This is a genomic window from Microbacterium sp. 18062 (assembly GCF_902706225.1).
Taxonomy (GTDB): domain Bacteria; phylum Actinomycetota; class Actinomycetes; order Actinomycetales; family Microbacteriaceae; genus Microbacterium.
The window spans coordinates 1-54705 of the sequence record NZ_CACSKB010000015.1 but is presented as its reverse complement, the minus strand read 5'-3'; the positions used below and the strand labels follow the sequence as shown (position 1 = coordinate 54705).

55 protein-coding genes and 1 pseudogene (1 of these 56 only partly in view) are annotated in these 54705 nt (G+C 71.0%); 23 read left to right on the top strand and 33 right to left on the bottom strand.

The genetic code is table 11. The features are described 5' to 3' along the window. Together GVL03_RS07715 and GVL03_RS07710 are read left to right on the top strand one after the other, a co-directional pair. Positions 1–1085, top strand: the 3' portion of a protein-coding gene (locus GVL03_RS07715) for an adenylosuccinate synthase (RefSeq protein ID WP_159500411.1). 202 nt of this gene lie to the left of the window's left edge; 1085 of the gene's 1287 nt are visible here — the last part of the coding sequence; the start codon falls outside the window, past its left edge; its stop codon occupies positions 1083–1085. Then, positions 1085–2374 carry a beta-propeller fold lactonase family protein gene (locus GVL03_RS07710; RefSeq protein ID WP_159500410.1) on the top strand — a complete coding sequence of 430 codons (1290 nt, stop codon included), beginning with the start codon at positions 1085–1087 and terminating at the stop codon, positions 2372–2374. Before GVL03_RS07715 ends, GVL03_RS07710 begins: the two co-directional genes overlap by 1 nt. Before the next feature lie 125 nt (positions 2375–2499). Here the strand turns inward: GVL03_RS07710 and GVL03_RS07705 are convergent, their stop codons facing one another. Next, a complete protein-coding gene (locus GVL03_RS07705) occupies positions 2500–3648 on the bottom strand; it encodes an AI-2E family transporter (protein ID WP_159500409.1) in 1149 nt (382 codons plus the stop codon). 56 nt (positions 3649–3704) lie between these two features. Here GVL03_RS07705 and GVL03_RS07700 point away from each other — a divergent pair, with 56 nt between their 5' ends. Continuing rightward, a complete protein-coding gene (locus tag GVL03_RS07700; RefSeq protein WP_159500408.1) occupies positions 3705–4010 on the top strand; it encodes a chorismate mutase in 306 nt (101 codons plus the stop codon). 155 nt (positions 4011–4165) lie between these two features. On the opposite strand, the gene GVL03_RS07695 is transcribed toward GVL03_RS07700, so the two are convergent. The 3 genes from GVL03_RS07695 to GVL03_RS07685 are packed head-to-tail and all read right to left on the bottom strand — an operon-like array spanning position 4166 to position 6161. Then, positions 4166–4861, bottom strand: a complete 696-nt coding sequence (locus tag GVL03_RS07695) for a hypothetical protein (protein ID WP_159500407.1) — start codon at positions 4859–4861, stop codon at positions 4166–4168. Beyond that, positions 4858–5766: an ABC transporter ATP-binding protein gene (locus GVL03_RS07690; RefSeq protein WP_159500406.1), complete on the bottom strand. Its 909-nt coding sequence runs from the start codon at positions 5764–5766 to the stop codon at positions 4858–4860. Before GVL03_RS07690 ends, GVL03_RS07695 begins: the two co-directional genes overlap by 4 nt. Then, on the bottom strand, positions 5763–6161 hold the full coding sequence (locus tag GVL03_RS07685; RefSeq protein WP_159500405.1) for a GntR family transcriptional regulator: 399 nt from the start codon (positions 6159–6161) through the stop codon (positions 5763–5765). Before GVL03_RS07685 ends, GVL03_RS07690 begins: the two co-directional genes overlap by 4 nt. 360 nt (positions 6162–6521) lie before the next feature. Between GVL03_RS07685 and GVL03_RS07680 the strand changes: the two genes are divergently transcribed. The 3 genes from GVL03_RS07680 to GVL03_RS07670 all read left to right on the top strand — a co-directional run bounded on the left by GVL03_RS07680 (position 6522) and on the right by GVL03_RS07670 (position 9797). Then, entirely contained in the window at positions 6522–7826 is a 1305-nt protein-coding gene (locus tag GVL03_RS07680; protein WP_159500404.1) for a glycine betaine/L-proline ABC transporter ATP-binding protein, read from the top strand. After that, positions 7823–8764 carry a proline/glycine betaine ABC transporter permease gene (locus tag GVL03_RS07675; protein ID WP_159500403.1) on the top strand — a complete coding sequence of 314 codons (942 nt, stop codon included), beginning with the start codon at positions 7823–7825 and terminating at the stop codon, positions 8762–8764. The genes GVL03_RS07680 and GVL03_RS07675 overlap by 4 nt, the downstream gene beginning before the upstream one ends. A 136-nt stretch (positions 8765–8900) precedes the next feature. Then, the gene (locus GVL03_RS07670; protein ID WP_159500402.1) at positions 8901–9797 is read left to right on the top strand and encodes a glycine betaine ABC transporter substrate-binding protein; all 897 of its coding nucleotides are present in this window, start codon (positions 8901–8903) and stop codon (positions 9795–9797) included. A gap of 135 nt (positions 9798–9932) precedes the next feature. Here the strand turns inward: GVL03_RS07670 and GVL03_RS07665 are convergent, their stop codons facing one another. Continuing rightward, positions 9933–10574 carry a TetR/AcrR family transcriptional regulator gene (locus GVL03_RS07665; RefSeq protein ID WP_159500401.1) on the bottom strand — a complete coding sequence of 214 codons (642 nt, stop codon included), beginning with the start codon at positions 10572–10574 and terminating at the stop codon, positions 9933–9935. Positions 10575–10636: 62 nt separating this feature from the next. Between GVL03_RS07665 and GVL03_RS07660 the strand changes: the two genes are divergently transcribed. Further along, positions 10637–11503 carry an oxygenase MpaB family protein gene (locus GVL03_RS07660; protein ID WP_235038067.1) on the top strand — a complete coding sequence of 289 codons (867 nt, stop codon included), beginning with the start codon at positions 10637–10639 and terminating at the stop codon, positions 11501–11503. A gap of 146 nt (positions 11504–11649) precedes the next feature. On the opposite strand, the gene GVL03_RS07655 is transcribed toward GVL03_RS07660, so the two are convergent. The 3 genes from GVL03_RS07655 to purL form a co-directional block, all read right to left on the bottom strand. Then, positions 11650–12690, bottom strand: a complete 1041-nt coding sequence (locus GVL03_RS07655) for a hypothetical protein (RefSeq protein ID WP_159500400.1) — start codon at positions 12688–12690, stop codon at positions 11650–11652. A 274-nt stretch (positions 12691–12964) separates the two neighbouring features. After that, complete coding sequence (locus tag GVL03_RS22605; RefSeq protein WP_306770318.1) at positions 12965–13096, bottom strand: hypothetical protein; 132 nt, start codon at positions 13094–13096, stop codon at positions 12965–12967. Positions 13097–13142: 46 nt separating this feature from the next. Next, positions 13143–15491, bottom strand: coding sequence for a phosphoribosylformylglycinamidine synthase subunit PurL (gene purL, locus GVL03_RS07650; RefSeq protein ID WP_200847093.1), 2349 nt, complete (start codon positions 15489–15491; stop codon positions 13143–13145). A gap of 587 nt (positions 15492–16078) precedes the next feature. Between purL and GVL03_RS07645 the strand changes: the two genes are divergently transcribed. Together GVL03_RS07645 and GVL03_RS07640 are read left to right on the top strand one after the other, a co-directional pair. After that, a complete protein-coding gene (locus GVL03_RS07645; protein WP_159500399.1) occupies positions 16079–16336 on the top strand; it encodes a type II toxin-antitoxin system Phd/YefM family antitoxin in 258 nt (85 codons plus the stop codon). After that, positions 16327–16725, top strand: coding sequence for a type II toxin-antitoxin system VapC family toxin (locus GVL03_RS07640; RefSeq protein ID WP_159500398.1), 399 nt, complete (start codon positions 16327–16329; stop codon positions 16723–16725). Before GVL03_RS07645 ends, GVL03_RS07640 begins: the two co-directional genes overlap by 10 nt. A 172-nt stretch (positions 16726–16897) precedes the next feature. On the opposite strand, the pseudogene GVL03_RS07635 reads toward GVL03_RS07640, so the two are convergent. From GVL03_RS07635 to GVL03_RS07620, 4 genes and pseudogenes are all read right to left on the bottom strand, one after another. Next, positions 16898–17451 (bottom strand): annotated as a pseudogene (locus GVL03_RS07635) (RtcB family protein); the annotation flags it as partial. A 185-nt stretch (positions 17452–17636) separates the two neighbouring features. Continuing rightward, positions 17637–18071, bottom strand: coding sequence for a PIN domain-containing protein (locus GVL03_RS07630; protein WP_159500397.1), 435 nt, complete (start codon positions 18069–18071; stop codon positions 17637–17639). After that, positions 18068–18274 carry a type II toxin-antitoxin system VapB family antitoxin gene (locus GVL03_RS07625; protein ID WP_159500396.1) on the bottom strand — a complete coding sequence of 69 codons (207 nt, stop codon included), beginning with the start codon at positions 18272–18274 and terminating at the stop codon, positions 18068–18070. Before GVL03_RS07625 ends, GVL03_RS07630 begins: the two co-directional genes overlap by 4 nt. A gap of 645 nt (positions 18275–18919) precedes the next feature. Continuing rightward, the gene (locus tag GVL03_RS07620) at positions 18920–19234 is read right to left on the bottom strand and encodes a hypothetical protein (protein ID WP_159500395.1); all 315 of its coding nucleotides are present in this window, start codon (positions 19232–19234) and stop codon (positions 18920–18922) included. Positions 19235–19367: 133 nt separating this feature from the next. On the opposite strand from GVL03_RS07620, the gene GVL03_RS07615 reads away from it, so the two are divergent. Both GVL03_RS07615 and GVL03_RS07610 read left to right on the top strand, forming a co-directional pair. Next, positions 19368–19706: a helix-turn-helix transcriptional regulator gene (locus GVL03_RS07615; RefSeq protein ID WP_159500394.1), complete on the top strand. Its 339-nt coding sequence runs from the start codon at positions 19368–19370 to the stop codon at positions 19704–19706. Between the two features lie 128 nt (positions 19707–19834). Continuing rightward, positions 19835–20812, top strand: a complete 978-nt coding sequence (locus tag GVL03_RS07610; protein ID WP_159500393.1) for an SRPBCC family protein — start codon at positions 19835–19837, stop codon at positions 20810–20812. Between the two features lie 167 nt (positions 20813–20979). Here GVL03_RS07610 and GVL03_RS07605 read toward each other — a convergent pair whose 3' ends face one another. From GVL03_RS07605 to GVL03_RS07560, 10 genes are all read right to left on the bottom strand, one after another. After that, entirely contained in the window at positions 20980–21333 is a 354-nt protein-coding gene (locus GVL03_RS07605) for a hypothetical protein (protein ID WP_159500392.1), read from the bottom strand. After that, positions 21330–21950: a hypothetical protein gene (locus GVL03_RS07600; protein ID WP_159500391.1), complete on the bottom strand. Its 621-nt coding sequence runs from the start codon at positions 21948–21950 to the stop codon at positions 21330–21332. Before GVL03_RS07600 ends, GVL03_RS07605 begins: the two co-directional genes overlap by 4 nt. Next, entirely contained in the window at positions 21947–22513 is a 567-nt protein-coding gene (locus tag GVL03_RS07595) for an RNA polymerase sigma factor (protein WP_159500390.1), read from the bottom strand. Before GVL03_RS07595 ends, GVL03_RS07600 begins: the two co-directional genes overlap by 4 nt. Positions 22514–22636: 123 nt before the next feature. Further along, positions 22637–22903 (bottom strand): GlsB/YeaQ/YmgE family stress response membrane protein, encoded by a 267-nt coding sequence (locus GVL03_RS07590; protein WP_159500389.1) that lies wholly within the window; start codon positions 22901–22903, stop codon positions 22637–22639. 77 nt (positions 22904–22980) lie between these two features. Next, positions 22981–23154 (bottom strand): CsbD family protein, encoded by a 174-nt coding sequence (locus GVL03_RS07585; RefSeq protein ID WP_159500388.1) that lies wholly within the window; start codon positions 23152–23154, stop codon positions 22981–22983. A 147-nt stretch (positions 23155–23301) separates the two neighbouring features. Further along, positions 23302–23919, bottom strand: coding sequence for a hypothetical protein (locus GVL03_RS07580; RefSeq protein ID WP_159500387.1), 618 nt, complete (start codon positions 23917–23919; stop codon positions 23302–23304). Continuing rightward, a complete protein-coding gene (locus tag GVL03_RS07575) occupies positions 23916–24500 on the bottom strand; it encodes a DNA/RNA endonuclease G (protein ID WP_159500386.1) in 585 nt (194 codons plus the stop codon). Before GVL03_RS07575 ends, GVL03_RS07580 begins: the two co-directional genes overlap by 4 nt. Beyond that, on the bottom strand, positions 24501–24878 hold the full coding sequence (locus tag GVL03_RS07570) for an NTP pyrophosphohydrolase (RefSeq protein WP_235038066.1): 378 nt from the start codon (positions 24876–24878) through the stop codon (positions 24501–24503). 5 nt (positions 24879–24883) lie between these two features. After that, positions 24884–25075 (bottom strand): DUF2273 domain-containing protein, encoded by a 192-nt coding sequence (locus GVL03_RS07565; protein WP_159500384.1) that lies wholly within the window; start codon positions 25073–25075, stop codon positions 24884–24886. After that, positions 25072–25572, bottom strand: a complete 501-nt coding sequence (locus GVL03_RS07560) for an Asp23/Gls24 family envelope stress response protein (protein ID WP_159500383.1) — start codon at positions 25570–25572, stop codon at positions 25072–25074. Before GVL03_RS07560 ends, GVL03_RS07565 begins: the two co-directional genes overlap by 4 nt. 631 nt (positions 25573–26203) lie before the next feature. Here GVL03_RS07560 and GVL03_RS07555 point away from each other — a divergent pair. Beyond that, positions 26204–27721 carry a DEAD/DEAH box helicase gene (locus GVL03_RS07555; RefSeq protein ID WP_159500382.1) on the top strand — a complete coding sequence of 506 codons (1518 nt, stop codon included), beginning with the start codon at positions 26204–26206 and terminating at the stop codon, positions 27719–27721. 114 nt (positions 27722–27835) lie between these two features. On the opposite strand, the gene sufU is transcribed toward GVL03_RS07555, so the two are convergent. The 3 genes from sufU to GVL03_RS07540 form a co-directional block, all read right to left on the bottom strand. Next, the gene (gene sufU / locus GVL03_RS07550; protein WP_159500381.1) at positions 27836–28300 is read right to left on the bottom strand and encodes a Fe-S cluster assembly sulfur transfer protein SufU; all 465 of its coding nucleotides are present in this window, start codon (positions 28298–28300) and stop codon (positions 27836–27838) included. Beyond that, positions 28297–29583 (bottom strand): aminotransferase class V-fold PLP-dependent enzyme, encoded by a 1287-nt coding sequence (locus tag GVL03_RS07545; protein WP_200847092.1) that lies wholly within the window; start codon positions 29581–29583, stop codon positions 28297–28299. The genes sufU and GVL03_RS07545 overlap by 4 nt, the downstream gene beginning before the upstream one ends. Before the next feature lie 116 nt (positions 29584–29699). Further along, positions 29700–31922 carry an APC family permease gene (locus GVL03_RS07540; RefSeq protein WP_200847097.1) on the bottom strand — a complete coding sequence of 741 codons (2223 nt, stop codon included), beginning with the start codon at positions 31920–31922 and terminating at the stop codon, positions 29700–29702. A 79-nt stretch (positions 31923–32001) separates the two neighbouring features. On the opposite strand from GVL03_RS07540, the gene GVL03_RS07535 reads away from it, so the two are divergent. Further along, the gene (locus GVL03_RS07535; RefSeq protein ID WP_159500379.1) at positions 32002–32703 is read left to right on the top strand and encodes a Pr6Pr family membrane protein; all 702 of its coding nucleotides are present in this window, start codon (positions 32002–32004) and stop codon (positions 32701–32703) included. Between the two features lie 23 nt (positions 32704–32726). Here GVL03_RS07535 and GVL03_RS07530 read toward each other — a convergent pair whose 3' ends face one another. The 3 genes from GVL03_RS07530 to GVL03_RS07520 all read right to left on the bottom strand — a co-directional run bounded on the left by GVL03_RS07530 (position 32727) and on the right by GVL03_RS07520 (position 38099). Continuing rightward, on the bottom strand, positions 32727–33956 hold the full coding sequence (locus tag GVL03_RS07530) for an amidohydrolase (RefSeq protein ID WP_159500378.1): 1230 nt from the start codon (positions 33954–33956) through the stop codon (positions 32727–32729). Positions 33957–34153: 197 nt separating this feature from the next. After that, positions 34154–36184: a bifunctional UDP-sugar hydrolase/5'-nucleotidase gene (locus GVL03_RS07525; protein WP_159500377.1), complete on the bottom strand. Its 2031-nt coding sequence runs from the start codon at positions 36182–36184 to the stop codon at positions 34154–34156. Between the two features lie 220 nt (positions 36185–36404). Beyond that, entirely contained in the window at positions 36405–38099 is a 1695-nt protein-coding gene (locus GVL03_RS07520; RefSeq protein ID WP_159500376.1) for an alpha-amylase family glycosyl hydrolase, read from the bottom strand. Between the two features lie 98 nt (positions 38100–38197). On the opposite strand from GVL03_RS07520, the gene GVL03_RS07515 reads away from it, so the two are divergent. After that, positions 38198–38752: an adenine phosphoribosyltransferase gene (locus GVL03_RS07515; protein ID WP_159500375.1), complete on the top strand. Its 555-nt coding sequence runs from the start codon at positions 38198–38200 to the stop codon at positions 38750–38752. Positions 38753–38783: 31 nt separating this feature from the next. Here the strand turns inward: GVL03_RS07515 and GVL03_RS07510 are convergent, their stop codons facing one another. Together GVL03_RS07510 and GVL03_RS07505 are read right to left on the bottom strand one after the other, a co-directional pair. Beyond that, positions 38784–39185, bottom strand: coding sequence for a hypothetical protein (locus GVL03_RS07510; RefSeq protein WP_159500374.1), 402 nt, complete (start codon positions 39183–39185; stop codon positions 38784–38786). Positions 39186–39284: 99 nt separating this feature from the next. Continuing rightward, positions 39285–40448: a phosphotransferase gene (locus GVL03_RS07505; protein WP_159500373.1), complete on the bottom strand. Its 1164-nt coding sequence runs from the start codon at positions 40446–40448 to the stop codon at positions 39285–39287. A 90-nt stretch (positions 40449–40538) separates the two neighbouring features. Here GVL03_RS07505 and GVL03_RS07500 point away from each other — a divergent pair, with 90 nt between their 5' ends. From GVL03_RS07500 to GVL03_RS07485, 4 genes are all read left to right on the top strand, one after another. Beyond that, a complete protein-coding gene (locus GVL03_RS07500; protein WP_159500372.1) occupies positions 40539–42023 on the top strand; it encodes a HAMP domain-containing sensor histidine kinase in 1485 nt (494 codons plus the stop codon). Then, positions 42008–42664, top strand: a complete 657-nt coding sequence (locus GVL03_RS07495; RefSeq protein ID WP_159500371.1) for a response regulator transcription factor — start codon at positions 42008–42010, stop codon at positions 42662–42664. The genes GVL03_RS07500 and GVL03_RS07495 overlap by 16 nt, the downstream gene beginning before the upstream one ends. Before the next feature lie 133 nt (positions 42665–42797). Beyond that, a complete protein-coding gene (locus GVL03_RS07490; RefSeq protein ID WP_159500370.1) occupies positions 42798–44255 on the top strand; it encodes an SLC13 family permease in 1458 nt (485 codons plus the stop codon). A 71-nt stretch (positions 44256–44326) separates the two neighbouring features. After that, the gene (locus GVL03_RS07485; protein ID WP_159500369.1) at positions 44327–45532 is read left to right on the top strand and encodes a glycerate kinase; all 1206 of its coding nucleotides are present in this window, start codon (positions 44327–44329) and stop codon (positions 45530–45532) included. Positions 45533–45878: 346 nt separating this feature from the next. Here the strand turns inward: GVL03_RS07485 and pucL are convergent, their stop codons facing one another. Then, the gene (gene pucL / locus GVL03_RS07480) at positions 45879–46796 is read right to left on the bottom strand and encodes a factor-independent urate hydroxylase (RefSeq protein WP_159500368.1); all 918 of its coding nucleotides are present in this window, start codon (positions 46794–46796) and stop codon (positions 45879–45881) included. Between the two features lie 214 nt (positions 46797–47010). On the opposite strand from pucL, the gene GVL03_RS07475 reads away from it, so the two are divergent. Together GVL03_RS07475 and GVL03_RS07470 are read left to right on the top strand one after the other, a co-directional pair. Next, a complete protein-coding gene (locus GVL03_RS07475; RefSeq protein ID WP_159500367.1) occupies positions 47011–47640 on the top strand; it encodes a helix-turn-helix domain-containing protein in 630 nt (209 codons plus the stop codon). 200 nt (positions 47641–47840) lie between these two features. Further along, positions 47841–49337 (top strand): nucleobase:cation symporter-2 family protein, encoded by a 1497-nt coding sequence (locus GVL03_RS07470; RefSeq protein WP_159500366.1) that lies wholly within the window; start codon positions 47841–47843, stop codon positions 49335–49337. A gap of 189 nt (positions 49338–49526) precedes the next feature. Here GVL03_RS07470 and uraH read toward each other — a convergent pair whose 3' ends face one another. Beyond that, positions 49527–49859: a hydroxyisourate hydrolase gene (gene uraH, locus GVL03_RS07465; protein WP_159500365.1), complete on the bottom strand. Its 333-nt coding sequence runs from the start codon at positions 49857–49859 to the stop codon at positions 49527–49529. After that, the gene (gene uraD / locus GVL03_RS07460) at positions 49856–50380 is read right to left on the bottom strand and encodes a 2-oxo-4-hydroxy-4-carboxy-5-ureidoimidazoline decarboxylase (protein WP_159500364.1); all 525 of its coding nucleotides are present in this window, start codon (positions 50378–50380) and stop codon (positions 49856–49858) included. Before uraD ends, uraH begins: the two co-directional genes overlap by 4 nt. 111 nt (positions 50381–50491) lie before the next feature. On the opposite strand from uraD, the gene allB reads away from it, so the two are divergent. From allB to GVL03_RS07445, 3 genes are read left to right on the top strand one after another with little or no spacing between them, the layout of a single operon-like run. After that, on the top strand, positions 50492–51898 hold the full coding sequence (allB, locus tag GVL03_RS07455) for an allantoinase AllB (RefSeq protein WP_159500363.1): 1407 nt from the start codon (positions 50492–50494) through the stop codon (positions 51896–51898). Next, complete coding sequence (locus GVL03_RS07450) at positions 51895–53097, top strand: acetamidase/formamidase family protein (RefSeq protein ID WP_159500362.1); 1203 nt, start codon at positions 51895–51897, stop codon at positions 53095–53097. Before allB ends, GVL03_RS07450 begins: the two co-directional genes overlap by 4 nt. Next, complete coding sequence (locus GVL03_RS07445; protein WP_159500361.1) at positions 53094–54698, top strand: AtzH-like domain-containing protein; 1605 nt, start codon at positions 53094–53096, stop codon at positions 54696–54698. Before GVL03_RS07450 ends, GVL03_RS07445 begins: the two co-directional genes overlap by 4 nt. Positions 54699–54705: the final 7 nt, after the last annotated feature.

Genomic DNA, 54705 nt, shown 5'->3' with positions numbered 1-54705 from the left:
TCGGCAACGGCGTCGTCGTCGACCTCGAGGTGCTCTTCTACGAGCTCGAGGCGCTCACCGCCCGCGGCGTCGACACGTCGCGGCTGCGCATCAGCGCGAACGCGCACGTCATCACGCAGTACCACCGCACGCTCGACAAGGTGACCGAGCGCTTCCTCGGCAAGCGTCAGATCGGCACCACCGGGCGCGGCATCGGCCCCGCCTACGCCGACAAGATCAACCGTGTCGGCATCCGCGTGCAGGACCTCTTCGACGAGAACATCCTGCGGCAGAAGGTCGAGGGCGCCCTCGACCAGAAGAACCATCTGCTCGTGAAGGTCTTCAACCGTCGCTCCATCACGGTCGACGAGATCGTCGAGGACCTGCTCTCGTACGCGGAACGACTGCGTCCGCTGGTCTGCGACACCGGGCTCCTGCTCAACGAGGCGCTGACTGCGGGCGACGTCGTCGTCTTCGAGGGAGGCCAGGCGACGATGCTCGACGTCGACCACGGCACCTATCCGTTCGTGACCTCCTCGTCGGCGACCGCGGGCGGTGCAGCGACCGGATCGGGCGTCGGCCCCAACCGCCTCGACCGCATCGTCGGCATCGTGAAGGCCTACACGACGCGCGTCGGCTCCGGCCCCTTCCCGACCGAGCTGTTCGACGAGAACGGCGAGTGGCTGCGCTCCCGCGGGTTCGAGTTCGGCACGACCACCGGGCGCCCGCGCCGGGTCGGCTGGTACGACGCGCCGATCACGCGGTACGCGACCCGCATCAACGGCATCACCGACCTCGTGCTCACCAAGCTCGACATCCTCACCGGACTCGAGCGCATCCCGGTCTGCGTCGCCTACGACGTCGACGGGGAGCGCTTCGAGGAGGTGCCGGTCAACCAGACCGACTTCCACCACGCGAAGCCGATCCTCGAGTACTTCCCGGGCTGGACGCAGGACATCTCGTCCGCCCGGACGTTCGACGAGCTCCCGCCGGAGGCGCAGAACTACGTGCTCGCCCTCGAGCGGTTGAGCGGCACCCGCATCTCGGTGATCGGTGTCGGGGCCGCCCGAGACGCCGTCATCGTTCGGCACGACCTCATCGACTGATGCGCTTCTGGCTGGGCGGCTACTCCACCGACATGGAGGGCGCCGCATCCGGCATCGGCGAACTGCATGCGGGGGATGCGGACTCGCCCCTCGCGGCCGGCGAGCTCGGCTTCGCCGGCACCGTCGCGACCGCCGACTCGCCCTCCTGGCTCACCGTCCACCCGGCGCACGCCGTCGTCTACGCCGCCCTCGAGGGGCACGGGGCTGTGCAGGCCTTCCGCCGCACCGAGGGATCACGCCTCACACGGCTCGGCTCCCCTGTCGCGGTCGGCTCCCTCGTCTGCCACCTCACTGTGGCACCGGACGGGAAGATGCTCGTCGCCTCGTGCTGGGGCGATGGGAACGTCGTGCGCCTGAGCCTGGATGCGGACGGCCGACCCCGCGCGGCAGTGACCGCGCCGCCCGCCGTCGACCCGTATGCGGCCGCCGCTCCCTTCGCGGATGGCGATCCCTCCGCGCCGTCCGTGTCGTCGGCCGACCTCGCCGCGTCGATCGGCTCGGGATATGCCGTATCCGGCATCGAATTCTCCCGGGCACCCGACGTCGACCTCGCGGACGCGGCGCGCGCCCTTCGCGAGGCGGCCGGTGCGGAGTTCGCGCACCTCGTGCCCGACATCCCGCAGCGGGCGGAGAACGTGCTCGATGAGAACACGCCCGACGAGGACGCCGCCGGGGCCGAGGCGCGCGAACGGGTGTCGCGCGCGCACCAGAGCGTGTTCCTGCCGGGCGGCCTGATCGCGACCACCGACATGGGCTTCGATCTCGTGCGGTTCTGGCGGGACGGGACGAACGGCCTTCGCGCCGTGGGTGCCGTGCGCCTGCCCCGCGGCAGCGGACCGCGGCACATGGTGTGGCACCCGAGCGGCCACCTCTACGTCGTCACCGAGCTCTCCTGCGAGATCTTCGTGCTCGCCCCCGACGAGGCCCGCGCGTGGCGCATCGTCGGCGGCACTCAGCTCTCGCCCGAGACGGGGGCCGGGCGCGACCTCGCCGCGGAGCTCGCCGCATCCGCCGACGGGGTGTTCCTCTACGCCGGCGTTCGCGGCAGCAACACCATCGCGGCCGTCCGGGTGCGCGGCGCGGGCGAGGCGCTGTCTCCGGTCGCGCTCGTCGAAGCCGGAGTCGACTGGCCGCGGCACCATGCGGTCGTGCGGGACACCGTGCTCGTCGCCGGTCAACGCTCGAACGAGGTCGCCGCACTCACGCTCGACACCCGCAGCGGAGTGCCCGGCCGCGCACAGCGCCGAACCGAGGTGCCGTCCCCCACCTGCCTGCTGCCCGCTCGATGATGCGAAAGTCCGCCCCGAGAGTCTCCGCTCGCGGTTCCTGCGCAAGGAGCGAAGCTCCGAGACGGAGGGTCGCGACCGGGCTTTCGCACCCCACGCAGTGCTCCGCGCGGAAGCCGACGCTGCCGCTACGCGTCGTCGACGTGGGCCTTGGCGTCCTGGCGAGGGATCAGCACCCGCTTCAGGATCAGGAGTAGCGACGCGGTCACCGGGATGGCCACCAGCGCACCGAGCAGTCCGAGCAGCGTGCCGCCGACGAGGGCGCCGATGACCACGAGCGCGCCCGGGATCGAGATCGTGCGATTCATGATGCGGGGCGTGAGCAGATATGCCTCGAGCTGCATGTAGACGAGGTAGGCCGCCGCGAAGACGAGCGCGCCGACCGGATCCGCGAACAGCGCGACGACCGAGCCGATCACCCAGAACAGCACGGTACCGACGAGGGGGATGAGCGTGATGCAGAACGCGACGACCGCGAGCAGCAGCGGGAACGGCAGGCCGACGATGAGGAACAGCAGGAAGACGAAGGTCGCGTTGCAGAACGCGAGGATCACCATCCCCATGAGGTATCCGCCGATCGAGTCGGTGATCTCCTCGGTGAGGCCCGCGACGCGAGGGCGGCTGTAGGCGGGCACGAGCCGGTAGAACGCCTGCTTGATCGCCGGGAGGGAGGCGAGGAAGTAGAGGCTGAGCACGAGGATGATGATCGCGCCCGAGATGCCCGAGACGATCGTCACGCCGACCTGCAGCACTCCGCCGCCGATCGTCGCGATGTTGGTCGGGTTGACCAGGAAGGACTGCACCTGGGTGAGGATGTCGCCGATGGCGTCGCCGAACTGGTCCTGCAGCCACTGGAAGAGATCGGATCGCTGGAAGGTCGCGATCAGGGACGGCACGTCTTGGACGAACTGGCTGATCTGTCGCACGACCGTCGGGATGATCAGCATCAGCACGGCGGCGAGGACGATCGCGAACCCCACGTACACGATGACGATGCCCCATGCCCGGCTGAGTCCGCGGCGCTCGATCGTCCGCACGATCGGGTCGAGGCCGAGGGCCGCGAACAGCGCGAAGACCACGTAGATGATCACGGTCGAGAGGTTCGAGACGGCCAGGCCCAGCACGAGTGCGATGAGACCCCCGAGGGTCACGAAGAAGCCGAACGCGAACGGATGGTGGATCGCGCGCCAGCGCGGCGCGTTCGCGCCGCGCGGCACGTCGGCGCCGGCCGGCGCAGCGGTCTCGTCTCCGCGGGATGCCTGGGGCGCGTCGGTCATGCTCACACTCTAGGGGCGTGTCGGCGGGAGGTAATGTCGTCGGCAGGAGGAACGCCATGACCGAGCCCATCGACCCGACCACGACGCTCCGTGGACTGCGAGCGAGCATCGACAACATCGACGCAGCCCTGACGTACATGCTGGCCGAGCGATTCCGCTGCACCAAGCAGGTCGGCGAGCTGAAGGCACGGCACGGGATGCCCGCATCCGACCCCTCGCGCGAGGAGCGTCAGATCGCCCGGCTGAAGAGCCTGGCAGCGGATGCGGACCTCGACCCCGAGTTCGCGGAGAAGTGGTTCAACTTCGTGGTGGCCGAGGTCATCCGCCACCACACCGCGGCCGCCGACGGCGCGACGTCCTAGCCCGAAGCCCTCACGCGTCGTCTCGCTGCGCTCGCTCAGCGACCGGACGTTCGCCACCTCACGGAGGGCACGCAGGGGCCCTGAGAACCTGACCCCGACACGAGGAGAGAGGCCTCGCTCCGACGACCGAGGCCTCTCTCCTCGTGCGCGCCGGGTCAGGGCGTGGCGCGGCGCAGCGCGGGGAAGGCGAGGATCGCCAGCACCACGACCACGGTCGCCAGCAGCAGGGCCAGCCCGCCCGCACCGATCGACGCGAACCACACGAACAGGTCGACCCAGGCGTTCATCCGCGTCACGAGCCACACCGCGCCGACCAGCAGCACGCCGATCCCGATGAGGATGACGGTCAGCCACAGGGCGCCGAGCCGCTTGAAGACCGTTGCAGCCCAGAAGCCGATCACGAAGAACAGCATCGCGAGCACGAAGTAGAACAGCGCCGCGACGTGGGGACCGGCACCCCAGACCCAGTCGAGGGCGAAGAAGTAGCCCTCCATCCCCCACCCACCCGTCGCGGCCTCGATGAACCCGCCGATCACGAAGATGACGGTGAGCATCGCCGAGGTCGACGCCGCGGTGAGCAGGGTGCCGAGGTAGAACTCGCGACGGGTGACGCTCATCGCCTGCGAGAACGGGAACGTCAGGGTCAGCGCTTGCACGCCGACGAACAGGAAGTACCAGAGCGGTGCCGTCGCGCCCCCGCCGTACATCGTGGCCTCTCCGCCGGCGCCGCGGACGATCGCGTAGATCGCCAGCGTGACCGCGAAGGCTCCGCCGAGGATGATCAGCGGGATCCAGAGGTAGGTCTGCCGGTTGATCAACTGCATCCGGACGACATTGAGCGTGCGGCTCATCGGAGGGCTCCTTCCTCGGTCGCCGCCGCTTTCTCGGCGGCGGTCCGGGTGGTGCGCACGATCAGCTGCTGGAGCGAGACAGGGGCGACGTCGAGTCCCGTGGCGGTGAGTCGCTCGCGATCGGAGGGGGTCAGCGTGCCCAGCACGGTCGCGGACGACACGTGACCGAGGCTCTCGCGGTGGATGACCTCGCGTCCGGCGACGAAGGCGTCGACCGCCGCGGTCTCGCCGACGATGTTCGCCGCCCGATCGCGGACGGCGTCGGTGTCCTCGTCCATCACGATCCGGCCGCGGTCGATCACCAGCACCTTCTCGATGAGGTTCGACACCTCGTCGATCAGATGACTCGAGAGGATCACGGTGCGGGGGCGCTCGGCGTAGTCCTCGAGCAGCCGGTCGTAGAAGATCTGGCGGGCCACGGCGTCGAGCCCGAGGTAGGGCTCGTCGAAGAACGTGACCTCGGCCCGGGCGGCCAGCCCGATCACCACGCCCACAGCCGACAGCTGTCCGCGCGAGAGCTTCTTGATGCGCGTCTTCGTGGGGAGCTGAAACTCGCCGATGAGCCGATCGGCGAGCCCCTGATCCCAGTTCGGGAAGAACAGCCGCGCGGTCCGGAAGGCGTGCTGGGGGAGGGCGTCCTCCGGGTACTTCTGTCCCTCGCGCACGAAGCACATCCGCGAGAGCACCCGCGCGTTCTCGTAGGGATCCTCGCCGAAGACGCGCACGGCGCCGGCGGTCGCGAAGTTCTGCGCGGTGAGGATCGACATGATCGTCGTCTTGCCGGCGCCGTTGCGTCCGAGCAGGCCGTAGATCGCGTCCTTCTCGATCGTGAAGCTCACGTCGTCGACCGCGACCGTGTCGCGATACCGCTTGGTGAGCCCGTTCACCTCGATCACGTGGGTCACAGTTCCGTTCCTTCCGTGGGAGTCGAATCCGACGGCGCCGCTGCGGCGCGATCGGCGATGATGCGGGCGAGGTCGTCCGGACCCAGCCCGAGCTTGCGGGCCTCGGCGAGCAGCGGCTCGACGAAGCGGTCGGCGAAGACGGTGCGGCGTTCGGCGAGCAGGAGGTCCCGCGCCCCCGGGGCGACGAACATGCCGATGCCGCGCCGCTTGTAGATCACGCCCTTGTCGACGAGCATGTTCACTCCCTTCGCGGCGGTCGCGGGGTTGATCCGGTAGAAGGCGGCGAGCTCGTTCGTGGATGGAGCCTGGCCCTCTTCGGGCAGGGTGCCGTCGACGATCGAGTCCTCCACGCTCTCGGCGATCTGCAGGAAGAGCGCTCTGCCTTCTTCGATCACACCATCCCCTGTTCAATGGTTCATTACTTGACTAACTAACCATGCAACATGATCTCGGATGCTGTCAACCCACCGGCCTTCCGGGCTCGCGCGGGCGCCGCGGAGGAGGTGAGACGGGGCGGCCTCGATTTGCCAGTCCCGGTGAAGGCATGAAACGTTAGGTGAGGCCCGTCACCGGGCCGACGACCAGTCCGCGCTCGCGTGCCGCCCCTGGGGCCTGTGCAGAGCGAGCGTATGGTCGGCGACCTTGCCCGGGCCGGATGCCCGGTGCCCGAGCGTTGCACCTCCCGATGCAACGCGTGTGGTCGTCACCCGGGCGTGACCGATGCAGCCTGTGCACCGGACTGCCGAGGTAACACAGTGACCGTCGCACACGCGATAGAAGCGAAGAACCTGTTCAAGGTATTCGGGAAGAACCCGAAGTCCGTCATCGAGGGCCTGAGGGCCGGCAAGACCCGCGCAGACCTCGCCGACCGCGGAACCGCGGCGGTCATCGACGCGAGCTTCACGGTCGATCCCGGTGAGATCTTCGTCATCATGGGACTGTCGGGCTCGGGCAAGTCGACCATCATCCGGATGCTGAACGGCCTGCTGCCGCCGTCGTCCGGCGAGGTGCTCGTGCAGGGGCAGAGCGTCACCCGCGCGTCCGCGGCGGAGCTGCGCCGCATCCGTCGCTCCTCGGTGTCGATGGTGTTCCAGCACTTCGCCCTGCTGCCGCACCGCACCGTGCTCGACAACGCCGCGTACGCGCTCGAGATCCAGGGCGTCGCCCGCGAGGAGCGGCGCGAACGCGCCCGCGAGATCCTCGGCAAGGTCGGCCTCGGCGACCGCGTCGACGCCGAGCCCTCCGAGCTCTCCGGCGGGATGCGGCAGCGCGTGGGCCTCGCCCGCGCCCTGACCTCGGGCACCGACATCCTGCTGATGGACGAGGCGTTCTCCGCGCTCGACCCCCTCATCCGCCGGGAGATGCAGGAGCAGCTGATCGAGCTGCAGCACGAGCTCGGCCGCACGATCGTGTTCATCACCCACGACCTCAACGAGGCCATGTTCCTCGGAGACCGCATCGCGGTGATGCGCGACGGCCGGATCGTGCAGAACGGCACGCCCGAGCAGATCCTCACCGACCCCGCGAACGACTATGTCGCCCAGTTCGTGCAGGACGTCGACCGGGCGCGCGTGCTGACCGCCGCATCCGTCATGGAACCGCCGCACGCCACCTCGCCGGTGTCCGCCGGGATGCGCGGAGCGCTGCGCATCATGCGCGACCTGCAGGTCGGCGCGGTCTGCGTGCTCGAGAACCGTCGCTACCTCGGGGTCGTCACCGACCGCGCCGTGATCCGCGCGGTCAAGGCGGGCGAGACGGATCTTCGCAGCATCGTGCAGCACCTCCAGCCGGTCGTGCGACCCGACGACCCGCTGACGGACGTGGTCGAACGCTCCGTCGAGAGCCCCGTTCCCGTCGCGGTCGTCGACGATCGGGACCGCCTCGTCGGCGTCATCCCCCGCGTGACGCTCCTCGCGGCGCTCGGCAACGTGCCGGCCGTGACCCGCGAGAACCCGATCGTGGAGATCCCGGCCACGGTTCCGGCCAGCGTCATCACGCAGACCCTCGCCGACGCGGATGCAGCCGAACCCGCCGCATCCACGGACGGAGGTGCGCGATGAACGATCTGTTCCGCCTTCCCCTCGGCGACGTCGTCGAGACGATCGTCCGCTTTCTGATCGACGCCCTGGGCTGGTTCTTCGACGGCATCAGCGCCGTGTTCGACAGCCTCTACGGCGGACTCGACTGGGTGCTCTCTACGCCCCCGTTCTGGGTGATCGGCATCGCGCTGGCCGCGCTGGCCTACCTCGCCAAAGGATGGGGACTCGCGATCGGCACGGTCCTCGGCGTGCTGCTGATCGTCAGCGTGAACCAGTGGGGCAACGCGATGGACTCCCTCGCGCTCGTCATCATCGCCTCGGCGGTGGCCGTCGCGATCGCCCTGCCCCTCGGCATCTGGGCGGCGCGCAACGACACGGTCTCGCAGATCCTCCGCCCGATCCTCGACTTCCTGCAGACGATGCCCGCCTTCGTGTACCTGATCCCGGCGCTCATCATGTTCGGCGTCGGCGTCGTGCCCGGCATCGTGGCCACGATCGTGTTCGCCCTCGCGCCCGGCGTGCGACTGACCGAGCTCGGCATCCGCGGTGTCGATGCCGAGGTCGTCGAGGCGGGGCACGCCTTCGGCGCGACGCCCGGCCGCATCCTGCGTCAGATCCAGCTGCCCCTGGCCCTGCCCAGCATCATGGCGGGCGTCAACCAGGTGATCATGCTGAGCCTGTCGATGGTCGTCATCGCCGGCATGGTGGGCGCCGGCGGACTCGGCGGTCAGGTGGTGGCGAGTCTCAGCCGGATCGACATCTCCCTGGGCGTCGAGGCGGGCGTCTCGGTCGTGATCCTCGCGATGATCCTCGACCGGCTCACCTCGGGCCTCGCCACCCGCGGGGGCCGCGCCTCGCGCCGCTCAGCCTCACGCGCGGACAGCGCGAAGAAGGCCGCATCCGCCGGGGAGGCGGTAGCGGTCGGCAAAGCCCGACCCGCCGCCGGCGGCTTCTCCTGAACGATACCCGGACGGATGCGGCCCTGCATCAGTCCCCCACAGACCCGGCGGGCTCATCCCTCGCCGGAGGTGCGCCGGACGGTGCGCCTGCAACCGAACTGGTCCGTGCACAGCACACGGATGGAGAGGACAGAAGATGACCAAGAGGAACGCACTCACCGCAGGAATCGGTCTCGTCGGCGTCGCCGCGCTCGCCCTGACCGGATGCGCCGGAGGCGGGGACTCCGCATCCGATGATGCCGCCGGCGACCGCCCGATCACGATCGCCGTGTTCAACGGCTGGGACGAGGGCATCGCCGCGTCGGAGCTCTGGAAGCACGTGCTCGAGGAGCAGGGCTACGAGGTCGAGCTCGAATACGCCGACCCGGCCGCCGTCTACACGGGCCTCGCGCGTGGCGACTACGATCTGACGCTCGACACCTGGCTGCCGCTGACGCACGCCCAGTACCTCGACACCTATGGCGACGACCTGGTCGACCTCGGGGCCTGGAACGACGAGGCGAAGCTCACCATCGCGGTGAACGAGGACGCCCCGATCGACTCGCTCACGGAGCTCGCCGAGAACGCCGACCTGTTCGGCAACAGGCTCGTCGGCATCGAGGCGGGCGCGGGTCTGACCCAGGTCACCGAGGAGGCGGTCATCCCCGGCTACGGCCTCGAGGGCCTGGACTTCGTCACCTCGTCGACGCCTGCGATGCTCACCGCGCTGGAGTCCGCGATCGATGCCGGCGACGACATCGCGGTGACGCTCTGGCGCCCGCACTGGGCGTACAACGCCTTCCCGATCAAGGACCTCGAGGACCCGGACGGGCTGCTCGGCGACGCCGAGGGCATCCACACCGTCACCTCGACGGCGTTCGCGGAGGACTTCCTCGAGGTGAGCGAGTGGCTCGCGAACTTCCGGATGGACAACGAGATGCTGTACTCGCTCGAGGACGTCATGTTCAACGAGTACGACGGCGACGACTACGAGACGGTCGTGGCCGACTGGGTCGCGCAGAACCAGGAGTGGGCCGACGCCCTGACCTCCTGAGCGCGCGACTCGGTGACGCGGGCCATCTGCGTCACCGATTCGTGGCCCTCAGCCGCCGCCGTGGAGTTCTCCGCGGCGGCGGCTGCCGTATGTGGGGAGATCCGCGGCGCGGCGGCCTGACTTGCTGCGGCGAGGTCAGCGACCGCCCGCACCCCCGCCGGCGATGGTGGCGAAGTTTCCGAGGGCGTCCTCGAACGCCCGCTCGGTGGTCTCGACATCCCCTTCACCCTCGAGGTCGGTGATGAGTGCCATGAACGCGCCGACCGCCAGCGACACCGTGAGTGATGCTTCACGATCCAGGGGGATGTCGGCGACTGCACGCCGGGAGGGATTCGTGCGCAGCCACTGTGCGAGACAGGTGACGAGCTCGGCCGTCAAAGAGAGGAATGGCGCGAGGATCAAGGGCTGCGAGTCGGGCTGCTCGATGATGAGTCGATTGCGCCCCGCGGCCACCTCGGCATTGATGTGCGCGTGTCCGATCGACGCGACGATCACGCGGTAGGCGGCGAGCACCAGAGGGACGTCGTGCGAGGCGTCGAGCACCGATGCGGCGATGGGCGCCGGTGCCAGGCGGAGAGGGCGCCCGAACAGTGCGGCTTCGCGCGAGGGCATGTAGTTGAAGAACGTGCTGCGGGAGACGTCTGCCCGCGCGCAGACGTCGGCGATGGTCACAGTGCCATGCCCGCGCTCGAGTGCGAGTTCGACGGCGGCGCGTTCGATCGCGTTCTCGGTGGCGCGCTTCTTTCGTTCGCGCAATCCCGACTCGCTGCCCGTCATTCCCCCAGTGTAGACGTTGGATATAGTCTAACTTTGGACTACGTCTACATCTGGAGGTATCTGTGACCTTTGCTGATCGCGCCGCGCGCGGTGCATCGGACACGCTTCGTGCCGACGACGGCTATTTCGGCCCCGGAAGCGTCTCGTGGCGGGTGTTCGCCGACCCGGTGGCGAAGCTGGGCGGCATGGCCGCCCTCCTGCTTCAGGCGCTGAACCCCTACATGATGCGGTTGTTCTACCATGCGACCGCCTCTCACAACGATGCCGCTGGACGCGACGAGCGCACGGGCAGGTACTTCGACACGGTGGTCTTCGGCGACCGAGCGCACGCGGATGCCGCCGCCGCATCCGTTCGTCGTATGCATGCCCACGCGGCGTGGGACGATCCTCACTCGGGGCAGATCCTGCGCGCCGACAATCCGGAGTGGCTGGCGTGGACGCACAACACGTTCGTGTACGCGCTCGTCCTCGCGTGCGAAGCGTTCGGGGTGCCGCTCACGGCCGAGGAGAAGGACCGCTTCGTCATCGAACAGCACGCGGCGGCTCGACTGATCGGCATCGAGGACGATGCGTTGCTCCCCTCGACCTTCGCGGAGCTCGTGCAGTACGTCGACGCACAGAGGGGGTGGCTGTCGCTGTCGATCGAGGCCGCCGAAGTCACTCGCGGGCTGCGGAAGCCATCGTTGCGCGGCAACCCGATCGCGGTGTGGAGCGTCGTGATCGTGCAGGACGGCGTGCTGTCGCTGCTACCCGACTGGGCGAGATTGCTCTACGGCATCGAGGGGCGCCCGATGAATCTGCGCGCCGCGGCGCGCACCACGCGACGTCTCATGGGTCTCGCCCGCCGGTCGCGGGGGTACTCCGCGTTGATCTCCGATGCCGTCACACGCGTTGACGACCATCCCTACCGCAAGGTTCGCAGCCGCTGATCTCGTGACGGACGGCGCTGGGGGGCGCCACGAGAATGGCGAGCGACGGGGGTGCCCTCATGCAGCGGAGGGCACCCCGGGCGGATTCCGAGGGCTCCTCGTACACTCCCTGCGCTCTCGTGCTGGAGCGTATTGGTGCCGGTGGGTCAGCGAGCCTCGGGTGGACGCGATTCGCGTCGTGGTACCGGCCAGAGGGGCGGCCGTACGGGTTCGGGATACGGTTTGGGTTTGGGTTTGGGAGCCGGGCCGGGTTCGGCTTTGGCTTCGGCTGAGTCCGCCGCCGCGCCGGGTCCGGGCGTTGGACCGCCGGATGCAGACGTGCGCGGGGGAGACGCGGCACCGGTGGGCGGGGTGCCTGCGGCGCCGTCGCCCTTCGCCGGGTTCGTGCGGGCGGCTGCCCACGTGGTCACACTCTCGGTCACCCACGTCGTGACTCGTTCGGTGGCGCGCGCCGCGAGGTCCTCGACGGTCGACGGCGGCGGCGCTGCATTCGATCGGGAGCGCTCCGCGCCGCGTCGTCCCGAGGCGCGCATCGCCGCATCCTCCGCATGTTCGAACGCCGCCCCGAGAGCGTGCACGCTCGATCGGTACGCGGCGAACCGCTCGGGTGTCATCCGCGCCGTCGGCGACGTGGGGCGAAGCCACTGGGCGTTGCGCTGGGAATCCAGGAAGGCGGCGGTCGTGGGGTCGTGCGGATCGCTCATCTGGGGAAAGGCGATGGTCGTCTCGACATCGGTCTCGTACTCGAGCCAGCGGGCGAGGATCGCATCGTGCTCGCGGACGAGGCGTTCGAGCGGCGTGCCGTCGGCCTTCGAGGTGGCGGAGAGGTGAGTCCGTTCGGCGCGCACGCGGTTGCGGCTCGCCTTGAGCTCCAGCGAGGCCGACTTCTGCGCCTGCTTCGCGAGCTGCAGCTGACGCCGCGCCTCCGCGACGCTCGGAACACCGGGCGAGGGGGCGCCGTTCCTGGCCTGCGCCGAGAGCACCTGCGCCTGAGCCGCGCGGGTCTGCGCACGCGCCGACGTCAGGGCCCGCGCGGCGGCACCCTCCTCATAGCGGGCGGCATCGAGTGCCAGCCGACGCGCGCGGCGCCGCCCGGTCGTCAGCCCGGCGTATCCGATGGCGCCGAGGCCTACGGTCGTCGGCGCGGTCCACCACCATACGGCGAGGAACTCGAGAAGGGGCTCCACCCCCTCATGCTACGCGCGCCCCCTGACAGCGAGCCGGTCCTCCCGCCTCTCCGCGCGCCGCTGGTCAGGCCCCGACTACCGCGAGACAGCATCTTCTACCGCGAGACAGCATCTTCGCGCCGAGACAGAGGGGTAACCCCACGGTCTCGGCGCGAAGATCCCGTCTCGCGGGTCCATGCTCGGGTCGGGACGCTGCTCGGGCTGGGACGCCGCTCGGGCTCGGACCGAGGTCCAGGCTGGAACTCGGGCCGGGTCGGAGCCGAACGGGCGCGAATCAGCCGAAGAGCAGGGCGAGCACCGTGGAGCCGCCGCCCACCAGGACGAGGGCGATGATCACGATCCAGGCGGTGATCTTCATCCGCGCCTGGCGCTTCTGGCCGTAGAGGTCGTCCTCGTCGTCGCTCATTCGTGCACCTCCCGTGCGCCTTGGCCGTCGGATGCGGAACGCCCGCTCACGCGATGGTCTCCGTCACGGTCGGGCCGAAGACGGCGGGAAGCGTCGCGGTGGCGCGTTCGCGCAGCTCGGCGAGCGGCACCGTGAACAGGCCCTGCACCTCGAGGGCGGGCTCGTCGCCGTCCGCCGCCGAGTCGGTCACGCCGATGCGCAGCACCGGGTAGCCGCGGCCGTCGCAGAGTCCGCGGAACTTGACATCCTCCTCGCGGGGGACGGTCACGAGCACGCGGCCGGTCGACTCGGAGAACAGGGCGGATGCCGCATCCACGCCGTCGCGTTCGATGATCTCGGTGAGCCACACCCGGGCGCCGACACCGAAGCGCAGCACGCCCTCGGCGAGGGACTGGCCGAGGCCGCCCTCGGAGAGATCGTGGGCGCTCGAGATCAGACCCTGATCGGATGCGGCGCGCAGCAGCTGTCCGAGCCGCTTCTCGGCGGTGAGATCGACCGCCGGCGGCAGACCGCCGAGGTGGCCGTGCACGACCTCGGCCCAGGCCGAGCCGCTCAGCTCGTTCGCCGTGACGCCGAGCAGATAGATGTTCTCGCCGGCATCCTGCCATCCGCTCGGGATGCGGCGCGCGACGTCGTCGATGATCCCGAGGACGCCGACGACCGGAGTGGGATGGATGGGGGTGTCGCCGGTCTGGTTGTAGAAGCTGACGTTTCCGCCGGTGACGGGCACGCCGAGCTCGAGGCAGCCGTCGGAGAGCCCCTCGACCGCCCGCGAGAACTGCCACATGACCTCCGGGTTCTCCGGGCTGCCGAAGTTCAGGCAGTCGGTCACGGCGGTCGGCGTCGCGCCGGTGACGGCGACGTTCCGGTACGCCTCGGCGAGGGCGAGCTTCGCGCCCTCGTAAGGGTCGAGCTGGCAGAAGCGGCCGTTGCAGTCGGTCGCGATCGCGAACCCCAGGCCGGAGCCCTCGTCGACGCGGATCATCCCGGCGTCGTCGGGGAAGCTCAGCGCCGTGTTGCCCATGACGTAGTAGTCGTACTGGTTCGTGATCCACGACGTGTCGGCGAGGTTCGGGCTCGAGAGCACCCGCGTGAACTGGTCGCGCAGCGAGTCGCCGTCGGTGGGGCGCGGGAGGGCGGATGCGGAGTCCGCCTGCAGCGCGTCGATCCAGGTCGGGTACGCCACGGGGCGTTCGTAGACGGGGCCGTCGACCGCGACCGTCGAGGGATCGACGTCCACGATCCGCTCGCCGTGCCAGAAGATCTGGAGGCGGCCGTCGCCGGTGACCTCGCCGAGCACGCTCGTCTCGACCTCCCACTTGCCGACCACGGCGAGGAACGCGTCGAGCTTCTCGGGCGCGACGATCGCCATCATGCGCTCCTGGCTCTCGCTCATGAGGATCTCCTCGGGCGTGAGCGAGGGGTCGCGCAGCAGCACCCTCTCGAGATCGACCCGCATGCCGCTGCCACCGTTCGCGGCCAGCTCGCTCGTCGCGCACGAGATGCCGGCGGCGCCGAGATCCTGGATGGCCTCGACGAGCTCGTCGCGGTACAGCTCGAGGCAGCACTCGATGAGCACCTTCTCGGCGAACGGGTCGCCGACCTGCACGGCGGGGCGCTTGGTGGGTCCGCCGTCGGCGAAGGTGTCGGAGGCGAGGATCGACGCGCCGCCGATGCCGTCGCCGCCGGTGCGCGCGCCGAAGAGCACGACCTTGTTGCCGGGACCGGCGGCGTTCGCGAGCTTGAGGTCCTCGTGGCGGAGCACGCCCACCGCGAGGGCGTTGACGAGCGGATTGCCCTGGTAGACGCCGTCGAAGACGGTCTCGCCGCCGATGTTCGGCAGTCCCAGGCAGTTGGCGTAGAACGAGATGCCGCTGGTCACGCCGTGGACGACCCGGGGGGTGTCCGGATGGTCGATCGCACCGAAGCGCAGCTGGTCCATGACCGCGACCGGGCGCGCACCCATCGAGATGATGTCGCGGACGATGCCGCCGACGCCGGTCGCGGCCCCCTGGAACGGCTCGATGTAGCTCGGGTGGTTGTGCGACTCGACCTTGAAGGTGACGGCCCAGCCCTCGCCGACGTCGACGACGCCCGCGTTCTGCCCCATCCCGACCATGAGCCGGGTCTTCATCTCGTCGGAGACCTTCTGGCCGAACTGGCGTAGGTAGATCTTGCTGGACTTGTAGGAGCAGTGCTCGCTCCACATGACCGAGTACATCGCCAGCTCGCCGCTGGTGGGGCGGCGCCCGAGGATGCTCTTGATCTGCGCGTACTCGTCGGCCTTGAGGCCGAGGGCGGCATAGGGCTGCTCGCGCTCGGGGGTCGCGACGGCGTTCTCGACGGTGTCGGCGGCGGGACGCACCGGGGTGCTCTGCGAAGTGGGGGTGGTCACGCGGCTGAACTCCAGGAATCACGGGGGCCGGACGTGGCCAGTCTAGTTGGGCCGGCCTCCGCAGGCTGCGTAGCCTGGACAGCATGATCTCGGTCGAGATCAGATTGCGGCGATCGATGGCGCGGGCTGATCGTCCCCGCCGACTCGGCGCGGCGCTCGTCCTGGCGGCGGTCGCGCTGGGGGGCTGCTCCGCCCCGCCGTCGGCAGAGCCCACGACGCCTCCGTCGGAGCCGACTCCGCTCCCTCCCGATGAAGGCGGCCCGATCGATCTCGTGGGCCTGTGGCGCGTGACGGATGTGGCGGGCGAGACGCCCGAGACGTGGTTGTGGTTGGACGCCGGCGAACTCCGGCTGTGGCGGGAGTGCGGGATGATCTTCGGGTCGTGGAGCGCGGGACGCGCGGCGGCTGGCGGGCTTCGACGGCGGCGAGCTCGTCCTGCTCGAAGACTCTGCCGAGGAGCTGGGCCGGCTCATACGGGCTGATGCGAACTCTCCCGCGAGGCGGCCACCACCCCGGTGCGTGGCCCGAAGCGCCCCCGACTCGGAAGCGTCCCTACAGCTAGCCAGGAAGCTGGCTAGAATGATCGCATGTCCGCGTACAACATCCTCGAAGCGCGCAACAACCTCTCCCGGCTGGTCGCGTCGGTCGAGTCCGGGGCAGAGGTGACGCTCATGCGGCGCGGCAAGCCGGTCGCGAAGATCGTCCCCGTCGATCGGCCTCATACCGGGTGGACCGGCCAGCAGTTCGCGGAGTGGCTCGCGGCTCACCCTCTCCCGCCCGGAGCGGGTCGTACCGCAGAGCAGATCGATACCGACCTCGCGCACGAGCGATCCTCGTGGAGCTGATCTACCTCGATACCTGCCTCCTCATCTACGCGCTCGAAGAGCAGGGGTGGATCGGCGCGACAGCCCGTCGGAGGCTCGGCGAGCTGACCGCGCCGGCGGCGATAAGTCCACTCGTCGTCCATGAGTGCCTCGTCAAGCCGTTCCGCGACGACGATCACCTCCTGCTGGATCGCTACCTCACGGCGTTCAACGAGCTCACTCTGCTCGAGATCGGCCTCGATGCCTACGTCCATGCCTCGCGACTCAGAGCAGCCACCGGCATGCGCACCCCCGATGCCCTGCATCTCGCCGTCGCCAAACTCGCCGGCTGCAGCGCGCTGTGGACGAACGACAGGCGGCTGACCGCCGCATCCGGCGATTTCGCCGTCGACGTCATCGGCGGGGAGTAGCTCAAGACGAACACCGAAGAGCCGACGACCAGGGAGGGCACGGACATCGCCGCATGCCAGGGGTGCCGACAGCATCGCGCTGCCGGAACCCTTGCCTCAGTCGCCCTTCACGTTGACGAGCTGCCGCAGCGTGTGCCGCACCGATACGAGGTCGGCAGCGTCCGCCATCACCGATGTGGTGCGTGGCGATCTTGTTGCCGACGCCCCGCGATCCCGAGTGGAGGAACATCCAGACCCGGTCGAACTCGTCGACCGACGCCTCGATGAAGTGGTTGCCGGATCCGAGCGAACCCAGCTGCAGTCGCCAGTGGCCGGTGTAGGAGGCGGGATCGAATCGGGATGCGGCGGCGAGGCTCTTGAGCTCGGCGATTCGCGGCTCGGCGGTCGCGACGACCCTCCGGTTGTCGTGCCCCGCCGACAGCGGCACGGCGCGCTCGATCGCCTCGCGCAGCGGAGCGAGGTCACGATCGGCGAGCTCAGAGCGGCCGAACTGGGTGCGCACGGCGATCATGCCGCATCCATGTCGACGCTGACCGCCGCCGGCACGATGGCGCCGAGGGTGGGGATGACCGAGCCGACCGTCGCGCCCATTCTGAGGTGCGGGTCGGGCATGAGTGCGATGTGCGGGTAGATGAACGGCATGCGCGATGAGGCGAGTGCCTGCTCGACGGTCTTGTCGTCGATCAGGCTCGCCCACGAGAGCAGCCGGGCGGAGAGCTTCTCCATGTCCTCTTTCCTTGGTGGGGGTGGACCTGCCCGGTCCGGGTGTCCCTCCCCGCGGAAAGAGAACAGCAGACCCCACGGCCGCAGGCGGTCAACCGCCCGACCGTAGCGGCTGATCTCAGACGAGGTCCCGCAGGCGCAGGACGCCGCCGAGACGGAGCATTGCCCGGATGCGCGAGGGGTACGTCTCAGTCCGCGGTACCTCGGGGCACGATCCACTGGGAGCGGAACCCGGGTTCGACGGCGGCGACATGGTCGAAGTCGGCGTCATAGTGGACGACGATCACGGGTCGCGCAAGGCTTGAGTGGTACACGGCCGTCGCGGAGATCTGCAGGTCGCTCACGCCGACGGCCCGCCCGATTCCCGCGGCGAACAGCGCGGCCTGGATGCGCAGCGCCACCTCGGCGACCCCGGGATGAGGAGGAAGAATCACCTTCGCGCGGGATTCCAGGTCGATCAGACGCTCGTAGTCAGGCGCGGAGCGCGCCGAATAGCCTGCCTCGAGCAGCGTCGGAAGGCACGTCGCGATGTCGCCGGTCTCGCGCAGCACGTCCCAGGCCTCGCGAACCCTCGGCTTGGCGAGTCGCTGGATGACCGAGTTGTCGACGAGGAACAGCGTCACCGCTGAGCCGACCGGATCACCTCGGGATCGGAGAGGTCCTCGATGGTGCCGGAGGTGACGAACTCGGCGTAGTCGTCGAGCTCGAGGCGACGGACCATTCCTTTCAGCGCGGCGGCGACGACACCCTTCTTCGTGGCGATGCCCGAGAGCGCCTGGGCGCGCGCGAGCACCGCGTCATCGATGTCGATCAGAGTCTTGCCCATGCGGCCACCCTTTCCGTCCATATATCCTAAGGCGATCCAGAGTATATACCCTGCGTGCCGCCTCACACTTCACGCGGATGTCGCGCTTCACACGGACGTCGTCTGTCGGAATCGGTGCGGGATGACACCAAGCGTCGCGTTGGCGGGCCACAAAGAGGGTGACTCGAGCCATCCTTGTCGTGACACTCTCCTGACATCGGCGCTCGCCTCCGTCAGCGAGGAGCATGTCGCACGAGGCGGGGTATCGAAGTCTGCATAGCCGGTAGGCCATTCGAAGAGCGAGCAGTCACGGCTCCGCCGCCGCGCTGAACTACGGGATCGCTCGCGTGGCCACCGCGGCGTTTACTATCGGGGCGCTGTCGCCCAGGGCAACCTACTCCCGGGGCGGACATCACGGTGCAGGGGCCAGCTCCAGCCGGCGCTTTGACACTCTGAACGAGGTCGACACGTTCGATGAGCACGCAGACGGCTCGCTCGTCGCCGTTTCCGAGAACGAGCGCCTGAGCGTGACGGTGGACCCTGCCGCCGGCCCCGACGTCATGCTGGAGACGAGCTCGTACGCTCCCGTGACGATCTCGAATGCACTTCCTGGTGATGTCGCGCCATCGCAGACGGAGGAACCGCGGTCTTTGAGAGCGACGACTCCTACTCGGTCGGGGGACGGCCCCTACTCGGATCCTCTCGAGCTGGCAGACCCGGCCGATGAGCCATAGACCACGGCGTGTTCACCACAGAGATGCCGCCCGCGCTCTCGGTGAAGCACTCCATCAGTCCCGACAACGGAGTCACCGGTGGGGGCAGAGATCCTTCGACGCGGCCGCCGGGGGCCTGGTCGGCGTCGTGGTTGGCGAGGGCGCGGAACACGCTGGAGTCTCCGACGCCGGGGGCGTGGGCGATCTTGGCCACGCTGTCGCCGTTGTCGCGCATCGCGACCGCAGCGGCGATCCGCTCCGGTGTCATCACGGCAGCAGCAACATCTCGTGCAGCGACCAATCTGTCCGGTGCAGCAGAAAGCCCGTTAGTGCAACGAGAACCCGTTCCCGACGATCGTCGCGCTTGTCTCGCACCGACTGCGATGCTAACGTACAACCAAATGGTTGTACATATGGAACTCAGCGACGGTGAGGTGGACCGGATCTTCCGGGCGCTCGCCGATCGCACGCGTCGCGACATCCTGCGGCGCACCCTGCAGGCCGAGCAGTCGGTCTCCGCGCTCGCCGCCGCCTACGACGTCTCGTTCGCCGCCGTGCAGAAGCACGTCGCGGTGCTCGAGGCGGCGCAGCTCGTCGTCAAGCGCGCCGAAGGGCGGGAGCGTCTCGTGCGCGCCCACCCCGACACGATCGCCCGCGCGCGGCGTCTGCTCGGCGAGTACGAGCGGATGTGGCGCGCCCGCATCGACCGCCTCGACGAGCTGCTCGCCGAGGACCCCTGATCGGAGGCGGTGCGCACCGCATCCGATCGATCGGATCCGTGGGTCGATCCACTCGACACAACTCCATCGATTCCACCTGCACGACACCGAACCATCCGACCGCCCCATCCGCTCGAAGGAGTCAGGACATGCCCGTCACCGACATCACCACCGACGCCGAGACGCTCACGATGACGCTCGTGGGCGACTTCGATGCCCCGGCGCCGCGCCTGTGGCGCGCGTTCACCGACCCGCGTCAGCTCGAGCGGTTCTGGGGACCACCCGGATGGCCCGCCACCTTCTCGTGCTTCGACTTCGAGGTCGGCGGCCGCGCGGACTACGCCATGACCAGCCCGCAGGGCGAGAGCTCCCGCGGCGCCTGGGAGTTCCTGCGCATCGACCCCGAGTCGGGCTTCGAGGTCCTCGACGCCTTCGTCGGCGAGGACGGCGAGCGGATCGAAGGCATGCCGGCGATGCGCATGACCTTCTCGTTCGAGGGCACCGACAGCGGCTCGCGCCTGACGAGCGTCACCTACTTCACCTCGGCCGAGGCGCTCGAGCAGGTCGTCGCGATGGGCGCGGTCGAGGGATCGACGCTCGCCATCAACCAGCTCGACGCGGTGCTCGCCGACCTTCGCGACTACGCGCAGGGCAAGGGCACGCGCACCGAGCTTCTCAGCGATCAGCACGTGCGCATCACCCGGCTCGTCGATGGTCCACGCGTGCTCGTGTGGCGCGCCCACACCGAGCCGGAGCTCATGCGGCAATGGCTGCTCGGACCCGACGGATGGCGCATGACCGTGTGCGAGATCGACCCGACCCCGGGCGGCCGCTACCGCTACGCATGGGCGCCCGACGACGAGGCCCTGGGCGAGCCCTTCGGCTTCGACGGCGAGACGCTGCTCATCGAGCCCGTGCAGAGGATGGTGACCACCGAGCACATGACCGGCACCGACTACCCGCCCACGACGAACGACCTGTCGCTCTACGAGGAGGACGGCGTGACCCTCGTCACGACCCTCATCGAGTACCCCGACAAGGAGACCCGCGACCTCGTGCTCGCGACCGGCATGACCGACGGGATGGAGACGAGCTACGCCCGGCTCGAGCGGGTGCTCATCGCCTGAGGCGCCGCCCGGGCAGGTGTTCAGGCCCCGAGCGGACTCACCGTCGATCACGTCCGGGCGCTGCAGGCCGAGGGGTTCGACGAGCTGTCGATCCTCCGTGAGACCGAGGAGGCGGCGAGAGCCGCAGACCTCGAACGCCGATCACGATCGGCCGGGCTCGTGCCGGCTCACTCCGTCGCCCCGCCGGTGTCGTCGACGTGAACGACGGTGATGCGGATCTCCGCGGATCCGTCACGCTGCTGCGAGGTCAAGGCCTCGATCGCGGCATGAACGCGGTGGGCGGTCTCCACCGCTCCCGCCGATGCGAGCACGCCGATCGCGACCTCCACGCGAAAACCCTCCGGTGCCTGCTCGATGCGCACCAGGGGCGCGTCATCGTCGCGGAGCCCGAGCAGACGCGCTCCCGCATCGACGACCTTCGACGCCGTGCTGCCGGTGCGGAAGATCGTGGTCACGCCCGGGACGGCGAGGATCGCGGTCTCGATGTCTGCGGCGAGCAGCAGCTCGGGCGACGTGGTCATCGGTCCTCCCCTGTCAGGTCCGGGAACTGCTGGATGTCGTGCACGGCGATGTCGACCCCGGCCACATTCAGGTCGGTGTGCGCGTCGATACGCGAGGCGATCTCCGCGCGGAGGCGGTCCACCTGGCGCGGGATCGGGATGCTGAACGGGACGCTGACCTCGATCCGGATCCGGATCGGTGCGCCCGGCTCGGTGACATCCCCGTCGAGGCGGCACCTGCCGATGAGCACACCGGGTACGGCGTTCTCCGCGGCACGGATCAGCCCTCGGACAGCGCCCTCCGTGATCCCCAGATCCGCGTCCGGTCTCGATGTGGCGATCGGGATGCGGCGGCCCGCTCGCGCGTCGAGCGTGATGCCGGCGAAGATGCTCCGCACCCACCCTTCATCCGGCTCGGGCTCTGCCGCCGTGTCGGCCGCGAGGAGCTCGGGGGTGAGACTGCGCAGGCGCTCCAGCGCCTCCAGCGCGATCCGGCATCCGGCCGACTGATCGATCGACGGTTCGGCGGGGACCCGGCCGCGGTCGAGGTAGTCGGAGAGCTCTTCGATGGTGTGCCCGTCGAGGTCTTCGGGCTCGAGCCCCAGACCGCGCAGGTCGCGGGTGTCGTCGTCGTTCATCGCCACTGCTCCATCCGGACAATGATGTACTTCCGTGCGCGGGCGAGAAGCCCCCGGACCGTCGAGAGAGGGATGTCGAGCTCTTCGGCGATCTCTTCATAGCTGTGGCCGCCGATCTCCCGCAGCACCCAGCACTCCCGCTGGATGTCGGGGAGCTCCTGGAGCGCTTCGCTCAACGCCGCCACTCCGGCTCGGGCTTCCGCTCGCTGCGGGGGTGCGGTGTCGGGCGGTGCGGGCACCTCGACGTCTGCGAGATCCGCATGGGGTCGGGTCGACCGAAGCCGGTCGATGGCCTTACGGCCGGCGATCCGCATCAGCCAGCTCTTCACCTTGCCGGGATCCTCGAGCTTCGGGAGTTGTTCCCACGCGGTGATGAAAGCGTCCTGCAGCACGTCGTCGAGATCCACGGTGCCGGGCAGGATGCGACGGGCATAGGCGCGCATCATGGGCGTGTACCTGCGCACGAGCACCGCGAATGCCGCCGTATCGCCGTCGGCCGCTCGGCCGGCGACGATACGGTCGTCCGCTGCTTCCAGCGGGCTGCGGTATGGATCACCGTTCATCCCTCGTCCCCCTCGTTCGAAGGGGCCCTCTTCGACGAGGGCCGGCGGGAGCCGTCGCCGTCTCCCGCTTCGCCCATCCTCTTCGCTCCATGATCGGATGCCTCGAAGCGTTGTGGGAAACCGTCACCTTCTCGCCCGGCGTCCGGTGATCAGGCCGTAGATCAGCAACACGAGCAGCGAGCCTCCGATGGCGAGCAGCCAGGTGGAGAGCGAGAAGAAGCCCGTCAGGTCGACGTTGAAGATGAGTCCGCCCAGCCAGCCGCCGAGCATCGCACCGACGACTCCGAGCAGCAGTGTGACGAACCAGCCGCCGCCCTGCTTGCCGGGCAGGATGAGTTTCGCGATCGCGCCGGCGATCAGGCCGAGCAGGAGAAAACTGAAGAAGCCCATGAGAGCGTCCTTTCATAGAGAATGTCGAGATGAAGGCGCGGGGCGAGCCGCCCCGGCCCGCCCCGCCCCGCATGGGGTCACTTCTTGAAGATGTCCTTGACGTTCTCGGTCGCGTCCTTGACGTGCCCCTTCGCCTGGTCGGCTTTGCCCTCGGCGACGAGCTCGTCGTTGCCGGTCGCCTTTCCGACGGCCTCCTTGGCCTGACCGGTGACCTTGTCTGCCGCAGCCTTGATCTTGTCTCCCGCACCCATACCGTTCTCCTTTCCTCGTCGGCCCTCGCGGTTCGAGGGCCGTGTCCTTTCAGCGGAGCTGTGCTGCCCCGCGTCGTTCTTCGGCCGGAGTCGTCCGAGCCTCCGCGATGGTCTCGCGTGTGCCCCTGGCCATCCGCCGGAGCCGTGTCACTGCACTCGTGGCTGATCCGCCGCCAGGCGGGCGCGCACGCCGGAGTGGATCGACACGTACGTCGGCGTGTCCCTGTCCGTCAGCGTCGCGAGATTGTCGACCAGCCGTGTCACCGTCGCGGCCACCTCGGCCAGGGACGTGTTCTGCCGGGGCGTGACGCTCACGTGCAGCACATCCGTTCCCCGCACCCGTCGGGCACTCACGCGGGAGGAGAGGATCTCGTCATGCCCGGCGAGGGAGTGCGTGATCGCATCCGACGCGAACTCCTGACGGATGGTCACCGGGCCCTGGGCGCCCTCCGCCGCTTCCACGCGGATCACGGTGCTGCTCCGGCCGCCGCCGAGCCGTGCGATCACGGTCACCGCGATCACGACGACCAGCAGCAGAGCCACGAGCAGCGCCAGGACGAACCAGCTCACCGTCGTCGCATCCGAGATGCGCGTCTGCTCGTCGGCACCGACCATCCACTCCGTCGCCGACGACAGGCCTGCATTCCAGGTGTCCCCGGCGACCGGCCAGGTCACCGCCGTCACTGCAGCCCCGCCGGCGCCGAGGAGGACCAGCCCCACGACGAGCAGGATCATCCGGTTCACGATCCGATTCGTGCCGTTCATGGCGCCTCTCTCGTTTCTGCGCGGTTCTGCACACGCGCCCGCACGCGAATGCTCGGCGACGGCTGATATCCCGCGAGCTCGGCTTCGGCGAGTGAGCGCACCCGCGCCTTGTCGACGATCTGGCCGGGTTCCGGCCGTACGGTGACATCCGCGCCCCGACGGCTGATCCCCACGATGACGCCGTCCTTGGGAAGATCCAGCTCGCGTCGGACGCGTTCGGCGACTGCGGAGGCGATCACCCCGTTGTCGACGACGACGGCGTGCGGGGACACCTCCAGGCGGTGCTTCGACAGCCGCCCGGGACTGAGCGCGAGCCAGACGAGCACAGCGCCGATCAGAGCCACCACCACGGCCGCCGCGATGACGACGGATGAGGGCTGGGCGCCGGGCAGTCCGGCCAGCCAGGCGAGCGCGGCGCCCGGCGTCACCAGGAACGGCGCGAGGCCCAGCAGGTGCAGGACGATCTCGGCGCCCGCGTACACCGCGATCGCGGCGATGAGCACGAGCACGATCACGGTCGCGATCGTGCGCGGCGAATGCGTCTCACGGCGCACCACTCTCTTCAGCACCGAAGCCGACATCTACCTCACCCTCCTTCGTTCCGGAATGAGCGCGCCCGTCACCGTGAACGAGACCCGACGGATCTCCCGCCCGGTCAAGCGGGCGAACTCGCCGGCGAGCATGCTCTGCGCCTGGCGTACCCGGTCGAGCAGCGGGGTCTCCGCACGGATCGCCTCGGTATCGTCCAGGTCGGGGATGGGCAGTCTCGCCGCGACCCGCACGGCGAGACCACCACCCCACTCGGCCACTTCGACATGCACATCGTCCCGAGGGACGCCGATGGTGACCGCTGATGCCTCCCGAACGACCTTCTCGATGACCCGCTGGCGTACCCGCACCCCGCCGCGCACCTCCGGTGCGGCGTCGGGAACCCGGCGCACGGGGGATTCGACGGTCATCGCGTTCATGACGACGTGCGCCGCCCGGTGAACACGCCGGCCAGGGCGCGCAGGTCGAGCTGCCCCGAGACGATCCGTCCGACGAGCGCGCCGATGCCCATCAGAAGGGCGAAGAGCAGGAAGCCCCAGAACCCGAACACCAGCAGTGCGAACGCCAGGATCGCGCCGATCAGCGCACCCGAGAGCGTCGTGCTCATGAGACGCGGGACTCGGTGTCGTCGTCGGCGTCGTCGCTCGGCAGGTGCACGTCGTTCACGTCCACATTCACCTCCACCACCTGCAGGCCGACCAGGCGGGTGATCGCCTCAGTCACCGAGGACCGCACGTTCTCCGCGACCTCCTGCACCGGAGCCGGATACTCCACCACGATCGTGATGTCGGCCGCGGCCTGGGTCTCGCCGACGTCGACCTTCACACCCTGCGTCAGGTCCGTCGCGTTGACCACGTCGCGGAGCGCGCCGAGCGCTCGCGCGCCGCCGCCGCCCAGGGCGTAGACGCCCGGAACCTCGCGGGCGGCGATACCGGCCACCTTCGCGACCACGCCGTCCGCGATCGTCGTACGACCCGCAGCCGAACCATCCGTCGCAGGACGCGGAGTCGAAGGCGCCCGGTCCACGCGCGACGCTGTCGCAGAAGTCCGTGTCACCGGCACGCCGGCCTCGGCAGCAGTCGCGTTCGTCTCATCCGTAGCCATCAGAACTACCTCCACAATCACCGGCGCGACCCGGGTGGCCGCACCATTTCGACGAGCGAAAGGATCGCTCTACACATGAGACGGTGCTCGTCGGCGAAATGTCACGAATTCGGTCGGGCGAGACATCACGGCCTGTTCTGTGCCGGGATGGCGCCATGATCCTGGGAGGGCGATAGTTTTCTCAGGCGCCATGTCAGGACACAGGCGCCATCGCGACCGGGCGCCGGCTCTACGGGCACCGGGTCCACGGGCGCCGGTTCCGCGCCGGGTCGCGCGACGGTTCCGCGCCGGGCGCCGGGTCCACGGGCGCCGGTTCCACGGGCGCCGGGCGCCGGTTCCGCGCCGGGTCGCGCGACGGCGTGAGAGCGCACGGGTGGTGTCGCTGGCCGGGATGATCCCAGGGTCGGCGCGGGGACGTGAGAGCGCAGGCGTGGTGCTCCCGGGCGCTCGGTGTGATCCGAGGCGAGCGGGCGATGATAGGGTTGAGCCGCGCCCACGGGCGCTGCGTCGTCGATACGCTTCCGGCTCTCCTGCAGCCGCGGAATTTCTCGAGCGGCGAACCGGCGCGGGATCCCCCGCCGTCGCCCCACCTCAGCGGTCAAGACCGACCGCGTCACCCGAAAGCACATCTATGCCTTCCTTCCTCGACCTCGGCGTGCCCGCACGCCTGGCCCGCGTCCTCGCCGAGACCGGCAAGAGCGAGCCGTTCCCCATCCAGACCGGAACCCTCCCCGACTCCCTTGCCGGGCGCGACGTGCTCGGCCGTGGCCGCACCGGCAGCGGCAAGACCCTCGCGTTCGCGCTCCCGCTCGTCGCCCGCCTCGAGGGCCGTCGCAGCACGGCCGGGCACCCGCGCGGCCTCGTGCTCGCCCCGACTCGCGAGCTCGCGACGCAGATCGCGGCGACCCTCCTCCCGCTGGCGGATGCCGCGGGCCTGCGCGTCACCACCGTCTTCGGCGGCGTCAGCCAGAGGCCGCAGGAGCAGGCACTCCGCTCCGGCGTCGACATCGTCGTGGCCTGCCCGGGCCGGCTCGACGACCTCATGAAGCAGAAGGTCGTGCACCTCGACCGCGTCGAGATCACCGTGCTCGACGAGGCCGACCACATGGCCGACCTCGGGTTCCTCCCGGTCGTGACCCGCATCCTCGCGGCGACGCCGCGCGGCGGACAGCGGATGCTGTTCAGCGCCACCCTCGACCGCGGCGTCGACGGGCTCGTCCGCAAGTTCCTGCAGAACGAGGTGCGCCACGAGGTCGACGAGTCGAGCGTGCCCGCAGCTGCCATGACCCACCGCGTGTTCCAGGTGAACGACGACGCGAAGAACGATCTCGTGCGCACCCTCGCCTCGGGCACGGGGCGCCGCATCCTGTTCACGCGCACGAAGCACCAGGCGAAGAAGCTTGCCAAGAAGCTGACCTCCGACGGCATCCCCGCCGTCGACCTGCACGGCAACCTCTCGCAGAACGCCCGTGAGCGCAACCTCGCGGCGTTCGGCGCGGCGGACGCCGACGGCGGCGTCCGCGTGCTGGTGGCGACCGATGTCGCCGCGCGCGGCGTGCACGTCGACAACGTCGAGCTCGTCGTGCACGTCGACCCGCCCGCCGAGCACAAGGCGTACCTGCACCGCTCCGGCCGCACCGCCCGGGCCGGTGCCGAGGGCACGGTCGTGACCGTCGTGCTGCCGTCGCAGAAGCGCGATCTCAGCGACCTGCTCCGCAAGGCCGCCATCACGGCTCCCTTCGAGCCGGTGGATGCGGCGCACCCGGCCGTCGACGAGCTCGTCGGCGAGCGTGCCGCGCACGTGAAGCCTTCCGCCGTCGCAGTGGAGAGCTCCGGTGGATCCGGTTCGGGTCGCTCCGGTGGTTCCGGTCGCTCGGGCTCGGCCGGTGCGGGGCGTGCCGGCGGCTCCGGCCGGTCGGGCGCGGGTCGCTCGGGTGGTGCGGGGCGTGCCGGTGGTTCCGGCCGTTCGGGCGGAGCGGGCGCGGGTCGCTCCGGTGGCCGTCCGGCCGTCGCATCCTCGGGTTCCGCCGTGCGGTACTCGTCGACCACGGGCTCCTCTGCCGCATCCTTCTCGGCCGACACATCGAACGGCGACGGCGCGCGTCGCCGTCGCGGCGGCCGCGGTCGGGTCTCGACCTCCGGCTCCTAGCCCCCGGGCGCTGGGCTCCCAGCACCCGAGAAACCACTTCTGCCCCGGGAAACCACGCCTCGCGGTGTGTCTCGGGGCAGAAGTGGTTTCTCGGGTCGTGCTCCGTGCCCGCGCTCAGGCGCGCGCGAGGGCGTCCTCGAGCGCGACCCAGGCGAGCATCGCGCACTTGACCCGCGCGGTGTACCTGCCGACGCCCGAGAGGGCCGCCGCGTCCGCGAAGGTCTCCTCGTCGAGCTCGATCGCGCCACGTGAGCGCAGGGCCTCCCGGAAACCGCCGATCAACGCCGTCGCCCGTGCGCGCGGCATCCCTCCGTGGTCCTCGGCCGCGTCCGCGACGAGCACCGACAGCATGGACGCGGACGCCTGCGAGATCGAGCAGCCGGCGCCCTCCCACGTGACGTCGCGGATCCGCTCGCCGTCCTCGTCGAGGCGTACGCGCAGCGACACCTCGTCGCCGCAGATCGGGTTGCGCTGGTGCGAGATCGCCGAGCGGCCCTCCTCGCCGGCGAGACCCTTGCCGTGCGGATGCTTCGAGTGGTCGAGGATCAGCTCCTGGTACAGCCCGTCGAGCCCGCTCATGACTCGACCCCGAAGTAGGCGCGCACACCCGCGAGGCCGTCGAGCAGCGCGTCGACGTCGTCCTCGGTCGTGAAGACGGAAGTGGACGCCCGCACCGACGCGGTCAGGCCGAACCGGGCGTGCAGCGGCTTCGCGCAGTGGTGTCCGACGCGGACGGCGACGCCGCGCGCATCGAGGAACTGGCCCACGTCGTGCGCGTGCACGCCCGCGACGTCGAACGCCGCGATGCCGACCCGCTCCGCTCCGGCGGCGTCGCCGAGCAGCCGGACGCCGGGGATCTCGCGGAGTCCTGCCATCATGCGCCGCTCGATCACGCTCTCGTGCGCGTGCACCGCATCCATTCCGAGGCGGTCGAGGTAGCGCACCGCCTCGGCGAGGGCGATCGTCTGCGACACCGGCTGCGTGCCGGCCTCGAACTTCTGCGGCGGCGGCAGGAAGTCCGCCTCGTCGAGGGTGACCGTGGTCACCATCGAGCCTCCGGTGAGGAACGGCGGCAGCGCCTCGAGCACCTCGGTACGGCCGTAGAGCGCGCCGATGCCGAAGGGCCCGAGCATCTTGTGGCCGGAGAACGCGGCGAGGTCGACGCCCAGGGCGGGCAGGTCGAGCGCGAGGTGCGGCGCGGACTGGCAGGCGTCGAGCACCGTCAGCGCGCCCACGGCACGGGCGAGCGCCACGAGATCGGCGACCGGGTTCACGATGCCGAGCACGTTCGAGACGTGCGTGAAGGCCACGACGCGCGTGCGGTCGCCGATGACGGATGCCGCCGCATCCAGGTCGAGCGTTCCGTCGTCCCGCACCGGGATGTGGCGCAGCACCGCGCCGGTGCGTGCGGCGAGCTCCTGCCAGGGGATGAGGTTCGCGTGGTGCTCGGTCTCGGTCACGACGAGCTCGTCGCCCGGATGCAGCGCGAACCGCGTGCTCGCCGGAGCCCCGCGTCCGGCCGTCGCGTTGCCGATCGCGTACGCGACCAGGTTGAGCGCGGCGGTTGCGCCCGAGGTCCAGACGAGGTTCTCGGCCTCGGCGCCGACGAATCCGGCGACCGTCGCCCGCGCGTCCTCGTACAGCTCGGTCGCCTCGGCGGCGAGGGTGTGGGCGCCGCGGTGCACGGCGGAGTTCGCGTGCGTGAGGAACGCGACCTCGGCGTCGATCACCGCGCGCGGCTTCTGGCTCGTCGCCCCCGAGTCGAGGTACACGAGCCGTTCGCCGCCGATCGTCTGCTCGAGGATCGGGAAGTCCGCGCGCAGCGCGGCGGCATCCAGGCGGGGCGTGTCGGCGGTACTCACCCCTCCAGGCTAGTTCGGTCCGGCAGCCCCCGGGGCGCCCGCGGAGTCGCGGGCCGCGAGCGCACGTCCGTGGGCCGCGAGACTGCATGTGCGCGCCGAGACAGCGGGGTAACCCCTCAGTCTCGGCGCTCCGGTGCAGTCTCGCGGGTCCCTCCGCCCGACATCGACCTGCCACCCGACGTCCTGCCACCCGACGCCGACGCCGACCTGCCGCCCGACGCGGTGCCGCCGGCACGCGGGGCCTCGGATGCGGCGGACGGCACGATCGTGAGCGGGCCGGGCGAGGGCGTGTAGGCGTGACCCGCGCGCTCCTGGCCGGGCAGGGGCCGCGACCGGCGGCCGTAGACCAGCTCGGAGGAGTCGAGCAGCCAGGGCACGAGCGTGATCGTCACCCCGTGCACGAGCATCAGCTGGTTCGCCATGCGCCGGGCGCGCCGGTTGTGCAGGAGCGACTCCCACCAGTGCCCCACGATGTACTGCGGCAGGTAGACGGTCACGACCGCCGGCCCGTGCAGCGCGCGGTACTGCTCGATGAAGGCGGTGACGGGCCCGCCGTAGGTTCGGTACGGCGACTCGAGGATGACGAGGGGCACCTGCATCCGGTGCTCCTCCCAGTCCTTCTGCACGGCGTTCGCAGACTCCTTGGTGACGGCGACGTGCAGGCCGACGGTCGTGTCGTGCCTGGCGGCGAGCGCGTAGTCGATCGCCTTCACGACGGGCTTCTGCAGGCGACCGACGAGCACGATCGCCACATCGCCGGTGGCACCGAAACGGGTGCGGTCGTCGAGGGCGATCTCGTGCTCGACGTCGCGGTAGTAGCGGCTCACCCCGATCATCAGCAGCGACAGCACGGGGATCGCCAGGAAGACGAGCCAGGCGCCGTGCGTGAACTTCGTGACGGTGACGATGAGGAACACGGCCGCGGTGAGCCCCGCGCCGATCGAGTTGATGACGAGGCCGGAGACGATCTCGCGCCGATGGAGCCGTGCCGACCTCTGCCGGCGTGCCTCGCCGGGCAGGCTCTTCAGCGCGCGCAGCTCGCGGCGCCAGTGCCGCACCATCCCGATCTGCCCGAGCGAGAACGACACGAAGACGCCGATGATGTACAGCTGGATGAGCGTCGTCAGGTTCGCCTGCGACACGACCAGCACGAGGATCGCCGCGACCCCGAGGATGAGCATGCCGTTCGAGAACACGAGCCGGTCGCCACGGGTGTTCAGGGCCTTCGGGGCGTAGCCGTCGCGGGCGAGCACGGCGCCCAGCAGCGGGAAGCCGTTGAACGCCGTGTTCGCGGCGAGCAGCAGCACGCAGGCGGTCGCCGCCTGGATGACGAAGAACGGAACGGAGCCGGCGCCGAACGTCGCCGCGGCGACCTGCGCCATGAGGCTCGGCTGCGGCTGGTTCGCGCAGTCGAACCCGATGAGATGGCACGGGTTCTCGGCGTAGTGCACGCCCGACACCAGCGCGATGACGGTGAGCCCGGAGAAGAGCAGGATGGCGACGATGCCCATCGCGGTGAGCGTCTTCTGGGCGTTCGCGACCTTCGGGCGGCGGAACGCCGGCACGCCGTTCGACACCGCCTCGACACCGGTCAGGGCGGAGCATCCGCTCGAGAACGCGCGCAGGATCAGCAGGATCACGGCCGCCTGGGTGAGACTCTCGGCCTGCACCTCGTACTGGGCGCTGGAGGCGACGGGCGGGTCGCCGAGGATCCAGCGCACGATGCCGACCACGATCATCACCGCGACCGAGCCGATGAAGACGTACGTCGGCAGCGCGAAGGCCCGCGAGGCCTCGCGCACGCCGCGCAGGTTGACCAGCACGATCAGGACGACGAAGCCCACCGCGAGCTCGACGCGCCAGGGGTTCAGCCCCGGCACGGCCGAGATGATGTTGTCGACCCCGGATGCGACCGACACCGCGACGGTGAGGATGTAGTCGACCAGCAGCGCCGAGGCGACCACGACGGCGGGGATCTCACCGAGGTTCGTCCGCGCGACCTCGTAGTCGCCGCCGCCCGACGGGTACGCCTTGATGAGCTGTCGGTACGAGAGCACCACGACGATCAGGAGCACGACGACCGCCGTAGCGATCCAGGGGCTGAAGGCCAGGAACGACGTCCCGCCGATCAACAGGATCATCAGGAGCTCCTGCGGCGCGTACGCCACGGACGACAGGGCGTCGGACGCGAAGATCGGCAGCGCCATGCGTTTGCGCAGCAGGTGGTCGTCGGCGTCGGAGGACGCGAGCGGGTCGCCGAGCAGCAGGCGTTTCGCGATGGGGGATTCCGGCGCGGGCTCCGCGCTCTCGTTGACCACGAGCGGGGACACTACGCCCATCATGCGCGCGGGCGCAATGGGGTCGACCGGACGCTCTCCGGAGCGTCGCGGAACCGCGACCTCGCCTAGCATCGACCGCATGTACGTGCCGGACCGCCGCCTCGCGCTGGCGTATCGCCTCGCCGCCGCGGTCGTCGTCCTCTGGGGTGTGGGCCGGGTGAGCGGGCTCTTCGACGGCCGCCCGAGCGGGGTGCAGTTCCTCTACTTCACGGTGCTCAGCAACATCCTGTGCCTGACGTGGCTGGTGCTGCTCGCCATCCGGACGATCCGCGATCTGCGTGCCCACGGTCCGAGGGGAGCGTCGACGCCCTCGGCGCGGTTCTCGCTCGCGGTCGTGTTCTCGATCACCGTGACCATGCTCGTCTATCTGATCGTGCTCGTGCCGGAGACGTTCACGCAGGGCAACGGGTACACGCCGTTCACGCTGACCGACAACCTCGTCCACATCGTCGCGCCGTGCCTGCTGATCGGTGACTGGCTGCTGTTCGTGCCGAAGGGGCGGTCACGCTGGTTCGACCCGCTCGCGTGGGCGCTCATCCCGCTCGCGTACGTGGCATTCGCGTTCGTCTACGGCGCGCTGGGCGGCCTCTTCGGCGGCGGCACCCGCTATCCGTATCCGTTCATGGACGTCGATCGCAACGGCGTGGACGGGGTCGTGCTGTGGATCGTGGGACTCACCGCCGCGCTCGAGGTCGTCGCGTTCGCGTACCTCGGCATCGATGCGCTGCTGGGCGCGCTCGGCCGTCGGACGCGCGAGCGCGCGCCGGCCGCTCCCGGCTGAGCCGGGCTCGGCGCAGTGCCTGATCAGCCCAGCCACTCCCGCGCCGCGACGACGAGGTTCTCGACGCCGCGCTCGATCGTCGGATGCAGCACGGGCGCGAAGTAGGGGGAGTGGTTGGTCGGCACGTCGCGGTCGATCGTCCCCTCCGCGCCGGCTCGGGCGTACAGCTCCGGGTCGACGCCGCCCCAGAACCAGAACACCAGGGGAGCCCCCGAGTCGCGGGCGAACCACGAGACGTCCTCGCTGCCGGTGAACATCCCCGGGTCGATGACGGCCGCCTCGCCGTACGCGCGGCGGAAGGCCGCGGTGACGCGCGCGGTCGCGGCCTCGTCGTTGATGGTCGGCGGCAGGGTGTGGTCGGTGACGATCGTGGGCTCGCGCTCGGCGCCGGATGCGGCGGCCTCCGCCCGGATGACCCGTTCCACCTTCTGCAGCACGCGGTCGCGGGCGTCGTCATCGGGGTAGCGCAGGCTCAGCTGCAGCGTGGCCTCGGCCGGGATGATGTTGTTCTTCAGCCCCGCGTGGATCGAGCCGACCGTGACCACCGCGACGTCGCGCGGGTCGATCTCACGCGAGACGATCGTCTGCAACCGCATGACGGTCGCCGCCGCCATCACGACCGGGTCCACCGTCGAGTGGGGCCGGGAGCCGTGGCCGCCGCGACCGTGGAGCGTGACGGTCAGTCCGTCGGACGCCGACATCTGGGTTCCGGGGCGCACGCCGATCAGACCCGCGGGCAACGGGGTGACGTGCTGGCCGAGCACGACGTCGGGCGCCGGGAACCGCTCGAGCACGCCATCCGCGATCATCGCGCGCGAGCCCGCGCCGAACTCCTCGGCGGGCTGGAAGACCGCCACGATCGTGCCCGACCACTCGGCGGTCGTGCCGGCGAGGCGTTCGAGGGCGCCGAGCAGGGCGGTCACGTGCATGTCGTGTCCGCAGGCGTGCATCACCGGCACCTCGCCGCCGGACGGGTCGGTGCCGCGGGCGGTGCTCGCGTAGGGGAGCCCGGTGAGCTCTTCGACGGGAAGGCCGTCCATGTCGGCGCGCAGCCACACGACGGGGTTGCCGGTCCCCTCGGGTGAGGGGTTGCGGAGGATGGCGACGACTCCCGTGCGCCCGATGCCCTCCTCGTGCTCGATGCCGAGCTCGGTCAGGGCGCGGGCGATCACGCCCGCCGTACGCGTCTCCTGGAACGAGAGCTCGGGGTGCCGGTGCAGGTCGGTGTACAGCGCTTCGAGGTCGATACCCATGCGCCCGAGCCTACGCGGCCCTCCCCAGCCCCTCCCGGCCCGCCTCCTCCGCTCTGTTTCCGCACTTCGCGACCACCTGAGCGAAAGTCTCCGCTCTCGGTCTCTGAGCGAGGAGCGCAGCGACGAGACGAAAGGGCGCGGAGCACCCGTTCCGCGTGGTCGCGACGTAGCGGGATGCGCGCGGCCGGGGGGAGGCGTCAGCGGGCGAGGCGGCGTGCGCGTGCGGCGGCCAGTCCGATCGCTCCGGCGGCCAGGAGCGCGAGGCCGAGGGCGAACGCGGACACGGGTGCGTCCGCCCCGCTGGCTGCGAGCGAGGATGCCGCATCCGGATCGGGCACGTCGCGCCCGGGATCGGTCGGAACACCCGTGCCCGGAGTGCTCGGCGCGCCGGGGGTCGGGGTGCTCGGGGCCGGCGTGGGCGTCGGCGCCTCGGTCGAGGTCGTGAGCGCCCAGTTCTCGACGAAGAAGTCGGCGGGGTCGATGCGGCCGCGCTCGGACGCCCAGTCGATGAGCAGCTGGCGGATCTCCTGAAGCTCGTCGTAGACGACCGGCGCGCCCGCGACGTGCGGGAACGCACCGCCGCCGCTCTGGCGGTAGTTGTTCACCGCGAGCACGAGCTCGTCGTCGTCGTCGACCGGTGCGCCGTCGGGGTAGGACAGTCCCTGGATGCGGTCTCCGAGGTCGCGCGAGATGTCGATCGTGTAGTCGAGGCCCGACAGCGCGTCGTAGTTGTAGTCGGGCACACCGCTCGGCCGGTCGGGATACGCCGCGTTGGTGCCCGTGGCCGGGTCGAACACGGCGCCCTCCTCGACCTGCACGAAGTAGCGCGCCGAGTACTCCAGGTAGTCCTTCAGCTGCGCCCCCGTGAGCAGCACCCCGCGCAGGGTGTTCTCGTAGATGTACAGCCCCGCGATGTCGCGGATCGTCACCTCGCCCTGCGGGAAGCGCGATGTGCGGGAGAAGGGCGAGGCCTGCGAGACGACCGGCAGATCGGCGTACTCCCCTCCGGCGAGCGCCTGCGCGACCGTCTCCGCCTGCACGTGGTTGATGAAGTCGATGATCGGGGTGTCCTCGTAGCGCGACGTCTCGGTCAGCAGCTCCTCGGTCGACGCCGCCACCGGCGTGTTCACGTAGTCGACGGTCGTCGCGTGCTTGTCGGCGACGGCGGAGACGACGTCCGCATCCTCCTCGGCGATATCGGTGCCGTAGTGCGCCGTCACCGTCGGCGTGACGCCGTCGGACCAGTCGACGTCGAAGCCTCCGTCGCCGTCGGGGGCGAGGGAGAGTGTGACCTCGCTGACGCTGCGCGCCCAGGACGAGGGCTGCGTGAGCAGCACCTGCTCGCCGGCGGTGTTGGTGAGCAGCGTCTGAGGCTCGTCGAGGTGGCTGTGCCCGGCGACGAGCACGTCGATGCCGGGCACCTGGACGGCGATGTTGTTCGCGACGTCCTCGTTGAGGTCGGCGGCGTCGTAGGCCTCGTCGGGCACGGTGCCCTGGCCCGTGTGCGCGAGCACGACCACCACGTCGGCCTGCTCCGCGACGACCGGCACCCACTGGGCGGCGGTCTCGACGAGGTCCCGGAACTCCAGGACGCCCTCGACGTGCTGACGGTCCCAGATGCGCACGCCCGGTGTGACGAGCCCGAGCACGCCGATCGTCACGGTCTCGCCGTCGATCTCGCGGTCGATCAGCGTGTAGGGGTCGTGGTACGGCTCGCCGGTCGCGACGTCGATCACGTTCGCGCCCAGCAGCGGCGCGCCGAGATCCCCCTCGTACGCGGCGAGCAGCTCGAGCCCGTAGTTGTACTCGTGGTTGCCGACGACCTGTGCGTCGTAGCCGATCGCGTTGAACGCCTCGGCCATGGGGTGCGTCGTCTCGTCGGCGAGCACGGATGCCGCTCCCTCGCCCATCCCGTAGTAGTAGGTCAGCGGCGTGCCCTGGATCGCGTCGCCGTTGTCGAGCACGACGACCGACTCCGCTCCCTTCTCCGCGCGCACGGCGTCGACGGCCGTGCCCACGCGGGTGAGCCCGAGGGTGTCGTCGTCGGGGTACGGCGCGTCCTGGAAGTAGTCCCAGTCGTACACGTGTCCGTGCACGTCGGTGGTCGCCATCAGCGTGAGCTCGACGTTGTCGGGCGGGTCGGTCGCAGCGACGGCCGCGGCAGGGACGGCGGCGGTCAGGACGAGGGCGGACAAGAGGGCAGCGGCGATCGTTGCCGTGCGGCGCATACGCGATTCTCCAGTGCGGTCTGCTCCGGGGGGACGGAGGAGGCTGTCGGCGTGGGAACACGCTAGCCGCTCGCGCGGATCCCCCGCGACGGGGCACGGGTTAACGTTCCGTGACGCGCATGTTGCGGCGGCCCGATCCCCGGGAAGGGGGCAGGTTACCTGTCGCATCCGGTCGCCGAGACCGGCAGGATGCGACAGGTGTGGCGGGAGAACCGGCGGGTCAGTCCCGGGCGAGCCAGACCGCGGTGTCGGTGGGCAGCATCCGGCCCTCGAAGGGCTCGCTCGAGATCAGGATGCCCCCGGCAGGCAGCTCGACCGGAGCGCTCCCGGCGTTGGCGATGACCGTGACGTCGCCGACCCGGAATGCGAGCACGTCGTCGGAGTATCCCTCCAGCCACGCGAACGGCGCGGCGCCGAGTCCGTGCGCGCGCCGCTCGGAGAGCAGGCGTCGATACAGCGACAGCGTCGAGCGCGGGTCGCGGGCCTCGACGTCGCGGGCGTGTTCCGCCCACTCCGCCGGCTGCGGCAGCCACGACGCGCCGGTCTCGTTGAACCCGTATGCGGGGGCGGCGGCCTCCCACGGGATGGGCACGCGGCATCCGTCACGGCCGTACTTCTCGTGGTTCGTGCGGAACCAGGTCGGGTCCTGCCGGGCGGCGTCCGGGATGTCCACGACCTCGGGCAGGCCCAGCTCCTCGCCCTGGTAGAGGTACGCCGAGCCCGGCAGCGCGAGCATGACCGTGGATGCGGCGCGCGCACGCCGCAGACCCAGCCCGGGGATCGGCTGCGTCGGCGAGAGCGGGCCGATGCCTTCGCCCTGCGGGCTCTCGCCGGTGAGCGCGAGCCGCGAGGCGTGACGGATCACGTCGTGGTTCGAGAGCACCCAGGTGGCGGGCGCGCCCACCGCGGGGAAGGCCCGGAGCGACTCGGTGATGACCTCGCGCAGGGCCGGGGCCTCCCAGTCCGTCATCGCGTAGGGGAAGTTGAACGCCTGGTGCATCTCGTCGGGGCGCACCCAGAGCGCCGTCTTGTCGGGCGTCGGCAGCCACGCCTCCGCGCACAGCGCGCGGTCGCCGTCGTAGGCGGCCAGCACCTCGTGCCAGTCGCGGTAGATCTCGTGCACGCCCGGCTGGCCCCAGTAGGGCACGTCGTCGTCGTCGCCTCCCATCGAGTCGCCGTCGGCGGGCGGCGTGTAGTCCGGGAGGCCCTCCTTCTTGATCAGGCCGTGTGCGACATCGACCCGGAAGCCGTCGACGCCTCGGTCGAGCCAGAACCGCAGGATGCGGCGGAACTCCTCGCGCACCTCGGGGCTGGTCCAGTCGAAGTCCGGCTGCGACGAGTCGAAGATGTGCAGGTACCACTGACCCGGGGTGCTGTCGGGCTCGCTGACGCGGTCCCACTGGGGTCCGCCGAACACGGACTCCCAGTTGTTGGGGGGCAGCTCGCCGTGCTCGCCGCGACCGTCGCGGAAGATGTAGCGGGCCCGCTCCGGGCTCCCCGGAGCCGCGGCGAGAGCCTCCTGGAACCACCGGTGCTGGTCGGAGGAGTGGTTCGGCACGAGGTCGACGATCACGCGGATGCCGAGGCCGTGGGCCGTGGCGAGCATCGCGTCGAAGTCGCCCAGGGTGCCGAAGATCGGGTCGACGTCGCAGTAGTCGGCGACGTCGTAGCCGGCGTCGTTCTGCGGCGACACCATGAACGGGCTCAGCCAGATCGCGTCGACCCCGAGCTCGGCGAGGGCGCCGAGTCGTGAGGTGATGCCGGGGAGGTCGCCCAGTCCGTCGCCGTTCGAGTCCGCGAACGAGCGAGGGTAGATCTGATAGATGACCGCGGTGCGCCACCACTCGGGACCCGGGGCGGCGGCGAGCGATCCGGCGGCAGGGACGTGGGGCGAGGCATCCTGCGTCGAAGTCATGCGCACCAGGGTACCGGCACTCTCGTAACGATTCGATTCGCGGCGGGCCGGGCAGCGCCGCGGCACGGCGGGGGACACCGGGCGGTTAGGGTGGGCGGGTGCCGCATCCCGATCCCGTCCTCGCTCCCGATCCCGCGTCTGCGCTCGCGCGGGCGGAGGGGCTCATCACGGTCATCCCGGACTATCCGAAGCCCGGGGTCCTCTTCCGCGACATCGCGCCGCTCCTGGTCGACGGACCGGCCCTCCGCGCCGTCACCGACGCCCTGATCGCACCGTTCGCCGGCGGGTTCGACGTCGTCGCCGGCATCGAGGCCCGCGGGTTCCTGCTCGCGGGCGCCGCCGCGATCGCGTCGGGCGTCGGGCTGGTCCCGATCCGCAAGGCGGGCAGGCTCCCCCGGCCCGCCGCATCCGCCGACTACGCGCTCGAGTACGGCACGGCGACGATCGAGATGCACGACGACATCCCGGCCGGCGCGCGGGTGCTGCTGCTCGACGACGTGCTCGCCACCGGCGGCACGATCGAGGCCGCACGCGCGCTCGTCGTCCGCGTCGGCGGCGTGGTCGCCGGCACGGCCGTGCTCATGGAGCTCGATGGTCTCGGCGGACGCGACACGCTCGGCGCCGACGGCCTGCACGCGTTGTTCCACGTCTAGCGCAGGGACCCGCCCCCGCTGCGGGCGCGGATCAGTTCGAGGGCGCCGAGACGACGGATGCGGCGGACGGCGCGGACTGGACCGACGGCGCCGACGGCACGGACGGCGCCGATGCGGCCGGGGCCTGAGGAGCGGGCGCCGGCTGCTCGGGGGCCGGGGCGGGCGCGGGCGCGGAGGGAATGGACGGGACGGATCCCAACGTCCGCGGGTCGGGGGCCGACACGACCGAGACCCCGTCGTCGCGCACGACGAGCTCTACCTCCGACCCCGACAGGATGCCGCTCTCGCGGCCGGTGATGGCGCCGCCGAGAAGCACCTCGCCGTCGGATGTGCGCAGTTCCATGGCCTGGGCGGCGGCGGTCGCCGTCAGCGCGAGCACACCGATCCCGGTGATCCCGGTGATGCCGTAGGCCATCCACTTCTTCTTCGTCATCGTCACTCCTCGGTCGGGCGGACGCGACCGTTCCGGTGCGTCCCCCCTCACTCTCTCGAGCCGGCGTAAAGGCGCCCGAAGGCACACATGAGCATCTCCTTATGTTCCGTCGGGCAGGTCCATGGCCGTGCCCAGCAGGGAGCGCAGGTGCTCCTCGTGCCCGCTCTCGGCCGCCGTCAGCGCATGGCCGAGCAGGTGCACGAGCGTGAGCGACCGGGTGCGCGGGTGCCCGCCCCAGCGGGCCTGCAGCCCGGCGGCGAGACGCCGCATCCGGCCGGCCGCACCGGCATCGGGCGTGAGCCCGGCGCTGGCGATCGCGTGGCCGATGAACGCGGCCTCGTCGTCGGCGGCGTCGCCGGGCGCCACGGTGTCGAGGTCGACCAGCCCCACGATCCGTGCCCGGTCATCGAGGAAGAGCTGGCCCAGATGCAGATCGCCGTGGACCGTCTGCGGACGATCGGCGGGCGCGGCCGTGCGCGCGGCGTCGGCGACGCGTCGGACGGTGTCGGCCCACGCCGGAGCCGCGCGCACCAGCCGCCCCTCGTACCAGTCGAGCCGGGCATCGATGCCCGCGCGTGGCGGCATCCCGGTCGCGACCGTCGCGAGGCGCTCGCGCAGCGCGTCGACCGCGGCGGCGAGCGGCCCGGGCCGCCACCCGATCTCGGTGGCGGCCCGGCCCGCCGCGTTCTCGAGGACGATCAGCCCGTCGGGCGCCCAGCACCGCACGGCGGGCACCGGCAGGCCCGCGGCGCGGAGCGTCTCGTGCAGGCCGGCGATCCGCTCGACCCTGTCGGGCGGCACGACCTTGGCCCAGAGGGTCCCCTCGTCGGTCGGGACGGCGGCGACGGCACGGCGCGCCGGACGGTAGGCGACGAGCCGGACGGGTCCCGTGGTGTGCACGCCGATGCGGTCGAGCAGGGCCGCCGCCGCCGAGCCGAAGGCGATCGGGGCCAGGGCGGGCAGATGCGGGTCGGCGGGATGCAGCCACACCCTGGCATGATCGGCGAGGGCGAGGCCGGTCTCCGCCGGCACCGGCAGCCGGGACGTGTCGACGTAGGCGGTGACCGGGGGGCCGTCGTCCTGCCGCACCTCGAAGCCCGCGATCGAGCCCGCCCCCATCGGCGAGCGGTGGATCGGCCGCATCCGCTCGACCGGGATCCCGAGCGCGTCGGCGAGCAGCGCGCTCTCGACGGGGCCGCCCGCGTCGGGCGGCGTGCTCTCGAGGAGGCCGGCCGGCTCGGGCGGGGCGACGCGATGGGACACCCTCATATCAGAGCACGTCATGCCGCCCCGTACCGTGAGACCTTTCTTAGATGGGCGCGACGACACCGGCCCGCCCCCGATACTGGGCAGGTGACCGACGAGCCCGCGCCGACTCCGCGAAGACGGCGCGCGATCTCGGTCCGCACCCGCATCACCCTCGTGATCACGGTCGTCGCAGCCATCGGGGTGATGTCGGTGGGAGGCGTCGTGTACGTGTTCGAGCGTGCCCGCGTGCTCACCCAGATCGACGAGCGGCTCGCCGCGAACCTCGAGACCGCGCGTTACATCGTCGCGGCGGGCGACCCCGCCGCCGAGGAGCAGACGGCCTGGAGCAGCTCGGCGGCAGCGCTGTACGCGGTCGTGCAGCGAATGAGCCCCGACGACAACACCGGAGCGCTCGGGATCGAGGACGGCAGGGTGACGCTCGTGCCGGGGGTTCAGCTCGACGTCGACCTGACCGCGGTGCCGGAGTTCGCCGGGTTCGCCGCGGAGCAGGCGGCCGACGGGCAGGCGCGCATCGGAACCTACGCCGAGCACGGGGTGCAGTGGCGCTACCTCGCGGCGCCGATCGCGGTCGAGGAGGGAGCCGAACCCGGCGCGGTGATCTACGCGATGGCCTACGACGTGGGCGCGGAGCTCGCGGAGATCAACACCGCCGCGCGGGCCTACCTGATCGCCTCCGCCGTCATGGTCGCGGTGATCGCCGCCGCCGGCGGGATCGTCGCGACGCGTCTGCTGCGACCCCTCCGGCGCATGCGGGAGACGGCGGCGCGGGTCTCGGCCCACGCCCTCTCCGAGCGCCTGCCGATCGAGGGTCGCGACGACGTCTCCGAGCTCGCGGGCACGATGAACGACATGCTCGACCGGCTCGACGGCGCGCTGGATTCGCAGCGGCAGCTGCTCAGCGACGTCGGTCACGAGCTGAAGACCCCCATCACGATCGTCCGCGGCTACGTGGAGGTCATGGATCCGGCCGACCCCGAGGACGTGCGGCAGACGCAGTCCCTCGCGGTCGACGAGCTGGCGCGGATGGGCACGCTCGTGCAGGATCTCGCCGCGGCGGCGTCGCTGCACGGCCCCGCGCCGATCACGGTGCGTCCCGTCGACGTGGCCGACCTCGTCGAGCAGATCGTGCGGAAGGCATCCGGCATCGCCGGCGCCGAGGTCGTGACCGGTGCGATCGCGGAAGGAGTTGTGCCGCTGGATGCGGCCCGCATCACCCAGGCCATGCTCCAGCTCGTGCAGAACGCCGTGACCCACGGAGGCGGGCGCATCGCGATCGGCAGCGTGCTCGTCGACGGGATGCTGCAGCTGCGGGCGCGTGATCACGGTCCCGGCGTCCCCGACGCGATGAAGGAGGTCGTGTTCGAGAGGTTCCAGCGCGGCGAGGACACCGGTGGGCGCGCCGGCAGCGGCCTGGGGCTGAACATCGTGCGGGTGATCGCCCGTGCGCACGGCGGCGACGTCAGGGTTGAGGATGCCGTGGGGGGTGGGGCGGTGTTCATACTGTCGGTACCCCGCACGGCGGCTCCGGCGCGGGCGAACGCGGAGGAGACGACGTGGCATCCATCCTGATCGCCGACGACGAGGCGCGGATCTCGGGCTTCATCGACAAGGGCCTGCGCTCCGCCGGCTTCGCGACCCGCGTCGCGACGACCGGCACCGAGGCGCTGCGGCTGGCGCAGACCGGCGAGTTCGACCTGCTCGTGCTCGATGTGAACCTGCCCGAGATGGACGGCTTCGAGGTGCTGGAGCAGCTGCGCGGATCCGGGTCGAGGCTGCCGGTCATCATGCTGACCGCGCGCGTCGAGCTCGAGGACACCGTCGCAGGTCTCGAAGGCGGCGCCGACGACTATCTCGGCAAGCCCTTCCGCTTCGACGAGCTGGTCGCCCGCATCCGGCTGCGCATGACCCGCGACGATCCGGCGGCGCCGACCGAGCTTCGCCGTCATGACCTGCGGCTGGACATCCGCACGCGCAGGGCGCACGTGGGCGAGCGGTCCGTGGAGCTGTCGGCGCGGGAGTTCGCGCTCGCCGAGGAGCTCGTGCGCAACGCCGGGCAGGTGCTCAGCCGCGAGCAGCTGCTGAGCCGCGTGTGGGGCTACGACTTCGACCCGGGGTCGAACGTCGCCGACGTGTACATCGGGTACCTGCGGCAGAAGTTCGGCTCCGAGCGCATCGAGACCGTTCGCGGCATGGGGTACCGGCTGGTGTGAGCGGCACGTGCACCGGTCGCGGAGGCGGCCGCGGGCCTCTCGGCGGGCGAGGCTAAGAACGGCCTCATCCGGGTAAGGAATCGCTCACGGAGCCCTCGTCCCCGCCTTAGCCGGCGGATCGAGGCTGGAGCGCATGTCCGCATCCGCCGCCGTCACGGCCCCTTCCGCCGCAGCCGCCCCCGCGCGCCTCGTGCGTCCGGCGCTCTCGTTCGTGGCGCTGGCGCTCGCCGGCGGCGCGGCCTGGACGGCGACCGCCTCCTGGAGCACGGACCAGCGGGTCGTCGTGTGCGTCTTCGCGGTCGCCACGGTCGCCTGGGCCGCCAGCCGCCTCGACGACACCCTCGTGGCCCTCGGCGCGGCCCTCGCGCTCGTGATCGCCGGGGTGCTGCCGAGTGCCGACCTGTTCGCCGCTCTGGGCGACTCCACGATCTGGCTGCTGATCGGCTCGTGCATGCTCGCCGCCGGCATCGGAGCGTCGGGCCTGGTCGAGCGGGTCTCGGCCGCTCTCGTGAGTCGGGCGAGGACGGTGCGTGGCCTCGCGCACCTCACCACGGTCGCACTCACCCTCACCGTGTTCGCGATGCCCGCCACGAGCGGCCGCGCAGCGCTCGCGCTGCCGCTGTTCCGCACGCTCGGGGCGGCCCTGCCGACCCGCGGGCTGCAGGTCGGGTTCTCGCTGCTCTTCCCGGCCGTGATCCTGCTGTCGGCGTTCGCCTCGATCCTCGGCGCGGGCGCGCACCTCATCGCCGCCGAGCTCGTGCGCGTGTCGACGGGCACGGAGATCTCGTTCCTGCTCTGGCTCGCCCTCGGCGCGCCGCTCGCCGTGCTCACCTGTCACATCGCCGCCGAGGTCGTGCTGTGCGCGTTCCTGTCCCGCGAGGACCGCGCCGCCGCCGTCGGCTCCGTCGCCGAACGCATCGCGGCGGCCCCGGACCATCCCCGCGGACGACTGCGTCCCGCCGAATGGCGGGCGGGGGTGACGCTCGTCGCCGTCGTCGCGCTGTGGCTTACGGAGCCGCTGCACGGCCTGCATCCGGCGGTCGTCGCGCTGATCGGCGCGATCGTGTCGATCTCGCCCGGCACCGGAACCACGGCGCCGAGGCAGGCGCTCGGCGCCGTGCCGTGGTCGCTCCTGCTGTTCCTCGCCGCGACCCTGGCGATCGGCACGGCGTTCGTCGACAGCGGCGCGGCCGCATCCCTCGCCGACGCCGCGTTCGCGCCGCTGGCGGGCGGGCACCCCGCGACGGCGCTGCTCGCGATCGTCGTCGCCTCGGCGTTCGCGCACCTGGTCGTGCAGTCGCGTTCGGCGCGCTCGAGCGTGCTCGTGCCCATCGTTCTCGCCGTGGCGCCCGCCGTCGGGCTCGATCCGGCGGCGGCGGCGCTCGCCTCGACGGCGGCCGCGGGGTTCTGTCTGACGCTGACCTCGTCGGCGAAGCCCGTCGCGATGTTCGCGGACGTCGGCGGCGTCGCGACCTTCGACCGGCGCACGCTCGGGGCGTTCTCAGCGGTGCTCGCGCCCTACGCGATCGCGGCGGTGGTGCTCGCCGCACTGTTCTGGTGGCCGGTGCTCGGCGTGCCGCTCATGAGCTGAGTCCCGCGCAACCCGCAACTGCCCCACGACGACCGGCGCCATCCGGTGCCACCCCTCAGAAGGAGAACCCCATGAACACCAGCTCCCCGTTCCACGTCCTGGTCGCCCCCAGCGGCTTCAAGGAGTCGCTCGACGCCGACACCGTCGCCGCCGCGGTGTCCGAGGGCATCCGCCGCGTCGTGCCCGGCGCCGAGGTCGTCTGCCTCCCGATCGTCGACGGCGGCGAGGGGACCGCGGCGGCGCTCGCGGCGGCGACCGGCGGGCGCATCGTGCGCCGGCGGGTGACCGGGCCCACCGGCGCTCCCGTAGACAGCCACTTCGCGGTGCTCGGCGACGGCTCGACCGCGGTGGTCGAGATGGCGGCGGCCGCCGGGCTGCGCCTGGTCCCGCGCGAGGCGCGCAATCCGTTGCGCACCTCGACCCGCGGAGTCGGCGAGCTCATCCGCCACGCGCTGGACCTCGGCTGCCGGCGCGTCCTGATCGGATGCGGGGATTCCGGCACGTCCGACGGCGGGGCGGGCGCGCTCGCGGCCCTCGGGATGCGCCTGCTCGACGCGGAGGGCCGGCAGGTGCCCGACGGCGCTCGCGGACTGCGCCGGGTCGTGCGGATCGATGCGGCCGGCCTCGACCCGCGCCTGGCCGACGTCGCCCTCGAGGTCGCCTGCAACCCGACGAACGTGCTCACCGGCCCCCGGGGCGTCGCCCGGGTGTTCGGGCCGCAGAAGGGCGCCACGCCCGCGCAGGTCGACCGGCTCGCGAAGATCCTGAAACGCTGGTCGCAGCTGCTCGAGCGCGACGTGCCCGGGGCCGCGGGGCGCGACCTGCGCCGGGGGCTCGGCACAGGCGCATCCGGTGGGCTGGGCGCGGGCCTCGCCGCGGTCGGGGCGAGGCTCCGACCGCGGTTCGACGTGCTGCTGGAGTCGATCGATCTCGACGCCGCGATCGCCGGCGCCGACCTGGTCGTGACGGCCGAGGGCTCGATCGACGCGCAGACCCCGCACGGCAAGGTGCCCGCCGAGGTCGCGCGCCGCGCGAAGGCCCAGGGCAAGCCCGTGCTGGCGATGGCGGGCACGATCGGCGCGCACGCCGATGCCGTGTACGCGACGGGGATCGACGCCATCCAGTGCATCCTGCCGTCGCCGGTCGATCTCGAGGAGGCCTGTGCGCGCGGCGCCGAGTTCGTCGCCGACGGCACCGAGCGCGCGATGCGCACCATGCTGATGGGCGCCGCACTCGCCGTCGCCTCGGGGACGGCGACGTTCGTCCACGCGGCCTGAGGGGGCGGGAGCGGGGCACGGATGGCGCGGGTGGGTGGCGGGCACGGATGGCGCAGGCGTGATCGGGTGCGGGCTCGTTCCGCCCCAGACGTGTGCGGAACTCATGACATCCGCTGGCGATGCTCGGACGGAACCGCGAGATCCCCGGGCACGACCGCAGTGCCGGTGCGAAATGTCATGAGTTACGAACGAGGCGGTTTCTCCGAGCCCAGCGGGGCGTTTCGCGGGATGGTGAAGCCCCGGTCGCTGAGCGAGCGTAGCGAGACGAAGCGCCCGCGCGGAACGGGCTCCGCGACCTTTCGACTCGGAGGTTTGCTCCTCGCCCAGGGAGCGAAGCGGCGGCGGATCACACGAAGGTCGGCACGTCCGTCCATGCCTCTGGTGCGGGTGCGGCGCCGTCGCGCACGACCGTGCCCTCGATGAGGCCGTAGGGGCGATCGTCGGCGTGGAACACCTCGTTCGGGTTCTCCAGCCCGAACGGCGACAGGTCGTAGACGAAGTGGTGCTTGTTGGGCATCGCGAAGCGGACCTCGGCGATCTCGGGCCGGGCGAGGATCGCCGCCTTGCCCATCTCGAACAGCGTCTGCTGCAGCGCGAGCGAGTGCACCGTCGCGAAGGCCGACAGCAGCACGGCGGTGACCTCCTCGTAGAGGCCGTTGTAGTCGATCCCCGCCTCGACGGCCTCCGGCAGGTACCGCCATCTGCCGGTCACGCTCGTCGACATCACGCGGTCGGTCGTCTCGACGAGGGTCGTGTACTCGTCGCGGGGGAAGCCGTGGAACTCGCTGCCGGTCGACTTCAGCACGACGAGGTCCTTCACGCCGCCGGTGACGTGGGTCGAACCGTCGATCACCTGGACGGTGGCCAGCCGGGTGCCCTGGCCCGTGCGCACGAACGAGTGGTCGTGCGGCTTCCCCTCGACGAGGATGCGCGCCCACTCGTACTGCTCGGCCTGCCACAGCCCGCCCTCGATCCATTCGAAGCCCGCGACGAAATGGTCGGCGAGGGTGAGCAGGAACTGCTCCGGCGAGGGGACGCCGTGCTTCTTCGCGAACGCGTAGATCGTGTTCTTCTGCGTATCCGTCGCCACGACGAGGGCGTTGTCGCCGGTGAGATACGAGTCGACCAGCGCCGCGCCGCGCAACTGCGAGGTCACGTTCAGGTCGGCGATCTCGTGCCGGCCGGTGTCGCGCGTGATGCGCACGACGCGGTTCTCGGCCTTGCCGTACTTGTTCGGTCCCAGGCTCACGGTCGTCTCGGACATGGGTGCTCTCCTTCGGTGTTCGCGGATGGCACGGGGCGGTATGAAGCCATCGCTTAAGGAATGAAGCTATCCCTTAACCTCCCTCGTGTGGTTGCGCCGCGGTGACGGGGTTGTTTCGATCACATGCACCCCGGGGTGCATGTGGGGCAGCAGTCGGGGCGGCGCGCATCGTAGGATGCCTCGAGACCTTTCGGTGAGCATTGAGGAGACGCCGTTGCCTGAACGCAGCGAGGCGGCGATCGGCATCGGATCGAGGCTGCGACAGCTACGGACCGCATCCGGGCGTTCGCTCGCCTCGGTCGCCGAGGCCGTGGGGATCTCGTCCAGCGCTCTGTCGCAGATCGAGACCGGTGTCATGCAGCCCTCGGTCAACCGTCTGATCGAGATCGTCGGCGTCATCGGGGTGCCGGTGTCGGCCATCTTCGACGACTACGACGTGCTCAGGCCCGTGGAGCTGGACGCCGTCGCGGTCGCCGAGCCCATCCCCGGCGTCAAGGTCGCCGCTCCCGGAGTCGTCGACTCCACGATCCTCGGGCAGGGGGTCGTCTACCGCAGGCTGACGCCCGTCGCGTTCGAGGGCATCGACCTGTTCGAGTCCACGTACCCTCCGTTGACCGCGTCGAGCGTCGACGGGGCGATGCTGGTGCACTCCGGCTACGAGATGGGCAGTGTCGTGACCGGCACGCTGCGGTTCGAGTTCTCGGAGGGCAGCGTCGAGCTCGGCCCCGGCGGATCGCTCGCGTTCTGGGCGACCCGGCCGCATCGTGTCGTGAACGAGTCGGCGGATGCCACCGCGGTCGCCGTGTGGCTGACACTGCGCTCGATCGACGGCGTTGTCGGCTGACTCCGCGTGCTGAGCACCGTGTGCCCCGGTCGGCGTTCGTGACGGTCGTCCCATGCTCCGCGGCGGTCGGATGGGACGCCGTTTCGCGGACGTAACAGCGTCGTTAAGTTCTCCCTTAACACTGCCGGGGTGTCCTCGTTAAGTCCTAGCTTCACTCCTGAGCACCGACATCCCGTTCGTCCGACCACGCGAGGAGTGCCATGTCCCCGGAAACGAAGCAGAAGAGAGCCAGAAGGCCGCGCAGACCCGACGAGAACACGGTCGACGGCATCCCGCCGCTGGCACGCCTGTTCCCGCTGGGGCTGCAGCACGTCATGGCGATGTATGCGGGCGCGGTCGCCGTGCCGCTCATCGTCGGCGGCGCGCTCGGCTACTCCTCGGCCGACCTGGCCTTCCTGATCAGCGCCGACCTGTTCGTCGCCGGCATCGCGACCATCATCCAGTCGGTCGGGTTCTGGCGGTTCGGGGTACGGCTGCCGCTCATGCAGGGCGTGACCTTCGCCGCGGTCGGGCCCATGATCGCGATCGGGCAGAGCGAGGGCATCCAGGCCGTGTTCGGCGCCACGATCGCGTGCGGCCTGTTCATGATCGTCGTGGCCCCCTTCTTCTCGCAGCTGCTGCGGTTCTTCCCGCCGATCGTGACGGGGACCGTCATCCTCATCATCGGGCTCTCGCTCATGCGGGTCGCGGCGAACTGGATCATCGACGGCTCGGAGGACGGCGCACCTCCCGTCAACGTCGCCTTCGCCGTCGGAACGCTGCTGTTCATCGTGCTGATCGAGCGGTTCGCCCCCGCGGCCCTCGCCCGCGTCTCGGTCCTGCTGGGGCTGATCATCGGAACGATCGTGGCCCTCTTCGTGCCGGGGATGGTGGACTGGTCGGGCGTGGGCGACGCCGCCTGGTTCGCCGTCGTGACGCCGTTCCACTTCGGCCTTCCGACCTTCCAGGTCGCCTCGATCGTCTCGATGATCATCGTGGGCATCGTCATCATGACCGAGACCACGGGGGACATGATCGCCGTCGGCGAGATCGTCGACAAGCCGGTGGGCCGCAAGCAGCTGGCCGACGGACTCCGCGCCGATGGTCTCGGCACGGTCATCGGCGGGGTCTTCAACACCTTCCCCTACACGGCCTTCGCGCAGAACGTCGGGCTCGTCTCGCTCACCGGGGTGCGCTCGCGCTACGTCGCGACCATGGCCGGTGTCATCCTGGTCGTGCTCGGTCTCATCCCCAAGATCTCGATGATCGTGGAGGGCGTGCCGCGCGCCGTGCTGGGCGGGGCGGGCATCGCCCTGTTCGGGATGGTGGCGGCATCCGGCATCCGGACCCTCGCGAAGGTGCGGTTCAACAACAAGAACGTGCTGATCGTCGCGATCTCGATCGGCGTCGCACTCCTGCCGACCGTGACCCCCACGATCTACGACCAGTTCCCCGACTGGTTCACCCTGATCTTCGACTCCGGCATCAGCGCGGGGGCGATCACCGCGATCCTGCTGAACCTGCTGCTGAACCAGGATGCGTTCCGCACCGAGACGGACGCTGCGGCGATCAGCGCCCACGATGCGGTGCGCGGGCCGGCGGCAGCGGCTCTCGTGCACCCCGAGGCCGAGGGCACCGGGCTCATCCAGACGCAGCTGCTCGGGACGGAGGACGCCGAGCCGGACTCGTCCGGCTCGGGCGGCGAGCAACGGGACTGACCGGGCACTCGGGCGGCGCGCCCGCGTGCGAGGCCTGTGACGCCGCACCTCGTGCTTGGCCGTACGCCTCGCGTCCGTAGAATCGGCCGGTGACCGCATCCGCAGCGCACCCGTCTCTCGACGACCGCAGGTTCGCCGCCCTCGCCCATACGGAGGTCGAGGAGATCGGGTAGCGACTCCCGCGCCGCCTCAGCTGCCGCGGTAGGTGGAGTACGAGAACGGGCTCAGCAGCAGGGGCACGTGGTAGTGCCGATCGTCGACGACCGTGAAGGTGATGGTGACGAGCGGGTAGAAGCTCTCGGTGTCACGGTCGGCGAAGTACGCGCCCGTCGCGAAGGTCAGCGCGTACATTCCCGGGTCGAGCAGGTCGGGTCCGAGGGCGAGCCGTCCGTCGGCGTCCGTGAGCCCCTCGGCGATCGGATGCAGCGTGCCGCCGGCCGCGTGCCGGTGCAGCGATACGGCCACGGAGGCGGCGGGTGCGCCGGCGGTCGCATCGAGGATGTGTGTGGTCAGGTGGGTCATTCCGCCTCCTCCGGCTCGGCCGCATCCGCCTCGATCGTGTTGCGCAGGCGCAGCAGGGCGATCTCGGCCAGCTGGCGCGTCGCCTCGCGCGCCTCGGTCTCGTCGTCGCCGCCGAGGCGCCGGGTCAGCTCTGCGAACATCTCCTCGGGAGAGCGCCCCGCGGCGCGGATCAGGAACACGCGGCCGAACCGCTCCTCGTACGCGACGTTGCCCACGGCGATCGCGGCGGTGACATCATCCGCGGCGGCGGCCATCGACGCCTGCTCCGACCGCGAGGCGGCAGCCTCCGCGCCGGTGCCGGAAGGCTTCTCACCGATCCGAGGATGGTGCGCGAGCGCCGCATCCAGGTCCGCCCGCGACCACACCTCGGCGAGCGCGCCCGCGTAGGCGGCGAGGGCGTCGACCGTGAGGTACGGCCGCGCGGCGACGATCGCATCGACCCAGCCGGGGATCGCCGCCCAGACCGAGACCGTCTGTGTCGCGGCGGCCGGATCGAGGGAGTTGAACTCGTCGAGCTGCATGCCGGCCACCCTAGTGCGCGCGGGTGACGTGCGGGTTTCGCCGACGAGCCGTGCACGAGGATGTTGGCCCTGGTTACATTCGCGAAACGCGAGTCTCCTAGCGTGAGCGGCATGACATCATCCCCCTCCGCCGCGTTCGCCGCGCGCCGGGTGTTCCTCGGCGGCCGGTTCGCCCCGGCGACCGTGCGGGTCGACGGGGGTCGCATCGCCGCGATCGACGCGTTCGACCCGGATGCGGACACCGTGCTGCCGGACGACGCCGTGCTGCTGCCCGGACTCGTCGACTCGCACGTGCACCTCGACGAGCCGGGCCGCACCGAGTGGGAGGGCTTCGCCACCGGCACGGCCGCGGCCGCCGCGGGCGGGGTGACGACGCTGCTGGACATGCCCCTGAACAGCGATCCCGTGACCACGACGCCCGCGGCCCTCGCCGCCAAGCGGGCCGCCGCCGCGGGCAAGCTCGCGGTCGACGTCGGATACTGGGGCGGCGCCGTGCCGGAGAACCTCGGGTCGCTGCGCGAGCTCGCCGACGCCGGAGTCGTCGGGTTCAAGTGCTTCCTCTCGCCCTCCGGGATCGACGAGTTCGGGTACCTCGACGCCGTGGGGCTCGACCGCGCGCTCACCGAGCTCGCCGCGTTCGACGGTCTGCTGATCGTGCACGCCGAGGACCCCGCCCATCTGCACGCGGACGGACCGCTCGGCGTGCACTACCGCGACTTCCTGGCGTCGCGTCCGCCGGAGAGCGAGCGCGACGCCATCCGGCTCGTCATCGAGACCGCCCGTCGCACCGGCGCGCGCGTGCACATCGTGCACGTCTCCGACGGGACGGCCCTCGAGGATGTGCGTGCGGCCAAGGCGGAGGGCGTGCGCATCACGGTCGAGACGTGCCCGCACTACCTGACCCTCGACGCCGCGGACGTTCCGGACGGCGGCGGCGCCTTCAAGTGCTGCCCGCCCATCCGCGACCGCGCCAACCAGGACCTGCTCTGGGCGGGAGTGGTCGACGGCGCGATCGACGCGATCGTGAGCGACCACTCGCCCTCGACCGTGGCGCTCAAGAGCGAGCCCGACTTCGGGCTCTCGTGGGGCGGGATCGCGGGACTGCAGACGGGGCTCTCGGCCGTGCACACCGCGGCGCGGGCGCGCGGCATCCCGCTCGAGCGCATCCTGCCGCTGATGACCACCGGGCCGGCGCGGATCGCGGGCCTCGGGGGACTCGGGCGCATCGAGGCCGGGCTACCTGCCCACCTCGCGGTGTTCCGGCCGGACGAGACCTTCACGGTGCGCGCCGAGGCGCTCGAGTACCGCAACCCGATGTCGCCCTGGGACGGACGGACGCTCACCGGCATCGTCGACACGACGTACCTGCGCGGCGAATCGGTGTACCGTCGCGGAGACGGCGTGCTCGTCCGTTCGGGGAGGGAGCTCCTCGCGCCCTCCGCGGTGGCGGGGACCGAAGGGTCGGGGGCTTCGGCGCCGGGCGCGAGCGTGCATCGCGTCGGAGAGGAACGAGCATGACATTCGACATCCTGCAGCGGGGCGTCGGGCCCGCCCCGGGCGACCACTACCTGCCGGCGAGCGTCGGCGCGGTGTTCTGGGGGCGACTGCCGTGCGCGACCGACGCACCGGTGCTGCGGATCGCCTCGGGCGAGACCGTGACGATCGACACGGTCAGTCACGAGGGCATCCTCGAGGATCAGGGCAAGGATCCGCTCGCCTACTTCACCGGGCACGGCGTCGAGGCGGACGCCGTGCTGCACGATGCGATCGAGATCGCCCGTGAGCTCTCGCGGGACGTGTCGGCCGACGGTCCGCACGTCGTGACCGGACCCGTCCACGTCGAGGGGGCCGAGGTCGGCGACCTGCTGAAGATCACGGTCGAGACGCTCGTTCCGCGCGTGCCGTACGGCGTGATCTCGAACCGGCACGGCAAGGGCGCGCTCGCCGGCGAGCTGCCGCGCGGCGCGCACAACGTGAGCGTGTTCACGCCCGTCGAGTCCCGGCCGTGCGGGCTCGTCGGCGTGCTGCCGCTCGCCGACGGCGGAGACCGTGTCGTGGAGTTCCCGCTGGCGCCCTTCCTCGGCACGATGGGCGTCGCCGTCGCCGCCGCCGAGCGCCCCCACTCGGTGCCCCCCGGCTCCCACGGCGGCAACATCGACATCAAGCTGCTCGTCGAGGGCACCGTGCTCTACCTGCCGGTGCAGGTGCCGGGCGCGCTCGCCTACGTCGGAGATCCGCACTTCGCGCAGGGCGACGGAGAGGTGGCGCTGACGGCGCTCGAGGCCTCGCTGCGCGCGACGCTCCGGTTCGAGGTCGTGCCGCGCGCGGAGGCGCTCGCCGCGTTCGGTGAGGTCGCGGGTCCCCTCGTGCGCACGGCCGATTACCTCGTGCCGACCGGGCTCGACCCCGATCTCGGCGAGGCGATGCGCCGGTGCGTGCGCGCGGCGCTGGCCCTCCTCGAGGCCCGGTACGGGATGGCGGAGCACCTCGCCTACGCGTACCTGTCGGCGGCCACCGACTTCGACATCTCGCAGGTCGTGGACATCGTCTGCGGCGTGCACGCCCGCATCCGCCTCGCCGATTTCGCCGCCGTGCCCGAGACAGGAGATCTACCGGGAACAGGAGGATCCTCGGCCGATCGTCCTGTATTGGGGAGATCTCCTGTGCTCGGCGCACACCCGCACGGCGACCCGTCGGATGCGGAGGGCGGTCGATGAGCGCGGAGATCCCCGGAGCGCTGTTCGACGCGTTCGACCGGTACGAGCGGGCCGTGCTCGACAACGACCTCGCCGTGCTCGACGAGATGTTCGCGCCCGGCCCTGAGACGCTCCGCGGCGACGGGGCGGGGCTGCTCGTCGGCCACGACGCGATCAGCGCGTTCCGGGGCGTCCGCGGCGGCGTGCCCCCGCGCGAGATCGAACGCATCGAGTACCGGCCGCTCGGCGACGACCTGGCGCTGCTCGTGTCGATCTCGCGGTATCACGGCGGCGGCACCGGCCTGCAGACGCAGGTGTGGCGGCGCACCGACGGACGGTGGCTGATCGCCGCCGCGCACGTGACCCCGCGCGCGCAGGCCCTCGACCGATCGGTGTGGCGGACGGTGGGCGACCCGCTCTTCCAGGGCGCGTGGGAGGGGCCGCTGGCCGGGCTCACCGTCGCGGTGAAGGACCTGTTCGCGATCAAGGGCTATCGGATCGGCGCGGGGAATCCCGCGTTCCTCGAGTCGGCGCGGCCCGAGACCACCACGGCCCCGGCGGTCGCCGACCTCCTCCGCGGCGGCGCGTCGCTGCGCGGCATCGCCCGCACCGACGAGTTCGCCTACTCGATCGCCGGCGACAACGCGCACTACGGGACCCCGCCCAACGGGGCGCTCCCCGGGGCGCTCCCCGGGGGATCGTCGAGCGGTCCGGCGACGGCCGTCGCGACCGGGCAGGCGGAGATCGGCCTCGCCACCGACACCGCCGGTTCCGTGCGGGTGCCGGCGTCGTACCAGGGCATCTGGGGTCTGCGCACGACGCACGACCTCGTGCCGCGGCAGGGGATGCTGCCGCTCGCGCAGTCGTTCGACACGGTGGGCTGGCTGACCCGCGACGGCGACACGCTCCAGCGGGTCGTGGACTGGTGCCTGAGCTACGACGGCTCGGCCTCGACCGAGAGCGTCTACGGCGAGTCCGGAGACGACCTGCCCTGGCGCTTCGTCGTGCCCGACGAGGTGATGGATGCGGTCGAGTCCGACACCCGCGCGGCGTTCGACGCGCTGCTGGCCCGGCTGGCCGCATCCGATGATCCGCCCGTGCTCCGCCGGGTCGAGATCGGCGCGCTCGACGACTACTTCGAGCCGTTCCGCACCGTGCAGGCCGCGGAGGCCTGGCGCAACAACGCGGAGTGGCTGCGCGCGCACCCGGGGGCCACGGGCGCCGCGGTCGCCGAGCGGTTCCGGCTCGCGAGCGAGGTGACCCCCGCCGCCGAGGCGGCCGCCCGCGCGACCCTCGAAGACCTGCGCGCCCATGTGCAGGACCTCGTGCGCGACGCCGTGCTGCTGCTGCCGACCGCGCCGGGCCCCGCGCCCACGCGCACCGCCGACGGCGCGCGCATCGACGCCGTGCGCCAGGCGACCCTGCGGATGACGACGCCCGCCGCCATCGGCGGGCTCCCCGCCCTCTCGGCGCCGCTGCTCACCGTGCGCTCGCAGCAGGGCCCCGCGCCGGTGGGGGTGTGCCTGGTCTCGCGCAGCGGGACCGACATCGCGCTCGTGCGCCTGGCCCGCCGCCTCGCCCGGGTCGTCGATCCGTCGCCCCCGTCCCGTCCCGGCCGCTGACCCTCCC

Excerpts from the sequence above, each read along its gene's own strand:
- GVL03_RS07710 (WP_159500410.1), top strand. The coding sequence starts at position 1,085 with ATGCGCTTCTGGCTGGGCGGCTACTCCACCGACATGGAGGGCGCCGCA.
- GVL03_RS07705 (WP_159500409.1), bottom strand. The coding sequence starts at position 3,648 with ATGACCGACGCGCCCCAGGCATCCCGCGGAGACGAGACCGCTGCGCCG.
- GVL03_RS07700 (WP_159500408.1), top strand. The coding sequence starts at position 3,705 with ATGACCGAGCCCATCGACCCGACCACGACGCTCCGTGGACTGCGAGCG.
- GVL03_RS07695 (WP_159500407.1), bottom strand. The coding sequence starts at position 4,861 with ATGAGCCGCACGCTCAATGTCGTCCGGATGCAGTTGATCAACCGGCAG.
- GVL03_RS07675 (WP_159500403.1), top strand. The coding sequence starts at position 7,823 with ATGAACGATCTGTTCCGCCTTCCCCTCGGCGACGTCGTCGAGACGATC.
- GVL03_RS07670 (WP_159500402.1), top strand. The coding sequence starts at position 8,901 with ATGACCAAGAGGAACGCACTCACCGCAGGAATCGGTCTCGTCGGCGTC.
- GVL03_RS07665 (WP_159500401.1), bottom strand. The coding sequence starts at position 10,574 with ATGACGGGCAGCGAGTCGGGATTGCGCGAACGAAAGAAGCGCGCCACC.
- GVL03_RS22605 (WP_306770318.1), bottom strand. The coding sequence starts at position 13,096 with ATGAGCGACGACGAGGACGACCTCTACGGCCAGAAGCGCCAGGCGCGG.
- GVL03_RS07645 (WP_159500399.1), top strand. The coding sequence starts at position 16,079 with ATGTCCGCGTACAACATCCTCGAAGCGCGCAACAACCTCTCCCGGCTG.
- GVL03_RS07625 (WP_159500396.1), bottom strand. The coding sequence starts at position 18,274 with ATGGGCAAGACTCTGATCGACATCGATGACGCGGTGCTCGCGCGCGCC.
- GVL03_RS07620 (WP_159500395.1), bottom strand. The coding sequence starts at position 19,234 with ATGACACCGGAGCGGATCGCCGCTGCGGTCGCGATGCGCGACAACGGC.
- GVL03_RS07615 (WP_159500394.1), top strand. The coding sequence starts at position 19,368 with ATGGTTGTACATATGGAACTCAGCGACGGTGAGGTGGACCGGATCTTC.
- GVL03_RS07610 (WP_159500393.1), top strand. The coding sequence starts at position 19,835 with ATGCCCGTCACCGACATCACCACCGACGCCGAGACGCTCACGATGACG.
- GVL03_RS07605 (WP_159500392.1), bottom strand. The coding sequence starts at position 21,333 with ATGACCACGTCGCCCGAGCTGCTGCTCGCCGCAGACATCGAGACCGCG.
- GVL03_RS07600 (WP_159500391.1), bottom strand. The coding sequence starts at position 21,950 with ATGAACGACGACGACACCCGCGACCTGCGCGGTCTGGGGCTCGAGCCC.
- GVL03_RS07595 (WP_159500390.1), bottom strand. The coding sequence starts at position 22,513 with ATGAACGGTGATCCATACCGCAGCCCGCTGGAAGCAGCGGACGACCGT.
- GVL03_RS07590 (WP_159500389.1), bottom strand. The coding sequence starts at position 22,903 with ATGGGCTTCTTCAGTTTTCTCCTGCTCGGCCTGATCGCCGGCGCGATC.
- GVL03_RS07585 (WP_159500388.1), bottom strand. The coding sequence starts at position 23,154 with ATGGGTGCGGGAGACAAGATCAAGGCTGCGGCAGACAAGGTCACCGGT.
- GVL03_RS07580 (WP_159500387.1), bottom strand. The coding sequence starts at position 23,919 with ATGAACGGCACGAATCGGATCGTGAACCGGATGATCCTGCTCGTCGTG.
- GVL03_RS07575 (WP_159500386.1), bottom strand. The coding sequence starts at position 24,500 with ATGTCGGCTTCGGTGCTGAAGAGAGTGGTGCGCCGTGAGACGCATTCG.
- GVL03_RS07570 (WP_235038066.1), bottom strand. The coding sequence starts at position 24,878 with ATGACCGTCGAATCCCCCGTGCGCCGGGTTCCCGACGCCGCACCGGAG.
- GVL03_RS07565 (WP_159500384.1), bottom strand. The coding sequence starts at position 25,075 with ATGAGCACGACGCTCTCGGGTGCGCTGATCGGCGCGATCCTGGCGTTC.
- GVL03_RS07560 (WP_159500383.1), bottom strand. The coding sequence starts at position 25,572 with ATGGCTACGGATGAGACGAACGCGACTGCTGCCGAGGCCGGCGTGCCG.
- GVL03_RS07555 (WP_159500382.1), top strand. The coding sequence starts at position 26,204 with ATGCCTTCCTTCCTCGACCTCGGCGTGCCCGCACGCCTGGCCCGCGTC.
- sufU (WP_159500381.1), bottom strand. The coding sequence starts at position 28,300 with ATGAGCGGGCTCGACGGGCTGTACCAGGAGCTGATCCTCGACCACTCG.
- GVL03_RS07540 (WP_200847097.1), bottom strand. The coding sequence starts at position 31,922 with ATGGGCGTAGTGTCCCCGCTCGTGGTCAACGAGAGCGCGGAGCCCGCG.
- GVL03_RS07535 (WP_159500379.1), top strand. The coding sequence starts at position 32,002 with ATGTACGTGCCGGACCGCCGCCTCGCGCTGGCGTATCGCCTCGCCGCC.
- GVL03_RS07530 (WP_159500378.1), bottom strand. The coding sequence starts at position 33,956 with ATGGGTATCGACCTCGAAGCGCTGTACACCGACCTGCACCGGCACCCC.
- GVL03_RS07525 (WP_159500377.1), bottom strand. The coding sequence starts at position 36,184 with ATGCGCCGCACGGCAACGATCGCCGCTGCCCTCTTGTCCGCCCTCGTC.
- GVL03_RS07520 (WP_159500376.1), bottom strand. The coding sequence starts at position 38,099 with ATGACTTCGACGCAGGATGCCTCGCCCCACGTCCCTGCCGCCGGATCG.
- GVL03_RS07510 (WP_159500374.1), bottom strand. The coding sequence starts at position 39,185 with ATGACGAAGAAGAAGTGGATGGCCTACGGCATCACCGGGATCACCGGG.
- GVL03_RS07490 (WP_159500370.1), top strand. The coding sequence starts at position 42,798 with ATGTCCGCATCCGCCGCCGTCACGGCCCCTTCCGCCGCAGCCGCCCCC.
- GVL03_RS07485 (WP_159500369.1), top strand. The coding sequence starts at position 44,327 with ATGAACACCAGCTCCCCGTTCCACGTCCTGGTCGCCCCCAGCGGCTTC.
- pucL (WP_159500368.1), bottom strand. The coding sequence starts at position 46,796 with ATGTCCGAGACGACCGTGAGCCTGGGACCGAACAAGTACGGCAAGGCC.
- GVL03_RS07470 (WP_159500366.1), top strand. The coding sequence starts at position 47,841 with ATGTCCCCGGAAACGAAGCAGAAGAGAGCCAGAAGGCCGCGCAGACCC.
- uraH (WP_159500365.1), bottom strand. The coding sequence starts at position 49,859 with ATGACCCACCTGACCACACACATCCTCGATGCGACCGCCGGCGCACCC.
- uraD (WP_159500364.1), bottom strand. The coding sequence starts at position 50,380 with ATGCAGCTCGACGAGTTCAACTCCCTCGATCCGGCCGCCGCGACACAG.
- allB (WP_159500363.1), top strand. The coding sequence starts at position 50,492 with ATGACATCATCCCCCTCCGCCGCGTTCGCCGCGCGCCGGGTGTTCCTC.
- GVL03_RS07450 (WP_159500362.1), top strand. The coding sequence starts at position 51,895 with ATGACATTCGACATCCTGCAGCGGGGCGTCGGGCCCGCCCCGGGCGAC.
- GVL03_RS07445 (WP_159500361.1), top strand. The coding sequence starts at position 53,094 with ATGAGCGCGGAGATCCCCGGAGCGCTGTTCGACGCGTTCGACCGGTAC.